Consider the following 57,671-nt stretch of genomic DNA (forward strand, 5'->3'; position numbering starts at 1 on the left):
GCCTGGACCGGGTTTGGCTGGGTCAGCGAGTTTTATCGCTCGGACATCGTTTACGAATTCCTGCTGGGGATCGGCATTGGCATGCTCTATCGTCGCGGCTGGATTGGACAGGGCTTGTGGATGCCGCTGACGGGGATCGGCGCGGCGTTACTGGCGATCTATTATCTTTCGCCATCGCCCCGGCTTCTGAACTGGGGGATGCCGAGCGCGGTGCTGGTCATGGCCTGTATGGCGCTGGAGCGGCATGTTGAACGCAACCGTGTGCTCAAGCTGCTGGGCGATTGTTCCTACTCGGTTTATCTGATGCATGTTCTGGTTTTGTCGGCTGGCGGATTTGTGGCCCATCGCTTCGGGATCAACCCCTATTTGATGTTCATCCTGTGTGCCGTGGCGATTGGCGTGGGCTCCTGGCTGAGTTATCACTGGGTGGAAAAGCGCAGTTATCAATGGCTTAGAGCGCGAACCGACGGCAAACCTGCGGATTAGGCGATTGCGAACTATTCCTACGTAAATACTAGGACTTTGTGCCGCGCGCCGATTGGCGTAAACTCCGCCCAAGCCTGCGAGGAGTTTCCATGACCGCTATTACCATTACCGACGCCGCCCATGATTACCTGGCCGATCTGCTGTCCAAGCAGAACACCCCGGGCATCGGCATCCGCGTCTTCATCACCCAGCCTGGCACCCAGTACGCCGAAACCTGCATTGCCTACTGCAAGCCGGGCGAAGAGAAACCTGAAGATACCGCGCTGGGGCTGAAAAGCTTCACTGCCTATATCGACTCGTTCAGTGAAGCGTTCCTTGACGATGCTGTCGTCGACTACGCCACCGACCGCATGGGCGGCCAGCTGACCATCAAGGCCCCAAACGCCAAGGTTCCGATGGTCAACGCCGACAGCCCGATCAACGAGCGCATCAACTACTACCTGCAAACCGAAATCAACCCGGGGCTGGCCAGCCACGGCGGTCAGGTCAGCCTGATCGATGTGGTTGAAGACGGCATTGCCGTGCTGCAGTTCGGCGGCGGTTGCCAGGGCTGCGGCCAGGCGGACGTGACCCTGAAGGAAGGTATCGAGCGCACCTTGCTCGAGCGCATTCCGGAACTCAAGGGCGTTCGCGACGTGACCGACCACACGCAGAAAGAAAACGCCTACTACTAAGGCGTTCGCTGCGGCATGAAAAACGGCGCCCCGTGAGCGCCGTTTTTTATGCGTGAGATTCAAGAACCTTCGCGAGCAAGCTCGCTCCCACACTGGATCTTTGTCGTTCACAAATCCCCTGTGGGAGCGAGCTTGCTCGCGAAGCGGCTTCAGGGCCGATACAAATGTGCATGCCCTGCGCGATACAGCGACGACTCACTGAAATGATCGCTACCCAGCACCCGCCCGACCAGAATCAGCGCCGTACGCCGAAAGCCTTTGACCGCCACCTTCTCGGCAATATCCTCCAGTGTCCCGACCACCCAGTCCTGATCCGGCCACGTCGCCCGGTGGATCACCGCAATCGGGCAGTCCGCGCCGTAGTGCGGCAGCAGCTCGGCGAGGATCTTCTCCAGATGATTGACCCCCAGATGAATCGCCATGGTCGCCCCGTGCTGCGCCAGGTTGCCCAGTTCTTCCCCGACAGGCATCGCCGTTTTGTCTGCATAACGGGTCAGGATCACGCTTTGCGAGATGTCCGGCAACGTGAGTTCGGCGCCCAGTAGCGCCGCGCAGGCGGCGGTGGCGGTGACACCGGGGATGATTTCGAACGGGATGCCCAGCTCGCGCAGATAACGAATCTGCTCGCCAATGGCGCCATACAGGCCCGGATCGCCCGAATGCACCCGGGCCACATCCTGGCCCTTGGCGTGGGCGGTGTTGATCAGGTCGATGATCTGTTCCAGATGCAATTCGGCGCTGTTGACCACGGTTTCTGCCGAATGACCTTCCAGTACCGCCGCCGGCACCAGCGAACCTGCATAGATGATCACCGGGCAACTGCGGATCAGCCGCTGGCCTTTGACAGTGATCAATTCCGGGTCGCCGGGGCCGGCGCCGATGAAGTAAACGGTCATCGTTGGATCCTGTGAAAGTAGGGCGGGTCGAGGCTTCAAGAACACTTCAGATGAAGAATGCTCATGATCGAAAGCGGGGATTATCGGGAATTTACGCCGCGCCGGCCAATGCCAGGGTTGCCTGGGCGTACTTTTGCCGGGAAATCAGCAGTTTTGCCGGGGCCTGGATCAGTTGTTCGGCGAGCGCCAGTGCAGCGCTTTCCGCCACGCCGTAGCAACCGGTGCGTTCGAAGGCGATCTGTGAATGGTGACTCAGTCGTTGCTGATAACTGGCCAGTTCTTCGCTGCTGAAGTACAGCAACGGCAGCGCCAGTTGTGCCGCCAGTTCCTGCAGGCCGGGCTCGTCACGTTTCAGGTCGATGCTGGCCAAAGCCTTGACCGCTTCGAGTTCGATACGGTGGGCCTGCAAGGCCTGGTCGAGCAAGGCGCGCAGCGTACTGGCCGGGCAGCCGCGCTGGCAGCCCAGGCCGACCACGAAGGTCGGCGCTGCGCTGTCATCGGTCATGCGTGGTATTGACCATCGCTTTTGCGGCGGAACAACCAGGCGCTGATCAGGCCCAGGGCCAGCCAGAACGCCACGTTGGTCAGCTGCGAAGCGATTTTGAACTGGGCTTCCAGTGCTTCCGGCGCGAGCATCGAGTGCACTTCCGGTTGCGGTGCGCCGATTACATGGGGCACAGCGAGGATCGCCACGCCGAGGATCTTCAGCAGCCAGTTGCCGCCGAACGCGATCAGCGCCAGGCCTACAGCGGTCGAAGCAGCAGTGCCGATCCACCACATCTGGCGCGATGCCAGATCTGCGGCGGCAGTGCCCGGCAACTCAGGTGGCAGGCCCATTGTCGGCGCGAGCACGAATGTCGCGTAACCCGCCAGACCCCAGAGCAGGCCTTGCGAGGTTTTGGTCGGCGCACGCAGGGTGTACAGGCCCGCCAACATCAGGGCGAAACCTACGGCTACCACCAGGTTGCCGCCCGTGGTGGAGACCACGCGCTGCCAGCCGTTTTCCGGCTCCCAGGCTTCGGCATCGTGGGTGTGGGCGGCGGTGCCGGCGGCGTGTTCGTGGACTTCGGCCACCGGCTCGGCCTTCTCGTAGGTTTCGGCCTGAAGAATCAGCGGCGAAACCCAGAAGCTTTGCAGCAAGGTCAGCAGCAGGGCGGCCAGAAGGCCGGTGAAACCTGCGGTCTGCGCAATACGCTTGATCATGTCGTCAGGTCTCAGTGGCACGGGAACGCGGCGCTGTGGCGGGTATCGTGCGCGGCGTTGTGCACCGCTTCGATGTGTGAGAAACCGGCGAAGTAGACCAGGCTTGCGCCCAGGATCGACGCGAAGATCGCAGCGGTCAGGCGTTGGCTCAGGGTGGTGGTGCTGGAGATTTTGTCCGTGTTGCTGCCGGTGCTGCTGATGATCGACATGGCGCTTCCCTCTGGAGTGTCAGCGGGTGAATGGAGCGCATGAAAACCCCTGCGAGTCGGGCACGCAGAGGTTCGAACAGCGCCCGCCCACCGCGGGTTTGTTATGTTCAGTGACGCAAGATGCGTACTGTGTGTTGCGGGCCGGTCTCCGGGCTCACGAGGGGTTGGCGTCAGGCCGACCTGCAAGCGTCACCTTCCCATGCCCGTGGGCACAGTGGATCTGACGCTCTCTCGCTTACCGTTGCGGGGGCAGCACCGGACTGACATGGCTTTAGAGTAAAGCACATGATTCACCGGTTTCCCGTTTCACCCTTTGCAGGGCACCCGTAACAAGTTGTGTAGGAGACCATGGGCGGGGGATTTGAGTCAATTGGGATTGGGGGCAGATCCGTTGCTGCGGTTATGGCTGCTTAGGGTTCCGCCCTTACGGCGGGTCACTTTTGGCAAACGCCCCAAAAGTAACCAAAAGGTCTCTACCCTGACGTACGGCCCCTCGCTGAGGCTCGGGGTTCCTTCGCTCCGGGATTGATCCGGGGGCATCGCCTACGGTTTGCTTCGCTGCACCTCCTCTCGATGTGTTTGGCTTCGCCAAACGGTCGCTTCGCTCCCACCCCGAATCAATCCCTCCACTCAGCCTGCCGACGGGCCTTGCGATCAAAAGCAGTACTCGAGCTAGCGCTCATCGTGGTGAGGGGCTCTGGCTCTGGCTCTGGCTTTGGCTTTTGATTTTTTTGCCCCTTCGGCAGGCCGAGCGGAGGTGTTCATCAGGGGGTAGGCGCGCAGCGCCGTGCGGCGAAGCCGCATACATCGAGAGGAGGTGCAGCGAAGCAAACCGTAGGCGATGCCCCCTGATGGACACCGTAGCGAGGGAACACTGAGCCTTAGCGAAGTGCCGTACGCCGGGGGAAGCCTTTTTGGTTACTTTTTCGGCGTTTGGAAAAAGTGACCCGCCGTAAGGGCGGAACCCTAAGCAGCCATAACCGCAGCAACGGATATGCCCACAAAACCAACCTCCCATTGACCCATCACGAACCCATGCGTAGCCTTGCGCTTTCGAGGTTCTTCGGCCCACGCCGAAGCTAAGAAGGGAACGCGGTCCAAGCCGCGGCTGCCCCCGCAACTGTGAACGGTGCTGTTCGCTGCCACGCCACTGCCAACTCAATCCAGAGCCAGCGGGAAGGCGCAGCGAATACCGGGCCAAGGCCCGAACACCGTCAGCCAGGAGACCTGCCTCGTCACAGATTCTCACTTTCAACCGGGCGGGGTGATCCGGTGGCGAACTCTCCAGGCACGCACCCGCGTTGCCGGTCTCGTCCCGTATGCCCGCCACCTTGCCAAAGGGCATCCGATGAAAACACTGGCCAAACTCCCCGTCACCATCGTCACCGGTTTCCTCGGCTCGGGTAAAACCACTTTGCTGCGGCACATGCTCGACAACGCTCAGGGCCGCCGCATCGCGGTGATCGTCAACGAGTTTGGCGAGCTGGGCATCGATGGTGAAATCCTCAAGCAATGCACTATCGGCTGCACCGAAGAAGAAGCCACCGGCCGCGTCTACGAACTGGCCAACGGCTGCCTGTGCTGCACGGTTCAGGAAGAGTTCTTCCCGGTGATGCGTGAACTGGTGGCCCGTCGCGGCGACCTCGACCACATCCTGATCGAAACCTCGGGCCTGGCCCTGCCAAAACCGCTGGTACAAGCCTTCCAGTGGCCGGAAATCCGCAGTGCCTGCACCGTTGACGCGGTGATCACCGTGGTCGACAGCCCGGCCGTGGCCGCTGGCACCTTCGCCGCGTTCCCGGATCAGGTTGATGCCCAGCGCAAACTCGATCCGAACCTGGACCACGAATCGCCGCTGCACGAACTGTTCGCTGACCAACTGGCCAGCGCCGACCTGGTGATCCTCAACAAGGCGGACCAGACCAGCCCTGAAGACCTCGCTCGCGTACGCCTCGAAGTCGCCGAAGAGCTGCCGCCAGCAGTAAAAATCATCGAGGCCAGCAACGGTCGCCTGCCGCTGGACGTGCTGATCGGCCTCGGTGCCGGTTCCGAAGAACACATCGACAGCCGCCACAGCCATCACGATCACCACCACGGTGAAGGCGATGACGATCACGACGACCACGATCACGACGCCTTCGACTCGATCTCCATCGAACTGCCGCAAGCCGACGAAAGCCTGCTGCTCGATGCGCTGACGCAACTGGTGGTTCAGCACGGCATCCTGCGGGTCAAAGGCTTCGCGGCGATCCCGAACAAGCCGATGCGTCTGCTGATCCAGGGCGTGGGCACGCGTTTCGACAAGCACTTCGATCGTCAGTGGGGCGCCGATGAAGCGCGTATCACCCGCCTGGTATTGATCGGTCAGGAACTGGACGCGGCCCAGCTCGAAGCGCAACTGCGCGCCGCGCTCAGCGTTTAAGCCATGCACCTGCTCAGGACCCAGCCCGGCGGTTTCGTGTCGGATGACAACATTGCCGACCTTGGACAAACCCCCGCCGAGCTGGTGATCCTGTGCAGCGGCGACTCCAGCCTCGCGCTGCTCGCCGAAGCCGCGCAGCAACTGCCCGAGGATTACCCGAGCGTGCGCCTGGCCAACCCGATGCAGGTGCAGAACCATGCGTCGGTCGACCTGTACGTCGACGAAGTGCTGCGTCACGCCAAGGTCATTCTGATTTCGCTGCACGGCGGCATCGCTTATTGGCGTTATGGCGTCGAGCGGCTGGTCGAATTGTCCGAGCGTGGCGTACAGGTGATTCTGGTGCCGGGCGATGATCGGCCCGACCCGGAGCTCAGCGACTTGAGCACCGTGGGCGCCGAGGATCGCGACCGGCTCTGGCAGTTCTTGCGCCAGGGCGGCATGGGCAATGCGCTGGATTTCTTCCGCTGTCTGGCCAACCGCTGGCTGGCGCGGGATTACGTGTGGGGCGAGCCGCAAACCCTGCCGCGCACGGCGATTTACCACCCGAACAAAAACACCGCCGCACTGAGTGACTGGCAAGCCGATTGGCTGCCCGGTCAACCGGTGGCGGCGGTGTTGTTTTATCGCTCGCATTTGCAAGCGGCGAATACGGCGTTTATCGACGTGTTCTGCCAACGGTTGCAGGCTGCCGGACTCAATCCGCTGCCGATTGCCGTGGCCAGTCTGAAAGAGCCCGGCTGCCTGTCGGTGGTCGAGGACTGGCTGGATGAGGTCGAGGCCTCGGTGATTCTGAACACCACCGGTTTCGCCCAGTCCAGCCCGGAAGCGCCGCATCTGCGGCCGTTCCGTCGCAACATTCCGGTGATCCAGGCGATCTGCGCCCAGGACAACGAACCCGGCTGGCGCGACAGCGAGCAGGGCCTCGGTCCGCGAGATCTGGCGATGCACATTGCCTTGCCGGAGCTGGACGGCCGGATCATCAGTCGGCCGATCAGTTTCAAGGATCTGGCCTGGCGCAGCGAGCGCAGTCAGTCCGATGTGGTGTGCTACCGGGCGCAGCCTGAACGCATGGATTTCGTCGCCGAACTGGCGCGACGCTGGGTCGATCTGGCGCGGGTGCCGAACGCTGAAAAACGTATCGCGCTGATTCTCGCCAACTACCCGACCCGCGACGGGCGCATCGGTAACGGCGTAGGCCTCGACACGCCGGCCGCTGCGCTGAACATCCTGCGGGCGTTGCAGGCTGAGGGTTATCCGCTGCCGGCCGAACTGCCGGACAGCGGCACCGAGCTGATCCAACAACTGCTCGGCGGCGTCAGCAACGACCTCGATACCCTCGATCAGCGTCCGTGCCAGCAAAGCCTGGCAATGAACGATTACCTGACGATGTTCAACGCACTGCCCGAAGCCAATCGCACGGCGGTGCTGGAGCGTTGGGGTTCGCCGCACAACGACCCGATGTGCCGTGACGGGCGAATGATGATCGCCGGTCTGCGGTTTGGCCTGACCTTCGTCGGCATTCAGCCGGCCCGGGGGTATCAGGTCGACCCGAGTGCGGTGTATCACGACCCGGATCTGGTGCCGCCGCACGCGTACCTCGCGTTCTATTTCTGGCTGCGCCAGACCTACGGCGCCCAAGGCGTGATTCATGTCGGCAAGCACGGTAACCTCGAATGGTTGCCGGGCAAAGGCGTGGGCCTGTCGGAGAGTTGCTGGCCGGATGCATTGCTCGGGCCGCTGCCGAACATCTATCCGTTTATCGTCAACGACCCGGGCGAGGGCGCCCAGGCCAAGCGTCGCACTCAGGCGGTGATCATCGACCACTTGATGCCACCGCTGACCCGGGCTGAAACCTACGGTCCGCTGCGCGATCTGGAATTGCTCGCCGACGAGTATTACGAAGCGCAATTGCTCGATCCGCGCCGCGCCCGTGAATTGCAGCGCGACATCCTGCAACTGGTGCGGGATACGCAGATCGATCGCGAACTGCAACTCGACGAAGGCCTCGACAGCGATGCCGATGCGGCGATCTGGTTGCCGCGTCTGGACACTTATCTGTGTGATCTGAAGGAATCGCAGATTCGCGATGGCCTGCACATCTTCGGTGAGTCTCCGACCGGACGGCTGCGCATCGACACCTTGCTGGCGCTGCTGCGGATTCCCCGTGGCGATGGCAAGGGTGCGCAATCGAGCCTGTTGCGGGCGCTGGCCAAGGCGTTTCAGCTGGGGTTCGATCCGCTGGATTGCGCGTTGGCCGAGCCCTGGACTGGCCCGCGCCCGATGGAGCTGCTGTCGGTCAGCGATGAGGTCTGGCGCACGGCGGGAGATACCCGTGAACGCCTTGAGCTGTTCGCAACGCAGTTGATCACGCACGCTGTGAGCGATTCCTGTGGGAGCGAGCTTGCTCGCGAAGGCGTCTTGTCTGCCAACACTTCTGGGACTGACACACCGCAATCGCGAGCAAGCTCGCTCCCACAGGATCCTCACTGGTCTGAAGTCGGCGTAATCATCGACCATCTTCGTGAAGTCGTTGCCCCGCGCCTCGACGCCTGCGGCCCGGCCGAAATGCACGGTTTGCTCGATGCTCTGAACGGCCGTTTCGTCCCGGCCGGTCCGAGCGGTGCACCGAGTCGCGGTCGCCTCGACGTGTTACCCACCGGGCGCAATTTCTATTCGGTGGACGTGCGCAACCTGCCAACCACCACTGCCTGGCGCATCGGTTTCCAGTCCGCCACGCTTATTCTGGAGCGACACCTGCAGGATCACGGCGATCATTTGCGTCAACTCGGTTTGTCGGTCTGGGGCACGGCGACCATGCGTACCGGCGGTGATGACATCGCCCAGGCCATGGCGCTGATGGGTGTGCGCCCGGTGTGGGCGACGGGCAGTCAGCGGGTCGACGATTTCGAGATTCTGCCGCTGAGCCTGCTCGACCGGCCTCGGGTCGATGTCACGTTGCGGGTCTCCGGCTTTTTCCGCGATGCGTTCGCCAACCTGATTCGTCTGTTCGACGCCGCCGTGCAAGCCGTGGCGGAACTGGACGAACCGGACGATCTCAACCCGTTGGCCGCCAAAGTGCGTGCCGAACGCGAGGCGCTGCAGCAGTCGGGGCTGGACGAGGAGGCTGCGCGACGTCAGGCCGGCTGGCGGATTTTCGGCGCCAAGCCCGGCGCTTATGGCGCGGGCGTGCAGGGCGCCATCGACGGTCGCCTGTGGCAAACCCGCGAGGATCTGGCCGAGGTCTACCTGAACTGGGGCGCCTACGCTTACGGTGGTTCCGACGAAGGCACCGCCGCCCGCGAGCAGTTCGTCCAGCGCCTGAGCCAGGTGCAGGCTGTGCTGCAAAACCAGGACAACCGTGAACATGACTTGCTCGATTCCAACGATTACTACCAGTTCCAGGGCGGCATGCTGGCTGCCGTGGAAAGCCTGCGCGGTGAAGCAGCGGCCAGTTACCACGGCGATCACAGCCAGCCGGATTTGCCGAAGATCCGCACCCTGAAAGAAGAGCTGAACCGGGTGATCCGCTCCCGCGCGGCGAATCCGAAATGGATCGACGGCGTCAAACGCCATGGCTATAAAGGCGCGTTCGAACTGGCGGCGACAGTCGATAACCTGTTTGCCTTCGACGCCACCACGCAGCTGATCGACGATCACCAGTACGCGTTGCTGGCCGACGCCTATCTGCTGGACCCGGCGACCCGGGAGTTCGTGCGCGAGCATAATCCCCACGCGCTGCGCGACATGACCGAGCGCATGCTCGAAGCGCAGCAGCGCGGGATGTGGCAGGAACCCGGTGCTTATAAAGAAGCACTGGAAAACCTGCTGCTGGATATAGAAGAAGAGAGCTGAACATGACTGACATTCCACATTTCCCGCTCTCCGCCGTCGTCGGCGCCGATGATCTGAAACTGGCGTTGTACCTCACGTCCATCGACCCGAAAATCGGCGGCGTGCTGATCGAAGGCCCGCGCGGCATGGCCAAATCGACCCTGGCCCGGGGGCTGGCGGATCTGCTGGCCAGCGGTCAGTTCGTCACCTTGCCATTGGGCGCCACCGAAGAGCGGCTGGTCGGTACGCTGGATCTGGATGCGGCGCTCAGCGACGGTCGCGCGCAATTTTCCCCCGGCGTACTGGCGAAGGCTGACGGCGGTGTGTTGTATGTCGATGAAGTGAATTTGCTGCCCGATCATCTGGTGGACCTGCTGCTCGACGTCGCAGCGAGCGGTACCAACCTGATCGAGCGCGACGGCATTTCCCATCGGCATTCGGCGAAGTTTGTGCTGATCGGCACGATGAACCCGGAAGAAGGCGAGTTGCGCCCGCAGTTGCTTGATCGCTTTGGTCTCAACGTCGCCTTGAGTGGTCATACGGCGCCGGTCGAGCGTGGGCAGATCATTCGTCGGCGACTGGATTTCGACAGCGATCCGCAGGCCTTCTGCGCGCAATGGGAAACCGAGCAACAAGCCCTGCGTGAGCGTTGTGAAAATGCCCGCAATGCCTTGGCGAACATTCCTCTCGACGATGAAGCACTGGCGCAGATCACCGAGCGTTGCTTTGCCGCTGGCGTAGATGGTTTGCGTGCCGATCTGGTCTGGTTGCGTGCTGCGCGGGCTCATGCGGCGTTGCGTGGTGCCGAAGCGATCGCCGAGCAGGACATCGATGCCGTGGCCGAATTTGCACTGCGTCATCGCCGTCGCGAGCAGTCCCCGTCCAATGCGCAGCCTCCCGCGCAATCGCCGTCAGGCTCCCAGGCCGATCCGAGCGCAGGGCAGGGCCAGTGGGGCGAAATGCCGGCACCGTCCCTCGTCACCGGCGCGCGCCGCGAAGTGCCGGTCTGGCCAAAAAAGCCTTAGGCATTCGCCCCCGATCCGACGTGGGGGCGAATGCCAGACCCCGCGCCGGACGCCTGGACAATGGCCGACAAGGTAAACGCCACGCCGCTCGCAACGGTTCGGTTAACTGGCCGGGCACCTTGCTCAATGGCCGCCCGAAAGTACGCGCGGACCTGCTGTTTCAACTGCGCACCCGCACACCTCATGAACTGTGGCTGGTGATCGTCGATGCCTCCGCTTCTACCCGTCGTCATCAAGCGTTGAGCGATGCCAAAGGCGTACTCGCGCAACTGTTCGACGACGCTTACCGGCAACGGGCGCGACTCGCCTTGCTGACTGCCAGTGGCGCAGCGCCGAAATGGCAGGTGCAGGGTTTGAAGGCTTCCAGCGGATTGCGTGTGTGGCTCGATGAGTTGGGCGCGGGTGGCGGCACGCCATTGCTGGCGGCGCTGAACGAGGCCGAACACTGGCTGACGGTGCGCCGCAAACGATTCCCCGCCGAACAACAGCGCCTGCTGGTGCTCACCGATGGTCGTTTGAAAGAATGCTCGGGATTGCCGGTGCTGGCCTGTCCGGGCCTGTTGATCGATATCGAGCGCGGGCCGATCCGGTTGGGCCGGGCCAGACAGTTGGCGACCGCACTGGACGCGGATTACCGGCATATCGACGACCTGTTGTCTGTCTGAGGACTATGCTGCATCCAGCCCACATCACAAGGAGTGAATCATGCGCGTACTGGTTGCCAATCCTCGGGACGATTTTCGCGTAAAGGCTTACGCCGGCACCAACGGTGTGCTGCTGGCGATGGACCTCGCCGAACCCCGCCGCAAAGGCCTGCTGGGGTTTGCCATCGAGAAGCAGCAGGGCGACAAGCCGTGGCAGTTCCTGTTCAACAGCCTGACCTTTCCCGGCAAGGAACACACCTTCCCGCAGTTTCACGCCACGCCCAGTGATATCGCGCCGCTGCAGAAATTTCGCTGGGCCGATTACGCCGTCTATCCCGGGACGACCATGCATTACCGCGTGCATCTGGCCTATGGCACGGCCGACACACCGGTGCTGGGAGAGTCACTGGAACTGAGCATTACCTCGGATGACGGTCACCCGGCCAATCAAAGCGTGATCTTCAACCGCGCCGTGGCCGCCAGTCAGGCGTTCCAGCGCAAGTTTCCGGATCTCGACGCGCAGATCAGCGCCAACAAGAACATGCCCATCGAAGCCTGGCCCGATGCGGCACGGCAATGGCTTGAGAACGGTCTGCTCGGACGTCTGCAGGGTTTCATCGAACGTGCCCCCGATGGCGAGTGGGCGCTGGACATCGCGATCTACGAGTATCAGTTGCAAGCCATCATCGACACGGTGAACGCGGCCTTCGATCGGGGTGTGCAGGTACGAGTGCTGTATCACGCCAAACCCGGTGACGAAGACACCACGATGAACGAGGCCAGCCTCGCCAAGCTGCCGGAAGCCAACAAGCGCGGGCGGGTGACCCACGATATTTTCCACGACAAGTTCATCGTCCTCAGTCGTATCGCTGGCGGTGAGCGGCAGCCCCAGGCCGTGCTGTGCGGCAGTACCAATTTCACGGCCAACGGTGTGTATCGCCAGGCTAACGTGGTGCACGTGCTGGATGACACGGCCATCGCGGCCAGTTACCTGCAGACGTTCGAGCAGGTCTGGGCGACGCCGGCGGACGTCGGCGCCACCCGGGACTGGATCACCCAGCACAACCCCATGAATCCGGCGCAACCGCTGTTTGCCGGTTTCTCGCCGCGCAGTGGTGGCGCCGACCTACGGGAGTTCGTCGACATCATCAACGCGGCGAAGAAGGATGTGCTGTTCGTCACCGCGTTCACCTTGCCCGATGCCATCCTCAACGCGCTGCTCGGTCAGCCCCACGACGACATCCTGCGTTACGGCCTGCAGAACACTGCCAGTCGCATCACCGGATTCCACGCCGACCGCACGGCCGAGTTCGCCGCCACCGCGCTACTCAACACCGGGCTGGAAGGCTGGCTGAAAGAGAACATGAAAGGCCAGAAGGGCAACCTGCTGGTGCACACCAAAGCCATCGTCACCGACTTCACCAGTGACAGCCCGACCATCATCAGCGGCAGCCACAACCTCAGCGCCGCGGCCAGCAACGGCAACGACGAGAACTTCCTGATCATCCGCGGCGACATCGAACTGGCGGACCGCTATGGCCTGGAACTGCTGCGCTTCTACGAGCATTACCGCTTCCGCTACTTTGCGAAGAAACTGGCGTTGAAACAGGTGCAGCCGCTGGCGGCGGATGACAGCTGGACCAACGACTACTACGTCGAAGGGGATTTGCGCCAGCTGTCTCGCCTGCGGTTTGCCGGGCGTTAGGGTTTAAGCATCCATCGCCTGACGGTATTGGCGGGTGCGGCGACTGAGGTACAAGCGGTCGCGGATCAGCGCCCAGAGTGCCGACACTTCGGGATGCGGCTTACGCCCCCGGCTCAGGCGCGCCATCTGGAAACGCACCACGGCCATGTTCGCCAGCGCGGCCAGCGGTTTGCGTTTCCAGCGGATCGGCGGCAGTTGCGGCTCGCTGTGGCGGCCTTCGCGCCAGTGTTTGACCAGGCTTGGTTCGATGGCCAGCGCGGTGGCGATGCCGGCCATGTCGATGCCGCTGTCGAGTACCTGTTCGACGATGGGCAGGCGCCGTATGCCACCAGTGACCATCACCGGCATGCGGGCCACGCTGGCCAGTTCGCTGGCCATTTCCAGAAAAAATGCCTCACGGGCCAGGGTGCGTCCGTCGCGGGCTTCGCCTTGCATCGCTGGCGCCTCGTAGCTGCCACCGGACAGTTCCAGCAAGTCGATCGGCTGCTCGTTGAGCCATTCGATCACCTGACGGGCATCGTCCGTGTCGAAACCGCCGCGCTGGAAGTCCGCGGAATTGAGCTTCACTGACACGCAGAACTGTGGTGAAACAGCCTGACGCACAGCCTCGATCACCGACAGCAGCAGGCGCGCACGGTTCTCCAGCGAACCACCCCAGCGGTCGGTACGGCGGTTGGTCAGTGGTGAGAGAAACTGACTGAGCAAATAACCGTGGGCAGCGTGGATCTGGACGCCGGTGAATCCGGCTTTCTCGGCAAGCGCGGCACTCCTCGCGAAACGTTGAATGACATCTTCGATGTCGTCCTCGGTCATCGGTTTGGGCTCGGCGAACAGTTTCGAGAACGAGCCCATTTCCAGTGCCACCGCTGATGGTGCCAACGCTTGCTGACCCATATTGGCGAAGGTCTGGCGGCCAGGGTGGTTGAGCTGCACCCAGACCTGCGCGCCGCCACTGCGGGCGATTTCGGCCCATTGCCGGAAACGGTCCAGATGCCGCTCGTCTTCCAGCACCACGCCGCCCGGGCCGGTCATGGCACGGCGATCGATCATGACGTTGCCGGTCAGCAGCAACCCGGCGCCGCCGTCGGCCCAGGCCTGATACAAGCGGAACAGTTCACGAGACGGTGCCTGGTCACGATCCGCGAGGTTTTCTTCCATGGCGGCTTTGGCAATACGGTTGCCGACGGTCTGACCGTTGGGCAGTTTCAAAATCTGGAAGGGCGACATAGCTTGACTCCTCATCGGTGATGGAGAGAGGCTAAGATTAAAGTTAACTTTAATGTCAAGCAGGCAATTCGAGGCTGAAATGAAAATTGGTGAATTGGCGCAACAGAGCGGTCTGAGCGCTTCGAGTATTCGCTTCTACGAGGCTCAGGGCCTGATTCCCAAAGTGGAACGCTTGGGTAATGGTTATCGGCGTTACCCGCCGCAAGTGCTGCAAACCCTGAACATCATCCGCAGTGCCCAGCAGGCCGGGTTTTCTCTGGAAGAACTCAAGCAGTTGCTGCCAGCCGCCGGGACCGGTGAATTCAAGCACGAGGAACTGGTGGAGGGCTTGACGCGCAAGGTCGAGCAGATCGAAGTCATGCAGCAGCATCTGGCTCAAAGCAAGGCGCGGTTGCTGGAGGTGATCGACAGCATTCAATCCAAGCCCGAAGGCATGAGCTGCGGTGCCAATGCCGAACGGGTCCTTGCCTCGATCTACCCGGAATCCTGACGCGACGGCGAAGGCGTACAGATTTTGAAATGATTTCCAGCTGTAGGAAAAGTCATCTGAGCCTGTACGCTTCAAGGCCTTTTTTCATTCAGGATTTGCATGAACACCCTCTCGGAGCCTCCCAGTTCTACTCAAAGAACCACGTTCCCTTCGCGCCACGGCGCGGTCTTGACGCACTCGCAGCATCCGGTTTTCCGACTCCCGACTATCGTTGATGGCGCAGCCTTCGAGCTTTCGCGCCGCACTTTGCCGTGCCCGGCAGCCTGAAATCACTGAAGAGAGATAGAGACAGAATATGGAATGGTTAGCGGATCCCACGGCATGGCTGGGCTTGTTGACACTGATCGTGCTGGAACTGGTACTGGGTATCGACAACCTGGTGTTTATCGCGATCCTGGCGGACAAACTGCCGCCGCATCAGCGCGACCGCGCACGAATCATCGGCTTGAGCCTGGCGCTGATCATGCGTCTTGGCCTGCTGGCGAGTATTTCCTGGCTGGTCACCCTCACGGCACCGCTGTTCGAGGTGTTCGGCAAGAGCTTCTCCGGCCGTGACCTGATCATGTTGTTCGGTGGTGTGTTCCTGCTGTTCAAGGCCACCATGGAATTGCACGAACGGCTTGAGGGCCACGTCGGCGAACGCTCGACCAACACCGCTTATGCATTGTTCTGGCCGATCGTGGCGCAGATCGTTGTGCTCGATGCCGTGTTCTCCCTCGATGCGGTGATTACTGCCGTGGGCATGGTCGATGAACTGGCGGTGATGATGATCGCGGTGGTCGTGTCCATTGGCGTCATGATCGTTGCCAGCAAGCCGCTGACTCGTTTCGTCAACGCGCACCCGACGGTGATCATGCTCTGTCTGGGCTTCCTGATGATGATCGGTTTTGCCCTGACTGCCGAAGGCCTGGGTTTCCACATCCCGAAAGGTTATCTGTATGCCGCGATTGGTTTCTCGATCCTGATCGAGGTGTTCAACCAGATCGCCCGGGCCCGTCGCAAGCGCTCGATGCAGGGCTTGCGCCCGATGCGTGAACGTACGGCCCACGCGGTGATGCGATTGTTGGGTGGCCGCAAACTGGCGGTGGAAGAGGTGGGCGAGGAGATTTCCGACTTGCTGGACGATGGCGAAGCACCCAGTGCGGAGCTGTTCGACCGTCGCGAACGGGTGATGATCAGCGGCGTGCTGCAATTGGCAGAACGCCCGATCCGTACCCTGATGACCGTGCGCGCCGATGTCGATTACATTGATCTGGCGGACGACGCAGCGGCGATTCGTACGCGACTGATGCATTCCTCCTACTCGCGCCTGCCACTGATTCGCAACGGTGCGGTGGATGAACCGTTGGGCTTCGTTCACAAAAAGGAGCTGCTCAAGGAGTATCTGGCCGGTAACGAGCCGAACCTTGAACACCTGGCGCGCAAGACGCTGAACCTGCTCGACAGCTATTCGATCCTCAATGCTCTCGAGCAGATGCGCGCTGCGTCTACCCACATCGCGTTTGTTGTAAACGAATTCGGTGATTTTGTCGGCGTGTTGACCATGACCGATATCCTCGAATCGATTGCCGGCGAGCTGCCGGACGCCAGTGAAATCGCTGGCCCGGATGTGATCGAAGAGCAGGGCGGGTTTGTGGTGAATGGTGCGATGAACCTGACGCGGATTCGCCAGCGCACCGGTTTCACGGCCGAACCGACTGAGGATTACCAGACCCTCGCAGGGTTGGTGATGAGTCTTCTGGATCGGCTGCCGATGAAGGGCGATCGCCTGGAACATGCCGGTTGGGGCATGACCGTGATGGCGGTCGAGGAGCGACGGGTAACGCGAGTGTTGCTCAAGCGTGAGGCCTGACGGCCTCACTGATGAAAGGTATACCGGTCTTTCCCGGTGTGCTTTGACTCATACAATGCTTCGTCAGCCTTGATCAGGGCCTGGTTGAGGGTATCGCCATCTTCGACCCGGGCCACACCGATGCTGATGGTCACCGGATGCCGGGTGGTTTGCTCACGCACCACCCGGCATAACTCACCGGCCAATGCCTCGACGTCCTCGCGGCGCACGCCCGCCAGATAAATCGCAAATTCCTCGCCACCCAGTCGCGCGTATTCGAACGGTGCCATTACCGCTTTGATGTCCGCCGCGATCCGCTTGAGCACTTCATCGCCGATGTCGTGGCCGTACACATCATTCACTTTCTTGAAGTTGTCGATGTCGATCATCGCCAGGTAATGGTCGTGCTCGCGAGGCGCTGCTTGCAGGCTCTTTTCGGCGCGGGTCATGAACGAGCGGCGGTTGGGGATTTCAGTCAGCGTGTCGTTGTAGGCCTGATCCAGCAACAGCTTGGACATGATGTAGTTGTAGAGCTTGGTCTCGCGCAGTTTCAAAAACGTATAGATCGTCAACGCACAGAGAAACACGCTGTAGGCGATGGTCATGACGCCTTTGAGTTCCAGCAGGCCGATACCGGTCCCCATGAAGGGGTTGAGTATCAGCCAGGTGACGACTTGCGCGCCGAAGAACGACCAGCGACTGAGTGGCAGCACGGAGGCGCTGTAAAGCGTGGTGGCGGCAGCGAGCACCAGCCAGATGCCGTGAAACGTCGGCGGCAATCCGTCGATCACCAGCCGTATGCCCAGGGTGATGAGGAACACGAAGGTCAGGTTAAGCCAGTCGAAGTGGCGAGCCTTGCGCGTGAACATCAACACCACGGCGAGCACGGCAAACGCAGCGATGAAGATCATCGAGCGCCAGGTGAAACCCTGATCGCCGAGGAAACTGACGATCAGGTCGAAGGCCAGCCAGATGCCCATGCTGGCCAGGTAGATCAGCAGGCAGAACGAATGCAGCCGCTCGAACTCATGCTGGATGAACTCGTCCCACAGCTCGGCGGGTGCGGTTCGCTTCAGGACTTCGTCTTCAATGGTTTTGTACATTGCTGCCCGGATGCTTGCGCTGGTTGTCGAGAATCACCTGTCCCCACGGCCGGTATCGCAGGGAAAACACTGCACTTTGATGACAGCCGGTGGAAGTGGCATCCGGGGTTGCCGGCTCGGCACGAAAAGCCTCGCCTTCACGGCTGACCTGGCGGAACGCTTCACGCACGATGCCGACGGAGCAGGGCAGTACGCTGGCATAGCCGTTGCGCACCAGCACTGGCAGGCGTCCGGTACCCGCGCCGTCCTGCCACCAGACCTGCGCGCCCGCCGCTGTCAGATCCCCCAGCCATTGGGCGTTGACTGTCGGGGCCAGCTTGCCGGCACTGAAGGCGCTGACATGCAGCGGTGCGTCCAGTTTTGCGGCGAAATCCTTCAGCTGGCGCTGGAGCGTTGCCCGCCGGTCGGCCGCCAAAAAGTGCAAGTCGTCCAGTTCCAGCGGCAGATACCAGCCGCTGACCGGCAGCTTCCACTCCTGACGCAGCTTCTGTTGCTGCGCCAGCGATTGTCCCAGTTGTGCCTGCCAGTAGGCGCCGAGGCCGGCGCTGTCCAGTTCGTCGATGCGTTTGTAGTACGCCGGGTCCATCGACAGCCCGAGCACCAGTTGCAGGCCTTGCTGTCGGGCGAGTTTCAGGCTGTTGGCGAGCCAGCCATTGGCACCGCCAAAGTCCGAGTCACCGTACGAAGTCCATTGCACGATCACAGTCCGTGCACCTTGCCGGGCCGTGTCCTGCCAGACTTTCTGCCATTGCGCCTGGGTCAGGCCGGCATCGACATTCAGCGGCTGATAGAACACCCGCTCATCGGCCCGTGCGAGAGTCGCGCCCAGCAGCAGGCAGAAAAACAACATCCATCGAGCCATCAGAAATTCCACTCCACGCCCAGCAGCACACCGTTGCCGCCTTCATACAGATTGCCGCCCAGCGACTGTTGATATTCGGTGCGTACCGTCAGTTTCGAGCGGTAGGCGTTGTAGCGATCCTCGTCGTACCACCATTGCCAGCGCAGACCGACACCGGTGCGCAGATCCTGGCGCCAGTCGTTGCTCGGGTCCTGGCTGGCAAATTCGAGGAAGCCATAAGGCATGATCGTCTGGGCGCCACTGTTCGGCAGCTTCCACGCATGCCCCTGCTGGAACCGCGACAGCCACTGGTGATCGCCGGCCTTGGTCCACCAGGCGGCGTCGAGGTAGAGGAAACGCTCGTCCCAGTCGTTTTCGTCGACGCGCCAGTCGTTGCGGTACTTGCCCTGATCGAGGAATGAGGCCGTAGCGCGCAGCAGGTAGTCGGTGGTGGTGTGGCCGTCCTGGCGATGATCATTGATCTGATCCAGCAGTTTTTCCGGCACCAGCATCTGGCCCAGGCTCAAGCTGTGATTGTCGTCATCGTTGAACTGGCTCTGTTTGTAGATTTCACCGTAGAAGTTGATGTTCTGCGTACCCCACGGCTTGTAGCGCAGGCCGACACCGGCGGCGAGGGACTCGGCGTAACTGGAGCGACCCTGTCCACCGAGCAGGACCCGGCCATACACTGACAGCGTGCTGCCGGCGCGGCTTGGCTCATCGCCGAGGGCGTGATCCCACATCGCCAGTTGTACGTTTTGCGAGTCGGCGCGGCGGTTCGAACCTTTGGTTTCGTCCGGCCGCACGAAGTCATTGGTCGACACTCCGGCCGGTGACCAGGTGCTGGCAATCGTGCGGCTGTCACGACGGGAGAGGGTTTCATGGGCACGGCGCTGACGGTAGCGGCGCGCTTCCATGCTGCCATCCTCGTCGTCGGCGGCCACCGGGTTTTGTTCCAGATCGATCACCCGGCGCAGTTCCTTGCGGGCCGAGGCGCTGTCTTCCACTTCGTCATAGCGCCAGGCCAGGGTTTCACCGAGTCGGTAATCTTCGGGGAAGTCACGAGTGGCCTGTTGCAGATAGGGGATTGCGGTGGCGCGCTCCTCGCGGGTTTCGGCGCCGGCCAGACGCATGCCGTAGTCGGCGCGGTAACGTGGGTTGTTCGGATCGCGGCGGACGGCCTCGGCCAGCCACGCGGTGCTTTGCGGCAAGTCACCAGCCTTTTGTGCGGTGACCGACGCTGCGTAGAAGTGCCCGGCGTCCGGTGCTTGTTGCAAGGCTTTGCGCTGACGTTCAAGTGCCTGGACATGATCGCCACGGGCATCGGCGATGGCTGCACCGAGAGCCCACTCATTGGCACCCCGCGTCGCGCTTTGCTGCCAGTAGCCTTCAGCGGCCTGGCTGTCACCGGCATTCAGCGCGCTTCGGCTGGCGGTGAGGCGGGCGTTATCGCTCAGTTCTGTTGCGGGAATGCTGCGCCAGATAGCCAATGCTCCTGCGGAATCGCCAGCGGCTTCGAGAGCGTAGGCCAAAGGCAGCCGGCTGCTGCGGTCACCAAGTTTTTCCGCTTGCTGGTAATACACGACAGCCTCGCCCGGCCTATCCGGCATTGCACACCGACCCAGGGCGCGATAATCGCCTGCGACTTGCGGGTGGTTGCCGATGGCTTGCTGAACGGCATCGCACTGACCGTTTTCAGCCAGTTGCGCGAGTAACTGACCACGGGTGGCGCCATCCACATGGGTGAGCAACGAAGACATGCGTCGTTGTTGTTCCGGTGTCGTGGTTTTCGAAGCTGCATAAAGTCCGGCCAGACGTTGGAGTGCTGTGGCCGGCAAGCGTCCTTGATGACGGTCGAACGCGGTTTCCAGCAACCGTTGCGCCTGTGCGTGATCGCCATTGTTTACCGCCAGATAGGTGGCCTGATTCAGCGAATTCAGGTTGCCGGTCTGCCGATAGTGAAGCTCCCACAAGGTCTGGGCTTCGGTCATGCGGCCCATGCGTTGTGACAGTTCTGCCCGACGTTTGACGATTTCAGGCGTTTGAGTCTGGCCAGCCAGCCACGCATCGACCTTGTCGCTGCGGCCCTGATCCTGCCAGACATTCAAGATTTGCTCCTGACGGCGACTGTCCCACGGCTGCGGCAGTCGGGTGGTTTGCAGCAGGTCGGTGGCTTGCAGGCGTTGGGCGAGTATCAGCCAGGTTTGTGGGTCGTCGTCAGGTGTGCAACCGCGAAATTGCTTGAGCGCTGCTTCCGGATCCTGGCGCGACAACCATTCGGCGGTCTCCAGGCAAGGCCGCTGCAGGTCGTTGCTCAAGCGCTGCACGGTCGGCACGTCTTCGGTCTTGCGCGCCAGTTCCCAAAGGCGCTGGCGTTGTGCCGGGTCGGCCAGATCGGAGTCTGGCAACGATTGAATCCAGCGTTGTGCCTGTTGTTCGTGACCCATGGCGATGGCGCGGTCGACCATTGCCAGGCGGACTTTGCGCGCGGCCTCCGGGCTCGGAGCCTGTTGCAACAGTTGTTGCAGCGGTTTTTCGTCGAGACGCTGGACGTAGGCATTGGCCAGACGTTGCCAGCCTTCGGCATCCAGCTGTTTACGTGCCGCGAGAGGCGCGAGTTGATCGATGGTGCCGCTCCAGTCGCGAAGTTGCTCAGACCAGTTGGCCCGCGCCAGACGCAGGATATTGTCATCGCCCTTGGGCGACAGTTGCGCCAGCCAGTCGTGAGCCTTGGCCGCGCCGCCGAACTTGGCCAGGCTCAGGCTATAAGCCTGCCACAGGCGCACGCGGTCATTCAGGCTGCTGGTGGCCATCCAGCTTTCAACCTGAGTGCTGGTGGGGGGATCCTGTTCGATCCAGGTCAGGCGCAGGTCGAGGAGGGCGTCGCTGTTGGCCGGCAACGCTTGCATCGCGTCTTTGTAGCGGCGTTGTTTGGCCAGGGCCTCAACCAGGAGTGCCCGGGCCTCATCGTTTTTCGGGACCTTTTCCAGCAAGTGGCGCATCAGACGCTCGACTTCTTTCCAGTTGCCCTTTTTCGCTTCGCGGTAGCTGCGGTCCATGTAGGGATAGCTGCGGAACTGCTCGAAGTCGCTCAGCGGCGCAGCCTGTAGCGGATATGCAGTGCTCAGGCCCAGCAGCAGGCTGCCCATCAGCAAGGTGTGACGATGCACAGGCTTCATGCGACCTCCCGGACAATGCGGTAGGCGGCTTGCTGTTCGCTGGCCTGATCGGCCAGGGCCTGTTCCAGAACTTCCTGGGTGATCATGCCCCGGGAAATCAGGTGTTCGCCGAGCGACATCTGTTCGGCATCAAAGTCGATCAGCGCCTGATTGAAAAGAGTCGGCGGCACCATGCCGCGTACCTGCAACAGATTGCCCAGCAGCACCTGATGGCGGCTGACCCGCTCCAGCAAGGCTTCATCGTCCTGATGGCGCTCAAGCACTTCGAGCATATGACGCACTTCCTCATTCTGGCGGGGACTGGCGTACCAGTAGCGAATCCCCAATGTGACGCGGCCCTGGGGGGCCAGACGGCTACGCACCGGGCGTTTCAATTGACGGCTGATGGCGCCGAGCGAGACCTGGCTGACCGGGCCTTCGGAGGCCAGAATCAGCGTGTCGCCTTCTTCGGCTACCGGCAGCACGCCGTAGTGCGACGCGACCCGGCGTGGCACGGCATCGATCAGGCGCTTGTCGAGCTTGAACGGATTAAGCGGCGCCCACTCCAGATCCAGCTGTTCGGCGAGGGTTTGCACAAGTTGTGTGCTGTCGATGTATTCGCGCAGCAACAATTCGCGCCCAAGGCGACGGCGCACCGGGCTGGTAATTGCTGCTTCCAGTTGTTCTTCGGTCAGCAGGCCTTTTTCCACCAGCCGATGGCCGAGCGGGGTGCGTTGCGCCTTGGTCAGTGCCGGGAATTCGTGGGTGGTCTTGTCCCAGGCTACGCGCCGCGAGTCGCCCATCTCCATGACCTGCCGCAGGGCGCGCAGGTTGGCGAAGAAATTGACGAAGTTGCTCCACATCATGCGCGGTGCCGACAACAGACCTTCCACCAATCCGTAGTAACGGGTGACGAACCAGCCACGCTGGAACAGACGGTTGAACAGCATCAGCCCGTTAAGCCATAGCAGCACCGAGAGCAACGAGCTGTCGGCGAGGATCGACGGATAGCGCCATGAGTCCGGGGAAATCACCGTGACCGCCCACATCGCCAGCAGCACCAGGAACAGCAGGTTGACCAGAAAGCTCAGCAAATAAGCGATCAATCCGCGACGGTCGCGCCACAGGAAGTAATTGAGCAGACCCTTGCGGCTCCAGCCGAGGTTCTTGGTGCCCTGAAACACGATGCCGACGATCCATCGCGACTTCTGCCGGATCGCATGTTGCAGGTCCCGTGGGAAATGTTCTCGTACGCAGATCACTTGGGAAAACTCGCGGTTCATCCCGAACACCCACGGTTGTTCCAGCGCCAGTTTCGGATCGCTGACCGAGTAGCGGGCGAAGATGCATTTCATGCCTTTCTGCTTGAGGCGGAAACCGATGTCGTAGTCTTCGGTGAGACTCTGCACATCGAAGGCAATGCCGTCGCCGTCTTCCAGCAGGGCGCTGATGGCTTTACGGCTGAAGCAGGTGCCAACGCCGGCACTGGGCACCTGGCCGGTGAGGGCTTCGCGGACGATGACGTCCTTGCCGTGGTTCTCGGCAAATTCATCGACGTAGTGCCCGGCGGTGAAGCCTTTCCATTCCGGTGCGTAGGGGTAGACCGGAATCTGGATAAGGTCCTTGTTCGGCAGCAGGTAATTGTAGAGGCGCAACTCCATGGGTGAAATCACGTCTTCGGCATCGTGCAGGATGAAGCCGGCGAACTGGATTTTCGCCTCGCTCTCGAAGCGCAGGATCGCGTCGATGATGTTGTTCAGGCAGTCGGCCTTGCTGGTTGGGCCAGGTCGGGCGCACACCACTTTGTGCACGTTGGGGTAGTGCTGGCAGACCGCATCGACATCGGCCTGGGTCTCGGCGTCGTTGGGGTAGGTGCCGACGAAAATCTGATAGTTCTCATAGTCGATGGTCGAGGCGGCCAGCCGCGCCATCTCGCCGACCACGCCGACTTCGTTCCACGCGGGCACCATGATCGCCAGCGGCTTCTCGGGAATCGAATACAGGCGCTCCTCGTCGGCGCGTTTGAATTTCTCGTAGATCCGCCAGCGCCGGATGAACTTGCGGCTCCAGTAGACGAGGTCGATGAACAGGTCATCGAGGCCGAGGATGAACATCAGCAGGGCGAGGATGATCGCCACATACTTCAGACCAAACAGCACATACGCAAAGAAGTCGACCCAACCCAGACTCATACGCCGTTACCCGCCGCCGAGCGTGCGCTCAGCCAGGCGTGGAGGCGTTTGGCGATGCGTTCACTGGCGTGACCGTCACCGTAGGGGCTGTGGACGCGGCTCATGCGTTGATAGGTTGCTTCGTCATCGAGCAACTGGCTGGCTTCCTTGACGATCTTCGCGGTGTCGGTGCCTACCAGCAACACGGTGCCGCCCTCGAGTACGGAAGGGCGTTCGGTAACATCACGCAACACCAGCAGCGGTTTGCCGATGGCCGGAGCCTCCTCCTGGACACCGCCGGAGTCGGTCAGGATGAAGTGCGCACGGCCCATCAGCCAGACGAAGTTCGGGTAATCCTGCGGGGCGACCAGATAAATGTTGGGTTTGTCGGCGAGCATGCCGTACACCGCGCTTTGCACCTGCGGGTTGAGGTGTACCGGATAGACAAATTGCACATCCGGGTAGCGCAGGGCGAGATCGGCCAGGGCCTGGCAGATGTTCTGGAAACCGTCGCCGAGGTTTTCCCGGCGATGGCCGGTGATCAGCACCATGCGACGGCTGTCGTCGAGCACCGACAAGGGAGAATCGGCCGCCGGACGCCACTGGCTTTGCTGCTGGTGCGTGCGCATCCACAGCAGCGCATCGATGACGGTGTTGCCGGTGATTTCGATGTTGTCTTGAGGTACACCTTCGCGCAGCAGATTGGCTTCGGCCTTGCCGGTCGGCGGGAAGTGCAGGTCGGCGATGACGCCGGTCAGGCGCCGATTGGCTTCTTCCGGCCAGGGCGCGCGCAGGTTGCCGGTGCGCAATCCAGCCTCGACGTGGCCGATCGGCAACTGGCGATTGAAGGCGGCGAGGGCGGCGATGAAGCTGGTGGTGGTGTCGCCGTGGACCAGCACGATGTCCGGCTTGACCCGTTCGTAGGCCTGATCGAGTTGTGCAAGCAGATGTTGCGAGAGGCCGTTGAGGGTCTGGCCCTGGGTCATGACTTGCAGGTCTTCATCGACCGTCAGTTCGAACGCGTCGAGGACCTGCTTGAGCATCTCCCGATGCTGGCCGGTCGAGCAGATGTTGAGTTTGATGTCGGGCCACTGACGCAGAACCCGGGCCAGCGGGGCCATTTTGATGGCCTCCGGGCGAGTACCGAAAACCATCATGACGTTAAAGGACATTAGACCCCTCCTGGGACGAAGTAAGGCCGTGGCCGGATAGCCAACAGCACCTATCTCTTTCTGAGAAATAAAGAAAAGCAGCCGGATGGGAGCTTGTCCAATCGGGCCTCGAGGCTAGTTGTTACAGATCAATTGGAACGAAAGTGCCATTACCTGATGGCTCTTAGGTGGCACTTTCAGGAAAAGTTCCATCGTTTTGCGCGGGGGATGGTGCAGAGGGTACGCAGGGTGTGGCGAAGCCAGCTCAGGTCATGGGCTGGTTTGCGTGGCGGGGCGGGATATCTGGTTTTGCCGAGGAATTGGGTGAAATCTTGCAGGAGGGATTCATCCGTGCCGATGCCTTTAAGTTTTTTGACCAGTACGCCTTCCTTGTAAAACAACACCGTCGGAGTGCCCGTGACATCGGGATGTCGACACGACTGTGCGGTATCGAGCATGAAGATATCCATCCAGGGCCGGAAGGGCTTGGCGATCTCGAGAAAAACGGGACCGGAAAACACACAGGCACCGCAATGCTCGTTGAAGAAGTACAGGACGACGAGGCGCCTGGCTTTCAAGACCTTCCGGTACGTCGGGGGCAACGCTGAATATCGAGTCGGCTTCGTCATTGGAGCCTCCTGATCAATGAGTCTGGAAGGCCTTTGACGTTAAAACAGGGCAAAACGGCGGTCTACTGTCAGAAATTACAGGTAGGTCCTACAAAGGATAATTTCGTCCTACTTTGCTGCCAGAGCATTCCCTCAGAAGACTCAGATCCGCGGACGCCAAGCAGTTGGTATTGTTTTTCAGGCGTTTATCAAAGGAGTTCCTGATGGGCAGCGATGCAGGTTTGAAAGCAGTTTCCGTAGCAAAAGGATTGAAGTCAGATGCGCCCTGGAGTGCTATTTTCAGCACTCTTAAAAGCACTCCGAGGCAACCCTTCATGACACATATTGTCCTTTCCCAAGTCGTAGCGAGCATTTCCGAACTGAAAAAAAATCCCATGGGTACTGTCGCAGCAGGCGGCGGTGATTCAGTTGCAATTCTCAACCGCAATGAGCCGGCCTTTTATTGCGTCCCGGCAAAAGCCTATGAGGCGCTGATGAATCGCCTTGAGGATCTGGAGCTGATAGCTCTGTGCAAGGAGCGAGAAAATGATCCGACCATAAAGGTCTCGATAGATGACCTATGAGCTTGAGTTCTCGGAGAAAGCCTGGAAAGAGTGGAAAAAGCTTGATGCGAATCTCAAGGAGCAGTTGAAGAGGAAACTTCAGGAGCGCCTTGAGAATCCGCATGTTCCAGCCGACCGGCTCAGGGGGCTTGGAAACGCCTACAAGATCAAGCTGCGTAGCGTCGGATATCGATTGGTCTATCGCGTCAAGGACGAATTACTGGTCGTCACAGTAATAGCCATAGGGAGGAGAGAGGGAGGACAAGTGTACAAACTTGCCTCCGAACGTTGACCTCTATCGCTCACATCTGAACTGGTATCTCCTCCGGTAACAGATGGCACCGCCCCAGAATCGATCACTCGTGCACCGATTGGGAATCTGCTACCCGCATTGCTGTAGCCAACGGTAGCGCACGCTTGCGCGCGCTCGCTGCTTTTCTCTTTTTACTTTTTTCGTATCTCTTTGATTCCATGAATTTTTCGTTCCATTGCAGATTCCCCTCGAATCCCGTGGCACACTTTCTGCTGTCTATTCCGTAGTAACAAACCGAGTTCCGGTATAGCGGAATAAACAATCCTCTGGAGTGCTTGCCATGCATCGCCGACCATCCTTGTTCAAAGCGTGTGTTTTTGTTCTCGCGGCTTCGTCCGCTGTCATGGGTATGGCCCAGGCGGCCGACAGCAAGCTCGACAGCGTCCTGGCCCGTGGAAAACTGATCGTGGGCACCGGCAGCACCAACGCGCCGTGGCATTTCCAGGGCGCGGACGGCAAGTTGCAGGGCTTTGATATCGACATCGCCAGGATGGTGGCCAAAGGTCTGTTCAATGACCCGAACAAGGTCGAGTTTGTGGTGCAGTCGTCCGATGCGCGGATTCCCAACCTGCTGACCGACAAGGTCGACATGAGCTGCCAGTTCATCACCGTCACCGCCAGCCGCGCGCAGCAAGTGGCGTTCACCCTGCCTTACTACCGCGAAGGCGTCGGCCTGCTGTTGCCGAACAACAGCAAGTACAAGGAAATCGAAGACCTGCAGGCCGCCGGCGACAGCGTGACCGTGGCGGTGCTGCAGAACGTGTACGCCGAAGAGCTGGTGCACCAGGCACTGCCCAAGGCCAAGGTCGATCAGTACGACAGCGTCGATCTGATGTATCAGGCGGTGAACTCCGGTCGTGCCGATGCCGCTGCTACCGACCAGTCTTCGGTCAAATACCTGATGGTGCAGAACCCCGGCCGCTACCGCAGCCCGACGTACGCCTGGAGCCCGCAGACCTACGCCTGCGCCGTCAAACGTGGCGATCAGGACTGGCTGAATTTCGTCAACACCACCTTGCATGAAGCCATGACCGGCGTTGAGTTCCCGACTTACGCCGCGTCCTTCAAGCAATGGTTCGGCGTTGATCTGCCATCGCCCGCCATCGGTTTCCCTGTCGAATTCAAATGATCCCGTGAGAGTGGGGCGCCCTGATGCGCCCCGCTCAAGGTACTGCCGACCATGAACTATCAGTTGAACTTTGCCGCCGTGTGGCGCGATTTCGACACCTTGCTGGCGGGGCTCGGTCTGGGCCTCGAACTGGCGCTGGTGTCGATCGCCATCGGCTGCGTGATCGGCCTGCTGATGGCGTTTGCCTTGCTGTCGAAGCATCGCGCCTTGCGGGTGCTGGCATCGGTGTATGTGACGGTGATCCGTAACACGCCGATCCTGGTGTTGATTCTGTTGATCTACTTTGCGTTGCCGAGCCTGGGGATCCGGCTGGACAAGATTCCGTCGTTCATCATCACCCTGTCGTTGTACGCCGGGGCGTATCTGACCGAAGTGTTCCGCGGTGGTTTGTTGAGCATCCCCAAGGGCCAGCGCGAAGCTGGGCTCGCCATCGGTCTGGGCGAGTGGCAGGTGAAGGCCTACGTTACCGTGCCGGTGATGTTGCGCAACGTGCTGCCGGCGCTGTCGAACAACTTCATTTCACTGTTCAAGGACACTTCGCTGGCCGCCGCGATCGCGGTGCCGGAACTGACCTATTACGCGCGCAAGATCAACGTCGAGAGCTACCGGGTGATCGAAACCTGGCTGGTGACCACGGCGTTGTATGTCGCGGCCTGTTACCTCATTGCCATGCTGCTGCGTTACCTGGAGCAGCGTCTGGCAATCCGCCGATAGGAGGCTGCGATGTACGAATCCCCCAGCTGGTTGCATGAGTTGTGGATTGCCCGCGAAGCCTTGTGGCAAGGCTTTCTGACCAGTGTGCAGGTGTCGGCGCTGGCCATTCTGTTCGGCACGGTTATCGGTGTATTTGCCGGTCTGGTGCTGACCTACGGCAAGTTCTGGATGCGCGCGCCGTTCCGCTTTTATGTCGACCTGATTCGCGGCACCCCGGTGTTCGTGCTGGTGCTGGCCTGCTTCTACATGGCGCCGGCGTTCGGTTGGCAGATCAGCGCGTTTCAGGCAGGTGCCCTGGGTCTGACGCTGTTTTGCGGCTCCCACGTGGCCGAAATCGTGCGCGGTGCGTTGCAGGCTTTGCCGCGTGGGCAGATGGAGGCCAGTAAGGCTATCGGCCTGACGTTCTATCAGTCCCTCGGCTACGTGCTGTTGCCTCAGGCGCTGCGGCAGATCCTGCCGACCTGGGTCAACTCGTCCACGGAAATCGTCAAGGCCTCGACCTTGCTGTCGGTGATCGGCGTGGCCGAGCTGTTGCTCAGCACCCAGCAGATCATCGCCCGGACGTTCATGACCCTGGAGTTTTATCTGTTCGCCGGTTTTCTGTTCTTCGTCATCAACTACGGCATCGAATTACTCGGCCGGCATATTGAAAAGCGGGTGGCCCTGCCATGACTCAAGCTCAAGTTTCCAACGTCCAGAATGGCCAGCCCCTGCTGGACATCCGTGGCCTGCACAAGCAATACGGCGCGGTCGAAGTGCTCAAGGGCGTCGACCTGAGCATGCAGCGCGGCAACGTGGTGACGCTGATTGGCTCCAGCGGTTCGGGCAAGACCACGCTGCTGCGCTGCGTGAATATGCTGGAGGAATTCCAGGGCGGGCAAATCCTGCTCGACGGCGAGTCCATCGGTTATGACGAACTCAACGGCAAACGCGTGCGTCACCCGGAAAAAGTCATTGCACGTCATCGGGCGATGACCGGCATGGCGTTCCAGCAATTCAACCTGTTTCCGCACCTCACCGCGTTGCAGAACGTCACCCTGGGTTTGCTCAAGGTGAAAAAGATGCACAAGGACGAAGCCGTGGTCCTGGCCGAGAAATGGCTGGAGCGGGTCGGCCTGCTGGAGCGGCGCAATCACTTTCCCGGCCAGTTGTCCGGCGGTCAGCAACAGCGCGTGGCGATTGCCCGGGCGATTGCGATGAACCCGAGCCTGATGCTGTTCGACGAAGTCACCTCGGCCCTCGACCCGGAACTGGTCGGTGAAGTGCTGAACGTGATCAAGGGCCTGGCCGAGGACGGCATGACCATGTTGCTGGTGACCCACGAAATGCGCTTTGCCTTCGAGGTCTCGGACAAGATCGTTTTCATGAATCAGGGACGCATCGAAGAGCAGGGGCCTCCCAAGGAACTGTTCGAGCGTCCGCAATCGCCGCGGCTGGCGGAATTTCTCAAAAGCACGCGGTTCTGACTTTTCACTTTTTCAATCAGGAGACACATCCATGAGCATTACGCGTTACGGCACCGGCAGCACCGCCGCTGGCGGCCAGCCACGTCCATTCGCCCGCGCAGTCGAGGCCGATGGCTGGCTGCATGTTTCCGGCCAGGTGCCGGCGGTGGATGGCGAGATTATTGTCGGTGGCATCGTCGAGCAGACGCACCAGACCATGAAGAACCTGATCGCAATTCTCGAAGAGGCTGGGTATGGCCTCGAAGATGTGGTCCGTGCCGGGGTGTGGCTGGACGATCCGCGGGATTTCAGCAGTTTCAACAAAGTCTTCGGCGAGTACTTCAAGCCCGAACACGCACCGGCCCGGGCCTGTGTGCAGGCGAGCATGATGGTGGACTGCAAGGTCGAGATCGATTGCATTGCGTACAAGAAAAAGGCTTGAGAGATGTGGCGTTGCTGAGGCCGTAGCCCCCTCACCCTAGCCCTCTCCCTCGGGGAGAGGGTGAGGGCCGCGATCCCACTGACACAACGCCAAGGGCCAGTTACCATCCCGGCATCTTTTATGGGAACAACAGAAATGACCGAAGACACCATCAAGCGCCGGGCACGCGGTCTGGACCGGGCGTTCGATATCCTCGATTTCCTCAAGGAGATCGGCCAGCCACTGCGCCCCAACGACATCGCCAACGGCATCGGCAGCCCGAAATCCACGGTCTACGAACTGGTGGCGTCGTTGCTCGAGCGGCGGATTCTGGAGCCGGTGGGCAAGGACGGTCACGTCTATCTCGGTCGTCAGTTGTACTTCCTCGGCCAGGCACACTTGCGGCATTTCGACCTCAGTCGCGAGGCCGATCATGCTTTGCAGGAGATCGTCAGCCAGACCCGGGAAACCGCGCAGATGTGCCTGCTCAACGGGCGCAAATACACGGTGGCGCTGATGAAGGAGGGCGAGCGACATTTCCGCATTTCTTCCGATATCGGCGAGAACGCGCCGATTCCGTGGACCGCGTCCGGACGTTTGCTGCTGGCGCACTTGAGTGACCAGCAGATCAGCGACCTGATAGACCCCGACGACTTCATCCTGCCCGGTGGCGAACGCCTGCCGATGGAGACCTTTCTCGCGGAAATCCGTCAGGCCGGCATCGACGGTTTCTTCTCGTTCGACAGTGTCGCCGACACCTTTACCCATTGCTTCGCCGCGCCGGTCAAAGACCCGAGCGGCGTGGCCATCTGCACCCTGTGCATCGTCGCACCGCGCGCAGATGCCAAAACCAACTACAACGACTATCGCCGGGTTCTGATCGAGAGCGCCAACAGCCTCGCCCGGCGTATCAACGAATAACTGCGCCCGCCAGCGGACGCGACTGTGAGGAGTTCGACCATGACGACTGCCAACAACACTGCTGCCGTGGAAAAGGGGGATGCCGCCATTGGCGCGCAACTGGTGCGTGACATCAGCCTGCCGGCGCTGGTACTGCACCGCGAAGCGCTGGAGCACAACATCCACTGGATGCAAAAGTTTGTCAGCGACAGTGGCGCCGAACTCGCGCCCCACGGCAAGACCAGCATGACCCCGGCGCTGTTTCGTCGTCAGCTCGACGCCGGCGCCTGGGGTATCACCCTGGCCAGTGCCACCCAGACACGTGCCGCTTACACCCATGGCGTGCGTCGGGTGTTGATGGCCAACCAACTGGTCGGCACGCCGAACATGGCGTTGATCGCCGATCTGTTGGCGGCCGATTCGGGTTTCGATTTCTATTGCATGGTCGATCACCCGGACAATGTCGCCGATCTGGGCGCTTACTTCGCATCACGCGGCGTACGCCTGAACGTGATGATCGAATACGGTGTGGTCGGCGGTCGTTGCGGTTGCCGGACTGAGCAGGAAGTCATCGAACTGGCCAAGGCCATTGGCGCGCAACCGGCGCTGGCCCTGACCGGTATCGAAGGTTACGAAGGCGTGATCCATGGCGATCACGCTGTCAGCGGCATCCGTGAATTCGCCGCCTCGCTGGTGCGTCTGGCGGTGCAATTGCAGGACAGCGGCGCGTTCGCCATCGCCAAACCGATCATCACCGCGTCGGGTTCGGCCTGGTACGACCTGATCGCCGAGTCGTTCGAAGCGCAGAACGCTGGCGGGCGTTTTCTCAGCGTGTTGCGTCCCGGCAGTTACGTGGCTCACGACCATGGCATCTACAAGGAAGCCCAGTGCTGCGTACTCGACCGTCGCAGCGATCTGCATGAAGGCCTGCGCCCGGCGCTGGAAGTCTGGGCTCATGTGCAATCGATGCCGGAGCCGGGCTTTGCCGTGATTGCCCTGGGCAAGCGTGACGTGGCGTTCGATGCGGGCATGCCGGTGCCGTTGCTGCGCTACAAGGCCGGCGTGCTGCCAGCGGTGGGCGAGGATGTCGGTGCCTGCAAGGTGACGGCGGTGATGGACCAGCACGCGTTCATGACCGTGGCGCCGGGCGTGGAATTGCGCGTCGGCGACATCATTTCCTTCGGTACTTCGCACCCATGCCTGACTTTCGACAAGTGGCGCGTGGGGCTGCTGGTGGACGAGCAGCTGTCGGTGATCGAAACCATGGAAACCTGTTTCTGATGAACACGCTCAGTCCATTGGGTCCGAACACCCCGCGCATTGCCCTGATCGGGGAATGCATGATCGAGCTTCAGCAGCGTGCCGACGGCAGCCTGCAACAGAGTTTTGGCGGCGATACGCTGAACACGGCGGTCTATCTGTCCCGCGCCATGGGTGACAAGGCGCAGGTCGATTACGTTACTGCGCTGGGCGATGACAGCTTCAGTGACGCCATGTGCCGCAGTTGGGCGGCTGAAAACATTGGCCTGGATCTGGTCCAGCGCTTGACCGGTCGTTTGCCGGGCCTGTATTGCATCCAGACCGACGCTGCCGGCGAACGTCGCTTTCTCTATTGGCGCAACGAAGCCGCCGTTCGCGACTGCTTCACCACGCCCGCCGCCGCGCCGATTCTGGCAGCGCTGCCGGATTACGACGTGCTGTATTTCAGCGGTATCACGCTGGCGGTACTCGGTGCGCTGGGTCGGGAGAAACTGATCGATACCTTGATCGAAGCCCGCCAGCGCGATGCGCGGATCGTCTTCGACAACAATTACCGGCCACGGCTGTGGGCCTCGGTAGAAGAGGCGCGGGCGGCGTATCGCAGCGTGTTGCCTCACGTGGATCTGGCGTTACTGACGGTGGACGACGAACAGGCGCTGTTCCATTTCGAAGATTGTGATGCGGTGTTTGAAGCGTACGCGCAGATTGGCACGCCGGAAGTGGTGCTCAAGCGCGGTGCCGAAGCCTGTCTGATCCGTTGCGACGGGGAGGCGTTCGAAGTGCCGGCACAGAAGGTCGAGAAGGTGGTGGACACCACGGCGGCGGGGGATTCGTTCAGTGCGGCGTATCTGGCCAGTCGCTTGTCGGGCGCAAGTCCTGCGCAAGCGGCGGAGGCGGGGCATCGGTTGGCCAGCCGGGTGATTCAAGTGCCTGGAGCACTGATCCCCAGGGAATGAGTCCGATCCCTGAAGGCGCTGCCGAAGCTGCGCGTTCAGGGCACTGGATCAGTCGCGGAAAAACACCTGCACCAGGTGATAGCCGAACTTGCTCTTGATCGGCCCGTGCACGGTGCGCAGCGGTTTTTTGAAGATCACTGCGTCGATGGCGCCGACCATCTGTCCCGGTCGCACTTCACCCAGATCGCCGCCGCGCTTGCCGGACGGGCAGGTCGAAAACTTCTTCGCCAGCACATCGAACGCTTCACCGTTGGCGATGCGTTGTTTGAGTTTTTCAGCCTCATCGGCAGTCTTGACCAGAATGTGGCGGGCTTGGGCTTTCATCGTGCAATACCTGTAGCGGGGTGACGGCGGGGCGCGGATTATGCCTCAAGTCACGGGTTTTGGCTGATCATCGTACGGATCTTGCCAGCCAGAAGATCAATGGAGAACGGCTTGGCCACCATGTCCATGCCGTCCTCCAGGAAACCCTGGCGTTCGGCGGCTTTCTGCGCATAGCCGGTCATGAACAACACTTTGAGCCCCGGACGGTGCTGGCGGGCGATTTCCGCCAGTTGCCGGCCGTTCATGCCGGGCAGCCCGACATCAGTCACCAGCAGGTCGACACGCAGGTCGGATTCGAGCAACGGCAGGGCACCTTTGGCGTCTTCAGCTTCATGGGCGCGATAACCCAGCTCTTTGAGCAGGTCCATGACCAGCATGCGCACCGCAGGATCATCCTCGACCACTACTACGGTTTCGCCGGTCGCGACGGCGGGTGTCTGTGTCACCGTTTCAGTCACCGCCGGCTCCGCCACCAGAGAATGCAGGCGAGGCAAGTACAGGCGCACACAGGTGCCCTGGCCCGGCAGGCTGTCGAGGCTGACGTGCCCGCCGGATTGCTGGGCAAAGCCATAAATCATCGACAACCCGAGCCCGGTGCCCTGGCCAATCGGCTTGGTGGTGAAGAACGGATCGAAGGCCTTGGAGCGCACCGACGGCGTCATGCCCGTACCGTTGTCGCTGACCGCCAGCATCAGGTAATCACCGGCCTTGACCGGCTCGAGGGTGGTGATGTCGTTGCCATCGAGATAAACGTTGGCCGTTTCGATCAGCAGCTCACCGCCATCCGGCATGGCGTCGCGGGCGTTGATCACCAGGTTGAGCAGGGCGTTTTCCAATTGGCTGACATCGGTACTGACGGGCCAGACGTTGTCGGCCAGGCGCAAGGTCAGTTCGATCGGGTCGCCTTTGGTGCGGCGGATCAGGTCTTCCAGCGAATGGATCAGTTCATTGACGTTCAAGGTCTTGCGATCCAGCGACTGGCGCCGGGAGAACGCCAGCAAGCGGTGGGTCAACGCCGCGGCGCGATTGGCCGATGACACGGCCGCGTCGGTGAACCGGCCGATCTCGTCGGCGCGGCCACTGGCGATGTAGCGCTGCATCAGGTCGAGGCTGCCGATGATCCCGGTCAGCATATTGTTGAAGTCATGGGCGATACCGCCGGTGAGCTGACCGACCGCTTCCATTTTCTGCGCGTGGCGCAGGGCATCTTCGGCGCGTTCGCGTTCGAACATTTCGTTTTGCAGGCGCTGGTTGGCCTGGGCCAGTTGCTCGGTACGCGCGCTGACGCGTTCCTCAAGGGTTTCATTGAGGTTGCGCAGGGCTTCTTCGGTCTTTTTGCGTTCGGTCTCGTCGATCACGAAGATGTAGAAACCGTTCACCGCGCCGTCCGGGCCGTGGCGTGGCAGGTAGTTCATCAAGGCGTGGCGTTGAGTGCCATCGCGATGAGGGGTGTAAAGACTGAACGAGCAAGGGCGGCCGGCCAGGGCTTCGGCGATGTACGGGGCACGCAGAAAGTAGGACTCTTCGCCGATCACTTCGCGGATCGTGCGACCGTACAGCTCCTGCGGGGTCAGCCCGTACCAGTCCAGGTACGCGGCGTTGTTCAGGCGAAAACGCTCTTCGCGGTCAACGTAGCTGATAAGGATCGGCATCGCGTTGATGATCAGTTGAAGCTCGGTCTGGCTCTGGCGCAGGGCCTGCTCGGTGTGCTTGCGCTCGGTCAGATCCAGCGCCGCGCCGAGAAAGCGCATTGGCCGCCCGTGATGATCCTTGTAGCAACGCCCGCGCGCAAATACCCAGCGTACGTCGCCATTGGCCTGCAACAGGCGATATTCCTCAGCGTATTCGGTGCCATGGGTGATGCAATGTTTGATGCTGCGGGCGATCAGCGCGCGGTCCTCGGGATGCACGCCGTGCAGGTATTCACTGATCGGCAGCTGACTGGCCAGTGCCGGGTCGACCCCGTGCAACTGGGCGAAGTGCGCATCGGCGATGAAACGGTCCTGACCGATGTCCCAGTCCCAGGTGCCGACCGCGTCGGTGGCTGCCAGCGCCAGTTGCAGGCGCTCCTCGGTCTGTTTTTGCGCCTTGAGGCTATCTTCGGAACGCTGCTTGAGTTCCAGGGCGATGCGTCGGCGTTCGTTGGTCTCGATGGCGGTGACCAGAATGCCGGCCACTTGCGCGCTTTCGTCGCGAATCGGGCTGTAAGTCAGGTCCAGCCAGAAGTCGGACTCCTTGCCGTCCCGTTGCAGGGTGAAGCGTCGTTCACTGTAGGTTCGCACCTGGCCTTGTAGGACGGCGCTGTAAATCGGGTCAGTAAAGTCTCGAAGTTCAGGCCATATCTGGTGCGCCGGCTGTCCGAAAGCGTGTGGATGCTTGTTGCCGGCCAGTACCGCGAAGCCGTTGTTGTAGATCTGGGTGAGCTGCGGACCCCACAACAGCAGCATCGGCATCGGCGAGTGAATCACGATGTCCACCGCGGTGCGCAGGCTCTGCGGCCAGGTACCGGCGCTGCCGAGCGGGCTGCGGCTCCAGTCGGTTCGGGCGATCAATGCCTGGGCGTCGTTGGTGTTCGGTACAGCGTTCATCACATCAGTCCTGAGCGTCGGTCGGTGAGGCGGCGTCTACTATCCTAGTGCGGTAGACGCTGAAAGGCCCGTCGCGTCACGACGCACGGTCTTGTGTTCATTGAAAGCTTCGCGGGTGTTACTGGCCATGGAAATCGACGCACTGCTCAAACAACTGGCGAGCCGTCACGGCTCGGATCTGTTCCTGTCCACGGGCGCACCGCCGAGCGCGCGGTTTGACGGGGTGCTGATGCCTCTGGGCGAACAACCGTTCAAACCCGGTGAGGTGGCAACTGTCGCCGCGTCCCTGATGGACGCCGAGCAGCGCCGGGAGTTCGACCGGGACCTGGAAATGAACCTGGCAATCTCCCGCACGGGCATCGGGCGATTTCGGGTCAACATCTTCAAGCAGCGTAACGACGTGTCGATCGTGATCCGCAACGTCAAGCTCGATATCCCCCGGTTCGAAGACCTCAAACTGCCGTCTGTACTGCTGGAAGCGGTGATGCTCAAGCAGGGGCTGATCCTGTTCGTCGGCGCCACCGACTCGGGCAAGTCCACCTCCCTGGCCGCCCTGATCGATCATCGCAACCGCCACAGCAGCGGACATATCATCACCATAGAAGATCCGGTGGAATACATTCACCGGCACAAGCGCTCGATCATCAACCAGCGGGAAGTCGGCGTCGATACCCGAAGTTTTCATGCGGCGTTGAAAAACACCCTGCGCCAGGCCCCGGACGTAGTGCTGATTGGCGAGATACGCGATCGCGAGACCATGGAGCATGCGCTGGCATTCGCAGAAACCGGGCATCTGGTGCTTTCGACGCTGCATGCCAACAACGCCAATCAGGCACTGGACCGGATCATCAATTTCTTTCCAGAAGAGCGCCGCCCGCAGTTGCTGCACGTATTAGGCAATCATTTGAAGGCCTTCGTGTCCCAGCGTCTGGTACGCACACTTGACGGGCAACGCAGGGCTGCCGTGGAAGTCATGTTGGGTACACCCACCATTGCCGATCTCATCCGGCGAAATGAATTCGGGGAGTTGAAGACCATCATGGAAAAGTCTGCAGAACTGGGGATGCAGACGTTTGATGACGCACTTTACAAGTTGGTGGTGGAAGGTGTGCTCGGTGCTCAGGAGGCACTTAAACATGCTGACTCAGCCAATAATCTGAAGTTGAAGTTAAAACTCGAGCGCCAGGGCGTTGCGTCTGATTCCAGTGCTGGAGACTGGGGGCTGGTGGACTGAGCGTGCAGATTGATACTGATTGTGTAGCCTGAAACCTGACCTCATACATAACGGCAACAAAGCTTGTCGGCCGAAATTAATATCGCCCCGATCCAACGGATTCGTTGATTTTTGGAGGGAGCGGTATGAGTTTTGAAAGGGAAGAAAAGTTTTACAGACACGCTGTCCGTACGAACATGCGGCAGTACCTGGAAGCGGACGCCGTGGAGCGCAGTCTGGTGCTGGCTGAATTGAAGTCGTGCCTTGCGAGTTACCCGGTGGAGCAGCAGATTCTGGGGTGGGACTACCAGATCGAGTTGAAGAACAACTCGTCCTTGTATCAGATCCATGCGCCGGGCCAGATGCTGCTGATCAACCTGACCCGCACGGTCGCCATGCGGAGCCTGTTGCTTGGTTTGACGACGGATGACCGGCCTCCCATCTGCGTTTCACAATCCAGAAAAATGGAGGTGTTCGCTCCTGATGGCTGGATCGACTTCAAGGAACACAGCCATTTAAAGGGATTGGGGTTTGATCACGATTTATTGTCCGTAATCGCAGAAGTTGCCGGCGCAGCGGGCGGGTATGTATGGACGGACGATGAAATCACAGTCGAACAGTGGCTCGGGTTTCATGGCTTCGATGTGCCAGGCACCGAGGCGCAGCTGACTAATCTCATTGAATATTTCGAGTTTGACTTTCCGGAAGTCGATAGCCTCGGCAACTATTGGGGGCAACTTGCTGCGGATGACCCCTCGCTTGTCACGCTGTCTGCCGAAACGTGCCTTCTTGTAAAAAAACTCACCCGTCAGGAAGTGCCCGGCAACACCCGGTTGCTGGAGTATCTGTTATCCACTTCCGGGATCGGGGCGGCGGTGCATGACAATGCGGCTGTGTTGTTAGCGCAAATCATCGAGCATCCGGCTTCGCAAGACTGGGCACGGTCGTGCCTGCAGAAACTCGAATGGTTCGGATCAGGGGCGGGCCAGGCATTCACGGCTCAACTACCGGGGCAGTTGCTGGCCACCGCGCTGTTGCTGGACATCAATCCTTTCATCGGCAAGCAGCAGAACCGGAAGTCGGTCGGCAGTTACGAAATGTACTCGCCACACGGTCTCGGCAGGCCTGCAGCTGTCGTTCTGGAGGGGTTGCGCCAGCACATGGTTGCCAATCAATGGGTCAGCCATGACGCAGCCCCCTTGGCGATTCACTTGTGCCTGGCGCGGATCGCACCTGAATTTATCGTCAGACAGATTCCGACTTCCATGGCGATCGGGTCGCTCGAGTGGGTTGCTTTCTGTCGCGGTGTGGCTTTGGTCGAAGCCGTGGTTCAAGGTGCTGCGCGAGTGATGACTTATTCGCAGATCATGGCTTACGCCCGACTGGAACCCGTCAGCCAGGCGCTGGCCGATGTGCATGCGTTGGCCTTGATCGATCCGGTCGTGGACTGGGCGCTGGTCAACGGGGTCGTCACTGGAGCCGATTTGAAACAGGACGAGCAGGCGGCGACGCAAAAGGCTGTCCTGGCCTATCAGCAATACGTCGCGAATTTCTCACAGGTCGGCATCGCCTATGCAGCACCGCTGCCCGACCGCAGATCCATCGCCAGGGCGGCACTCGAGCGTGCGGCCCCAGGCTGCGACTTTCTGGATCGGCCACTGCTCAACCAGCGCCCGGGCCTTTGGGCTTCGCCGACCCTCATGTCGATGATCGATTTGCACATGTCCGGCGATCTCACCAAGCAGGAGTGGGACTTGCGCGCTGTCTTTCCCGACAGCACGTCGACCGATTTACTGAGCGAGATTTCCGGTCACAAGAGGCCTGCGCTTTACGATCCCGGGGTGGTGAGCATTTATCGCCGCTATCCGAAACTGCTGCAGCTGGCGGACAACAACGTCGAGTTCGATTATCAATTGAACGGTTATCTGGCTGCCTTGAACACAGCGTTGACCACCACCCTCAAACTGTCGCTGGCGCGCTTGTCTTTTTTCGACCTGCAAGAGTTGCTGCGCGGCGAGCTGACATTTTTTACGGTGCGCGATTCGGCGGTGAATACCCGGACCATTCCATTGGGTGAGGGACAGGCTCACAGGGCATCCTGGGAGAGCCAGGCGAACAAGGATGCTGCCACCGGGCGCTTCGGCATTGTGATGTGCGTCTCCCATGGCGGCACGTTGCGCTGCTATGAGCTGTTTACCTTGCGCGGCGAAATCCATCGCAACGATCAATTGGGCAATCTCATTGTTCAAAGCGGCAAACTCGAGTCACCGGCGAGGGCGGATTTCCAGGGTGACCTGCATTCTGCGGATTCACCCGCGCCGAGGCAGCGTCTGCCCATCAATCGCAAGTGTTACATCGAGGGCGTTGCGAACGATTTTCGGGTCACCAGCAGCGAAGCGATCATCGACCGGCTGATCACACTGCCTGCGCCGGCCATGCCCACGACTCCGAATCACAGTGAGTACAAAAATTTCTCTGATCCGAGAATTGAACAGATCGCGGCGCTCATCGTGTCCCGCCATCCATTGATGACGTTCGAACAGTTGAAGACAAGTGTCATGACACCCACCGCGCTTGAACAGGAACGCGCCAAAGGGGAGGTTGTCGCGACATACATCGTGGACCTCGCCGTACCGTTCAAGAAGTGCATCCAGGACCTGAGCTCCGGCGATTACAACAAGGTTATCGATGGTGTCTACGGTTGTGCGATGGATGCCATTGCCCTGGTGGGCACCGTTGCTGGCGTGGTCGGTAAAACAACTTCGATCGTGTCCAGGGCTTCTACGCTGTCGCTCAAACTGGGGCATCTCTCCAGGTTGGCCATTGCCACCGGGATTTCCATTTTCAATCCGCTGGATGATCTGCCTTCGGTTGTCCGAGGCACGGGCAAGCTGGTCTACAGGGGCGGAATGCGCCTGAGTCGGCAGGCCCAGGAGATCATCGCGCTGGCCAAGTCACAAATGAGGCATGTCAAAGGTACTCACAAATCCGCGCAGTGGTTCGATGCGAGCCACCGGCTCATGGTTGGGAAAGGAACCTGGCGGCCAAAAACCGCGAGTGCAGAAACACTGACCGTACTGGCTGCGCGCAAAGACTTCTACTGGTATGCACTTGATCGCACCGGCAAGGCCTGGGGGCCGAAACTGAGGGATTTCACAATCGATGCCCCTTTCAGACTGAATCGATTCCATAAGACCTTGCCGCTTGATTACACCCGCGTCGTGATCGAGAAAAGTTTGCCGAAGGCCAGAGCCAAGATCGAAAAGGCGATCAAGGCTTTCAGCGATCACGACTTCGCCGAGAATGGCGATTTCATCATCAAAGCGTTTTTGGGTAGCAACGTTACGGATATCAAAGCGCGGGTGTTGAAGTACCTGAAGCTGATACGTACCGATTTCGCCGGTTTTTCGCTGAGTAATCTGGTGCTCGACCAATACAGGGACAGCGGCAATATCGCTGCCTTCAACAACCAGCTGTACAGACAATGGATCGCTGCCGACAGCAACGAGCGCTCAAGTCTGGTGTTCATGGAGATCTACACCCACAACCTGAACGCTCACTTCATCGGACACGGCTACAACCATGACGTCGTGGCGGATGACCTGATTCACGAAATGCTGCATGGCGCCGCTCAGACGACAGATGTCTGTTACGCCAGCGATGTTGCAGAAAAAGAGGCGAAGGAACAGTCGCTGGACGTGACGTCATTGCTTGAGCTCGCCGGCGGCAGGCTGCCAACGGACGTGGAAGGCGCCACGACGCAATTCCTTCCGCCAGCGAAAGCGCTCGAGAACGCTGACTCGCTGGTGTTGGTGATCACGTTGCTTGACCAGTACTACACCGATAACCCCGGATTCGAACGCAACCTCTACACCCTCGAACAGAGCCTGGCATCACGGGGTAAAGGTGCGATTGCAGGGCCGGTGTTGCTGACCCTGAACCGTTCTGAGTAGTCCTGCTGCAGCACAACCCGTGCACTTTGCACAGGTGCGCGGGTTCAGTGGTCCAGCTCTGGCCGATCGCGAAATTGTTCGAGCGCTTCAGGGTTGGCCAAGGCATCGGTGTTCTTCACCTTTTCGCCATGCACCACATTGCGCACGGCCAGCTCGACCACTTTGCCGCTGATGGTGCGCGGAATGTCCGTGACCGCGACGATCTTCGCCGGTACATGGCGCGGTGTGGTGTTGGCGCGGATCACCTGGCGGATCTGCTGTTGCAGAGCGTCATCCAGCGTTACGCCTTCCTTGAGGCGCACGAACAGTACGACGCGCACGTCGTCCTGCCATTGCTGGCCGATGGCGACGCTGTCCAGCACTTGCGGGACTTTCTCCACCTGCCGATAGATTTCCGCTGTACCGATGCGCACGCCTCCGGGGTTGAGCACGGCGTCGGAGCGCCCGTGAATCAACATCCCGCCGTGGGGCAACTCTTCGGCGTAATCGCCCTGGGCCCAGACGCCAGGAAACAGGCTGAAATAGGATTTGCGCAGCTTCTGGCCATCGGGGTCGTTCCAGAGTCCGATGGGCATGGCCGGAAACGGCCGGGTACACACCAGTTCGCCTTTCTCACCAATCACCGGTTGCCCGGCGTCGTTCCATACTTCAACCGCCATGGCCAGGCTCTTGCCCATGATTTCGCCCCGGCGAACTGCCGACATCGGGTTGCCGTTGACGAAGCAGGACACGATGTCCGTACCGCCAGACATTGAGGACAGGCAGACGTCCGGTTTGAAGTCGCGATAGACGAAGTCGTAACTCTGCGGCGATAGCGCAGAGCCGGTGCAGAGCAAGGTTTTCAGGTGGCTCAGGTCATGGCTTTCACGGGGCTTGATGCCGCTGCTTTCCAGGGTCGCGAGGAACTTCGGGCTGGTGCCGAACACGCTGACCTGCTCGTCGTCGAGCAGCTCCAGCAATCGCTGCTTGTCCGGATAGAACGGTGAACCGTCGTACAGCACCACCGCGCTGCCGACCGCCAGCGCCGACACAAGCCAGTTCCACATCATCCAGCCGCAGGTGGTGTAGTAAAACAATCGGTCGCCGGGGCCCAGATCCACATGCAAACCGTGCTCCTTGACGTGTTGCAGCAACACGCCACCGGTGCTGTGAACGATGCACTTCGGCACGCCGGTGGTGCCGCTGGAATACAGCACGTACAGCGGATGGTCGAACGGCACCGGGACAAACTGCGGCTCATCGCCGGGTTCATAGAAGTCGTCCCACAACGTGACGTTGGCGGGTGTCCGGTAATCCGTGGCATGGGCGTGAGGGCGTGCGTACGGCACGATGATCAGCTGTTGCAAGGTCGGCAGCTGTTCGAGGATTTCGTTGACCTTGACGGTCTGGTCGATCTCCTTGCCGGCGTAACGGTAGCCGGCGCAAGTGATCAGCACTTTCGGTTCGATCTGGCCAAAACGGTCGATCACGCCGTGGGTGCCGAAGTCCGGCGAGGAACAGGACCAGATCGCCCCGAGACTGGTGGTCGCGAGCATCGCCACCAGGGTTTGCCAGGTGTTGGGCATGCAGGCTGCGACCCGGTCGCCGAGCACCACGCCGGCCGCTTGCAGGCTGGCCTGGAATCCGGCGACTTGCCGGGCCAGTTCGGCCCAGGTCAAGAGTTCACGCTGACCGTTTTCCGCGATGGCGATCACAGCGACGGCATCGTCCCGTCGACTCAACAGGTGTTCGGCGAAGTTCAACGTAGCGCCGGGAAACCATTCGGCACCGGGCATTTTCAAGCCTTCGCGCAGGACCGCATCGGGCTGGGTGTGAAAGCTGATACCGAAGAAATCCACGATCGCCTGCCAGAAGGCCTCACGATGGTCGATGGACCATTGGTGCAGGGCAGGGTAGTCATCGAGGTGCACGTGATGGCGCTGAATGATGAAGCGCCGAAAGCCGTCCATGCGGGACCGGGCAATGCGTTTGGCATCGGGCTGCCAGAGGATGTCGGACATGGTTTGCCTCTTATTGTTTGTCAGAAGGCTCCCACGACAGTGTGGGAGCGATCAGTTGCACGCTTACTGCGCGAGCCACCCGCCATCGATATTCCACGCGGCGCCTCGTACCTGACTGCCGGCCTCGCTGCACAGAAACAGCACCAGTTCACCCAGGTGTGCCGGCGTGACGAATTCCAGTGATGGCTGTTTTTCGGCCAGCAGGTCGTGTTGCGCCTGTTGCGGATCAACACCCTTGGCCGCGCGATCATCGATCTGCTTCTGCACCAGCGGCGTCAGCACCCAGCCCGGGCAGATGGCGTTGCAGGTGACGTTGCTGGCGGCGGTTTCCAGGCCGACCACTTTGGTCAGGCCGATCACACCATGCTTGGCCGCCACATACGCCGCTTTGCCGGTTGAACCGACCAGACCATGCACCGAGGCAATGTTGACGATCCGCCCCCAGCCTTTGGCGCGCATGCCCGGCAGGCTCAGCCGGGTGCTGTGAAACACTGACGACAGGTTGATGGCGATGATCGAATCCCAGCGCTCCACCGGAAACTCTTCAACCGCCGCGACATGCTGGATACCGGCGTTATTGACCAGAATGTCCACGCCGCCGAACTCGCGCTCGGCGTAGGCGATCATGTCGGCGATCTGCTCGGGGCTGCTGACGTCTGCCGGGTGATGGCCGACCTTGCCGCCGTACTGCTCGACTTCGGCAATCACTTTCGATGCATCGCCAAAACCGTTGAGGATCAGGTTGGCGCCGGCCTTGGCCAGCGTCAGCGCAATGCCCAGTCCGATGCCGCTGGTGGAGCCGGTGACCAGTGCGGTCTTGCCAGTAAGAGTCGTCATGAATACCTCACACAATGCCAGTGGCGTAGAAAGTGCCGATTACCACGAAAACCGCCAGGGTCTTGATCAGCGTAATACAGAAAATGTCCTTGTAGGCCTCACGGTGAGTCAGGCCGGTGACGGCCAGCAACGTGATCACTGCGCCGTTATGCGGCAGGGTGTCCATGCCGCCGCTGGCCATCGCCGCCACCCGGTGCAGCACTTCCAGCGGAATGTTGGCGGCGTGGGCGGCGCTGATGAACTGTTCGGACATCGCAGCGAGCGCGATGCTCATGCCGCCCGAGGCGGAGCCGGTGATGCCGGCCAGCAGGGTCACGGTGATCGCTTCGTTGACCAGCGGATTGGGAATGCTCTTGAGCCAGTCGGCCAGCACCAGAAAACCCGGCAGCGAGGCGATGACCGCACCGAATCCGTATTCTGACGCGGTGTTCATCGCTGCCAGCAGTGCGCCGCTGACCGCGCTTTTGCTGCCCTCGGCGAGCTTGCTTTTGATCGCTTTAAAACCGAATGCCAGTACCATCAGGATGCCCACCAGCAAAGCAGCCTGCACTGCCCAGATCGCCGTCAACTTTGCGATTTCGGTAGTGACCGGCGCAGCCATGCCCGGCAGCGCGAGGCTGTGAGTCTTGCCGTACCACTGCGGAATCCACTGGGTGAACAGCAGGTTCATGATGCCCACCGCCAGCAGCGGCGACAGGGCGATCCACGGGTTGGGCAATTTCAGGTCTTCGGCGGTTTCCGGTTCGTTGCGCAGTTCGGTGCCGTAGCCTTCACCGGCACGTTGAGCCTTGTTGCGCTGGCGCTGCAGGAACAGCATGCCGGCGCAGAACACGAAGATTGTGCCGATCACACCCAGCCACGGCGCCGCCCACGCGGTGGTATTGAAAAAGGTGCTGGGGATGATGTTCTGGATCTGTGGCGTGCCGGGCAAGGCGTCCATGGTGAACGAGAACGCGCCGAGGGCGATGGTCGCCGGGATCAGGCGCTTGGGGATGTTGCTCTGGCGGAACATTTCCGCCGCGAACGGATAGACCGCAAACACCACCACGAACAGCGAAACGCCGCCGTAGGTGAGCAGGGCGCAGACCAGCACGATCACCAGCATTGCCTGGCGGGTGCCGAGCAGTCGAATCGCGGCTGCAACAATCGAACGCGAGAAACCCGACAGCTCGATCAGCTTGCCGAACACGGCGCCGAGCAGGAACACAGGGAAATACAATTTAATGAAACCGACCATCTTCTCCATGAACACCCCGGTGAAGGCAGGGGCGACGGCAGACGGGTCGGTGAGCAGGACGGCGCCGAGGGCGGCGATCGGGGCAAAAAGGATGACGCTGTAGCCACGGTAGGCCGCGAGCATCAGCAGCGCGAGAGCTGCCAAGGCGATGATCACACTCATGGTGTGCTCCTTCGATTGTTATTTTTGTGGGTGGAACGGGTGCTGCAAGGGGCTTTAGCGAGAACTGTGCCAGATGGCTAAGCTATTGAAATATATGGAATTAGTTTGATTTTGGATGATGTTTTTCGAGATTCTGTCTCCATTTAGAGACTTCGATGGCCGGGAGGGCGCTTTCACGGGCAAGCCCGCTCCCACAGTTGAGCGCATTCCGCTGTGGGAGCGGGCTTGCTCGCGACGTTTCTGATGTAGTCTTGATTTTGAGAATGATGTCTCTCTATTGAGACTCTGCAATTCCGAGCGCAATCATTTTCTTGTACAACGTCGACCGCCCAAGCCCCAATCGCTCAGCCGCCTCAATCACCTTGCCCCCGCATTGCGCGAGGGTCGATTGAATCAACTGCCGGTCAAAACGCTCCCGCGCCTGACTGAAGGTCTCATGGGTTACAGGCTGTGACAGGGGCGGCAGTGCGCGCTCAACGGGTGTAAACGTACCGATCGCAGAACGAATGTCGTTCGCCGTCAGTATCAAGTCATCACTGAGCAGCGCCGCACGCTCCAGCACATTGCGCAACTCGCGAATGTTTCCCGGCCAGGCATGCTGCCCCAGCAATTCCAGCGCTTCGCGATTGAGTTCATGCTGACTGCGCAACTCTTCAAGAATCGCTTCACTGAGGGCCGGCAGATCGTCCAGCCGTTCACGCAGCGGCGGTACCTGAATCGGCAGCACGTTAAGCCGGTAGTACAAATCCGCGCGGAACTCACCACGCTTGATCGCTGCCTCCAGATCCGTCGAAGTCGCGGCAATGACCCGCACATCACTCTGGATCACGTCATTGGAGCCGACCGGTTCGAACTCTTTCTCCTGAAGCACCCGCAGCAATTTGCTTTGCAGCGGCAACGGCATGTCGCCGATCTCATCGAGAAACAGTGTCCCGCCCTGAGCGATCTGTAACTTGCCGGTGCGTCCCTTGCGATCAGCGCCGGTAAAGGCGCCGGGCGCGGTGCCGAAAAACTCGGCTTCGAGCAGCGCTTCGGGAATCGCCGCGCTGTTGATGCTGACAAACGCTTTGTGCGCCCGGGGCGAAGCGCCGTGGATGGCCTGGGCCAGCAACTCCTTGCCGCTGCCGGTCTCGCCGAGCAGCAGAACCGGTGACTCGGCGCTGGCGCTGCGCCGGGCACGGCGCTTGACTTCCAGGCTCGCAGCGCTGGTACCGATGAAGTGGGCGAAGTTGTATTTGGTCTGGCGTGCGCGCAACAGCGAACGGGTCGAGGCCAGTTCCTCCTGCATGCTCAGGTAGCGCTTGAGCATCGGCGACAGTGTGCGCAATTCGTCGAACAGGGCAAAACCGATGGCGCCGATTACCGATCCGGCGTCGTCGTGGATCGGCAGGCGCATCACCACCAGCGGTTCTTTCGGGGTGTCCTGCATGTCCAGCAGAATCGGTCGCCCGGTGCGCACCACTTCACGCAACAGGCTGCCCGGAATCACGCTTTCGCAGGGCTTGCCGATGGCCCCGGCGGCGGAGTCTAGCCCGAAGCGCCGGGCGTAACGCTCGTTCATCCAGACGATGTTCGCATCGCGGTCGACAATCACCGTGCCTTCACTGGATTGCTCGATGATCTCGAACAACGAACGGATCGCCAGGGTGCGAACCCGCTGGTAATCCTTGAGGCTTTCGGTGGTGTTCATGGCGGCATCCATTGGCGGAAGTCAGGTGGCGCGATTATGCCTATCCCGGATGAGCCGCGGCCAACAGCTCTTTGGTATAGGGGTGCTGCGGTGAGTCGAACACGTCATGGCTGGCACCGCGTTCGACCACTTTGCCGTCCTTGATCACGATCATGTCGTGGGCCAGTGCCCTTACCACCGCCAGATCGTGACTGATGAACAGATACGTCAGGCCGTGTTTTTCCTGAAGCTGGCGGAGCAGGGCGACCACTTGTTTCTGCACGGTGCGGTCCAGCGCCGAAGTCGGCTCGTCGAGCAGGATCAGCGCCGGTTTCAGTACCAGTGCCCGGGCAATGGCGATGCGCTGACGCTGACCGCCGGAAAATTCGTGGGGGTAGCGGTGACGGCTTTCGGGGTCGAGGCCGACTTCCTTGAGTACCCGGATTACCTGGTCGTCACACTCGTCAGCCGTGGACTGGCAATGCACCTCCAGCCCCTCACTGATGATCTGCGCCACCGACATGCGCGGGCTGAGGCTGCCGAACGGGTCCTGAAACACCACTTGCATCTGCCGACGCCACGGTCGCAGCTGTTTCTGGTTAAGGCCATCGAGGGACTCGCCCTGAAAGCGAATGCTGCCTTCGGAATCGAGCAGACGCAGGATCGCCTGACCCAGCGTTGACTTGCCCGAGCCAGACTCGCCGACGATGCCCAGGGTCTTGCCGCGCTGGATGTTCAGGCTGATGCCGTCCACGGCACGCAAGTATTGCTTGCGCTGGAACAGTCCGCCGCCAACGACGAAATCCACCCGCAGGTCTTCGACTTCCAGCACGTTTTCACGCTCGTCCCGGGGCAATGCTTCGCCTTCGGGTTCGGCATTGAGCAACACGCAGCTGTAAGGGTGTTTTGGCTCTGTGAACAGGGTTTCGCAAGGTGCCTGCTCGACAATTTCCCCGGCCTTCATCACGCACACCCGCTGGGCAACGCTGCGAACCAGATTGAGATCATGGCTGATCAGCAGCAGCGACATGCCGAGACGTTGTTGCAGGGATTTGAGCAGCACCAGGATCTTGCGTTGCACGGTGACGTCGAGGGCCGTGGTGGGTTCATCGGCGATCAACAGTTCCGGTTCGCAGGCCAGGGCCATGGCGATCATGACCCGCTGGCGCTGGCCGCCGGACAACTGATGGGGGTAAGCCTTCAGTCGTTCTTTCGGTTTCTGGATGCCCACCAGTTCAAGCAGTTCAAGAATGCGTTTCTGTGCTTCTTTGCCGCCCATGCCTCGATGCAGGAGCAGGGTCTCGCCGATCTGCTTTTCGATTGTGTGCAGCGGATTGAGCGAGGTCATCGGCTCCTGGAAGATCATGGCGATGCGGTTGCCCCGCAGGTCGCGCAAGGTCTTGGGATCGGCACCGACCAGCTCCTGGCCGCGATAGCGAATGCTGCCGGTGGTCTGGGCTTCGTTGTCGGGGAGCAGTTGCAGGATCGAGTGGGCCGTCACCGATTTGCCCGAGCCCGACTCGCCCACCAGCGCCAGGCACTCGCCGGGGCGGATGTCCAGGCACAGATTGCGCACCACGGTCTGGCCATGGAAGGCGACGCTGAGGTCACGGATTTCGATCAGGTTGTCAGTCATTTCAAGGATCCGTTCATGAGCGCGGGTCAAAGGCGTCGCGCAATGCTTCGCCAATGAATACCAGCAGGGACAGAATCAGCGCGAGGGTGAAAAACGCCGTCAATCCCAGCCACGGTGCTTGCAGGTTCTGCTTGCCCTGGCCGATCAACTCGCCCAGGGAAGCGCTGCCCGCCGGCATGCCGAAACCCAGGAAATCCAGCGCCGTCAGGGTGGAAATCGCCCCGGTCAGAATGAACGGCAGGTAACTCAGTGTGGCATTCATGGCGTTGGGCAGGATGTGCCGGAAGATCACCTTGCGGTCGCTCAGGCCCAGGGCCCGCGCAGCCTTGACGTATTCCAGGTTGCGCCCGCGCAGGAACTCGGCCCGTACCACGTCCACCAGCGCCAGCCATGAAAACAGCGCCATGATCCCCAGCAGCCACCAGAAGTTCGGCTCGACGAACCCCGAAAGAATGATCAGCAGATACAGCACCGGTAGCCCCGACCAGACTTCGAGCAGACGCTGACCCATCAAGTCGACCCAGCCACCGTAGTAGCCTTGCAGGGCGCCGGCCGCGATGCCGATCAGGGCACTGACGAAGGTCAGCATCAGGGCGAACAGGATCGACACCCGCGCACCGAAGATCACCCGTGCCAGCACGTCCCGCGCCTGGTCGTCGGTGCCCAGCCAGTTGACCGAAGTCGGTGGACTTGGCGCCGGTTTGTTGAGGTCGTAGTTCGGTGTGTCGTCACTGAACGGGATCGGTGGAAACAGCAGCCAGCCACCGTCCTTGCGGATCAGGTTCTGCACATAGTCGCTGCGGTAATCGGCCTGGAACGGCAACTGCCCGCCGAATTCCTGTTCGGTGTGACGCTTGAACACCGGGAAGTACCATTGACCCTGATAGCTGACCATCAGCGGCTTGTCGTTGGCGATCAGCTCGCCACCGAGGCTGATCACGAACAGGCCAATGAACAACCACAACGACCACCAGCCCCGACGGTTTTTCTTGAATCGTTCGAAACGGCGACGGCCCAGAGGCGAGAGCTTGAACATCAGGCGTTCCTCGCGGCGAAGTCGATACGCGGATCGACCAGCGTGTAGCACAGGTCGCCGATCAGTTTTATCAGGAGGCCGAACAGGGTGAAGATGAACAGCGAGCCGAACACCACCGGGTAGTCTCGGGACACGGCTGCTTCGTAGCTCATGCGCCCCAGACCGTCGAGGGAGAAGATCACCTCGATCAGCAGCGAGCCGGCGAAGAACACGCTGATGAAGGCCTGTGGGATGCCCGACACCACCAGCAACATCGCGTTGCGGAACACGTGGCCATACAGCACCCGGCGTTCGCTCAGGCCCTTGGCGCGAGCGGTGACCACGTACTGACGGGTGATTTCATTGAGGAACGAGTTCTTGGTGAGGATGGTCAGGGTCGCGAAGCCGCCGATCACCAGCGCAGTCACCGGCAGAACAAGGTGCCAGAAATAGTCGGCAATCTTGCCAAGAGTCGACAATGATTCGAAGTTGTCCGAGACCAGGCCGCGCACCGGAAACCAGTTCAGCGATGTGCCGCCGGCGAACACAACGATCAGAAACATCGCGAACAGGAACGCCGGCATCGCGTAACCGATGATGATTGCCGTACTGCTCCAGATATCGAAATGACTGCCGTGATGCACGGCTTTGCGGATGCCCAGCGGGATCGACACCAGATAGGTGATCAGCGTCGCCCACAGCCCGAGGGAAATGGTCACCGGCATCTTTTGCAGGATCAGGTCGGTGACCGTGGCGCCGCGGAAGAAGCTCTTGCCGAAATCCAGTTGCGCGTAGTTCTTGAGCATCAGCCACAGGCGTTCATGGGCCGGCTTGTCGAAACCGTACTGTTTTTCGATGTCCTTGATCAGTTGCGGGTCGAGGCCACGGCTGGCGCGGGAGGTGCTGCTCATGGTCTCGCTTGCGCCGCCACCGACACTGGCGCCGCCGATCCCTTGCAGATGGGCGATGGCCTGTTCCACCGGGCCGCCCGGAGCGGCCTGAATAATCACGAAGTTGACCAGCAGAATGATCACCAGCGTCGGGATGATCAGCAGCAGACGCCGCAATATGTAAGCCCACATCAGTGCGGCCCTCCGGGTCTGCCACGGCTGATTTTCTCGGCCGTCATTTGCTGGTTGGTCAGCGGCGTGCTGCTGATTTCCCACCAGCTTTCGATCGCTTCGTCATTGCTCGCCTGCACGGTGGGGATGCCGAAGCGGTTCCACCACACGGTCGATGTGCCCGGTGGGTAATAGTTGGGAATCCAGTAGTAGTTCCATTGCAGCACCCGGTCCAGCGCATGGGCGTAATGCAGCATGTCGGCCTGGGTCGAGGCGCGGATAAGGCCGTTGATCAAGGTGTCTACCGCCGGGTTCTTCAGCACCATGTAATTGTTGGCGCCGGGATCGTTGGCCGACGCGGAGCCGAAGTAATTGAGCAGCTCACCGCCGGGCGACGTGGTGACCGGGTAACCGGTGACAATCATGTCGTAGTCGCGGCTCATCAGGCGATTGACGTACTGCGAAGAGTCGATGCGGCGGATGTCGAGGTTGATGCCGATCTGTTTCAGCGTGCGCTTGTAGGGCAGCAGCAGCCGGTCCATGCCGTTCTGGCTGACCAGGAAGGTGAAGCTCAACGGTTCGCCCTGTGCGTTGACCAATTGGTCGCCATCGGGTTTCCAGCCGGCCTGTTCCAGCAGTTCCAGTGCTTGCAACTGTTTGTCACGTATCAGTCCGCTGCCATCGGTTTTCGGCGCCTCGAAGACCTGGGTGAAAACCTCGTCGGGTATCTGCCCGCGCAACGGTTCAAGAATCTTCAGTTCGGCAGCGTCCGGCAGTTCACGGGCGGCGAGGGCGCTGTTGGAAAAGTAACTTTGCTGGCGGATGTACATGTTGCGCATCATCTGCCGATTGCTCCATTCGAAATCCCAGAGCATGGCCAGTGCCTGGCGTACGCGGCGATCCTGAAACATCGGTTTTTGCAGGTTGAACACGAAGCCTTGTGCCGATTGCGGTGCTTCGGTTGCCAGGTGAGCTTTCTGCAGGCGCCCGTCGCTCAGGGCCGGGCTGTCGTAGCCGATCGAGTAGCCGGTAGCGGAAAATTCGCGGTTGTAGTCATAGGCGCCGCCGCGCAATACCTGACGGGCGACATCGGTGTCGCCGAAGTACTCGATGCTGAAATGGTCGAAGTTGTAGAGCCCGCGACTGACCGGCAAGTCTTTGCCCCACCAGTCGGGATTGCGTTCGAAGGTAATGCTGCGTCCGGAATCGACCTTGCCGACCCGGTACGGGCCGCTGCCAAGCGGAGGTTCATAGCCGCCCCCGCCAGCGAAATCCCGGGTCTTCCACCAATGCTCGGGAAACACCGGCAGGGTCGCGATGTCCAGTGGCAGTGTGCGGTTTTCATTGCTTTTGAAATCGAAACGCACGGTCAGCGGCGCTTCGACTTCGACGCCTTTGACGTCGGCGAACTGGGTTCGATAACGTAGGCTGCCTTGGGTCATCAACAGATCGTAGGTGTAGCGCACGTCTTCGGCGGTGATTGGCTTGCCGTCGGCGAAGCGTGCCTTGGGGTTGATGAAGAAACGCAGGGACAGACCGTCTTCGGAGCGCTCCATCTTCTGTGCCACCAGCCCGTAGACGGTGTAAGGCTCGTCCATCGAGCGCTGGGCCAGAGGAGAATACAGCAGGCCGTCGATCTGGGTGACACCGATGCCTTTGTCAATGTAGGGCAGGACATGGTCGAAGTGACCGATCTCGATCGCCGAACGGCGCATCGTTCCGCCCTTGGGCGCTTGAGGATTGGTGTAGTCGAAGTGACTGAAATCGGCCGGGTACTTCGCCGGTTCGCCGTAAACGGTCAATGCATGTTGCGGTGCAGCGCTCACACCGGCGGCGCCCATCAGCAGAGCCACGGCAGTGAACATCAAAGTGGAAAAAGCCAGTCGCATTGTCAGCCTTAGAGCCGGATGATCGATAAGCGCAAGTTGTACGCGAGCCCGACACTGTTCGCCAGCCGCGTGGTGTAACCAAAACACAACGGCCCGCCATCTGGCGGGCCGTTACACAGCGCAAGGGACGAAGGATCAGTCCTGACGGCTGGTGACTTCCAGCAGGTGATAGCCGAACTGAGTCTTGACCGGGCCTTGCACGACGTTGATCGGTGCGCTGAACACTACGGTATCGAATTCCTTGACCATCTGGCCCGGGCCGAACGAGCCCAGATCGCCGCCCTGACGGCTGGACGGGCAGGTGGAGTTGGCTTTGGCGACTTCAGCAAAATCGGCGCCGGCTTCGATCTGGGCCTTGAGTTCGTTGCACTTGTCTTCGCTGGAAACCAGGATGTGGCGGGCAGTGGCTTTGGCCATGAGGAAAATCTCCAATCAAATCAGTAAAGGGTGGAGCCTACCGGATTCAGTGGCCGATTTCTCGGCAAAGTTCCGTTCGGTTGTCTGACGCAGGCTCTCAGAGGTTGGCGGCCTGCAGGCGCAAGGCATGCTCGACATACAGCTGTATCGAATCGGTTGTGCCGGCAAGCCCGCTCGCAGGCCTGCCAAGGCTGCGAAAATGATCAAGCGGGTAATCGGAGCGGATCACGGTTCCCAGATGTGAGCTGTAGCGACCGACAAAGCCGTCGTTCTGTAAAGGCTCGGTCATGAAGTATGGCGACAGGCCCCGGCAGATATCCTGAATTGGATCGAGTGTTGGCAAGCTGATGGGTGGCACTACGCCGCTCCACGAGAAGTAGCGCACATCATTGACCCGTTCCGCGCCTTGTCCACCCCAGCTCTGCGGCAGGCCCTGCGGGTACTTGTCATTGAAATCGCCGACGCCTTCGGTGGTCAGGGCATTCAATGCGGCCAATGCATTTCTCGGCAGTGTCTTGGTCCCGCCGAGCAGGCACAGAAAGTCGGAAAACAGCGTGGCCACGTTCTGTGCCACGGTTTCCGGCAGTTTTCCGGGTATCAGTGCCTTACGCAGGACGTCCGCCAGTTCCGAACCGTGATTCGGCCCGCTGACCGATGTCACGGATGCAACCTTTTGTGGAGCAAGCGCTGCTGCATAGCGAGCAGCCAGTGCGCCCTGGCTATGGCCGATCAGGTTGACTTTGACCGCACCTGTGCCCTTAAGCACGGAGTCGATCTGGCAAAGCAGTTGTCGGCCGCGTACTTCATTGTCGTGAATGGCAGACAAGTGCGGTACGAAAACCTGCACACCAATGGCCTTCAGCGCCTGTCTGACGTCGTGGAACAGCTCAAATGGGCCGATACGCTCGAATCCGAACAAACCGTGCACCAGGAGGATGGGGTAAAGGGTGGTGGTGTCTTGTTGCATTTTTCATCCTTGATTGCAGAAGCTCATCGATATTTGCCGGGTGCCACTCTAAATCAGTCTTGGAGCACTCGATGTATGAAGCGTCTTCCACGGAAGTCGGAAACTGGGTCGGTGTGTGCAGGAAATCTCCTTGAAGTTTGAAATCCGGATCGGAATATCTGGACATCTTTCGCCTCGCCCAATGTATTTGCTCCGTCATTGCCTACCTGTTGCGATGCGATTGCCGCCGAAGCTCGGTGTGAAAGGACGACATCATTTTTCTTGTCTGACTGATTGAATAGAGGCTCTTCGACGCAGCAGGCAAGCTGCAGGGCGTTTCCATGGAGTGGAGCTACGAATGAATCTGCAGAGCGTGCAAGAAGCGATACAGGGCAATGTTTTAGCCGTAACAACGATCGGCTCATCGGGGCACGCATGTCTGCGTGAACCATCGGGTTCATTGCATGCGGTTACCCTCGAATCGGTGGAAGGCGGTGTCCTTGATCCCTCGTTGAGCAGGGTTGTCATCCGGATCGCGCCATATCCCGACATGGCATGCGGTGACAGAGTGGTACTGAGTTGGCATGGTCTCGACATCGAGGGTTTGCCGTATCGACACGAGTTGGCGCGATCAGTCAGCGAGGCTCAGTTGGGGAGGGATATCGTTTTTGTCATCGGCAGTTCTCATATCGCTGCGCTGGATGGCGGTACGCTGGAGGTGTTCTGGACATTGAACAGCATGAAATGGTTGTTACCCGTCAGCTCCCTCAGGACCCAGCTGAATGTAGGGGACGTTTCATACAGTCTGCTGCCGCCCACGGTTGACGATGCCGTTGGCGGGCATCTTGATCCGGCACGTGTCAATGAAGGCACCACTGTCACTCTCCAGCCTTATGTCGGGATGTCGGTGGGTGATCGAGTGGAATTGTTCTGGCAGGGGGCTGCAGAGCGCGCCTCATTCCGCGACAGCTTGATTGTCGAGTCCTTCGCTGTTGGAGCGCCGCTGCTTTTCGGTGTCGATCCTCGATTCATCATTCCGCATCCTGGCAGTGAAGTGCCTGTTCGATATGTCATCGAACAGGCAGCTGGAGCGCCGCGAGAATCGGGCTCCACGAACATCATCATTGCTCCATTGGTGCGCGGCGAACTGGCCGCACCGCAAGTGCTTGAGGCACGGGAAGGGGCGCTGGATGTACGCAAAACCATTGATGGTGTCAGTGTAGTCATCAGCAATGCGCAGGTAGAAGTTGGTGAACTGGTTTATCTCAAGTGCGATGGCGAGCACTTCTTTCATCGTGATGATCGGGAAATAACCAGCGGAATGGAGATTGAGCCCCTGGTGTTTATCGTTCCCTATCGCTTCTGGCGCGAGCATGTCGGTACGGCTGTTCGAGTGTCCTATTCGATTGAGCGACTGGATGATGTCAGTCAGGTATCCGATGTGGCACTGCTGCGCGTGCTGGCTTGATCAAGCGGCCTTCCGGGCAGGCATGCTCCGGAAGGACGGTTTCATATTCAGGCCAGGGACGGTTTCCGAAGACGCTCCGCAGCATCGAGCAGCAGACGTTCCGTGGCAGTGAAGCCCAGGCAGCCATCCGTTACCGAGACGCCATAGCGCAACGACGCACTCAACGGCTGGCATCCTTCGAACAGATGTGACTCGATCATCATGCCGACCAGCGAACGGTCTCCCTGGAGGCGCTGTTCCAGCACATCGTTGAAAACCTCCGGCTGACGAAGAGGGTCCTTGCCGCTGTTGGCGTGGCTGCAATCGACCATGATCCGGCTCGGGATCTTCAGTCGGCTCAGCTCGGTATGGATTCGGGACACGCTGGCGCGATCGTAGTTAGGCCCTTGATGGCCACCGCGCAGGACCAGGTGTGTATCCGGGTTGCCTGAAGTCGGAATGATTGCCGGATGGCCCTGGCTGTCTACGCCGAAATGGCGATGAGGATGAGCAGCCGAGCGCATTGCGTCGACGGCGATAGCCACGCCCCCGTCGGTGCCGTTCTTGAAGCCGACCGGCATGCTCAGCCCGCTGGCCATCTCGCGATGTATCTGTGATTCGGTTGTCCGCGCACCGATGGCGACCCAACTGAGCAGATCGTCGAAGTAGCCGGCCGCCATGGGCTGCAAAAGTTCGGTGGCAACGGGCAGACCGAGGCGGATCATTTCCAGCATCAGTTCACGTGACAATGTCAGGCCGGCGGCCATGTCGTCACTGCCATCGAGATGGGGATCGTAGGCCAGGCCTTTCCAGCCGACGGTGGTGCGGGGCTTTTCGACGTAAGCACGCATCACAAGGAGCATTTCGCCGCTGACTTCATCGGCCAGTCGAGCAAGTTTGCTTGCGTATTCAAGCGCGGATTCAGGGTCGTGAATGGAGCAAGGGCCGACGACGACCAGCAAACGGTGGTCTTCGCCATTGAGTATGGCGCGGATTGCCTGACGGTGATCGGCAACCTGCTGGTTCAAGGCATTGCTCAGGGGCAATTGCTGCTTGAGTTGCAGCGAGCTGGGCAGACGCAGGGTCAACGCTTCGTTGGCTGGATTCAGGGTGGACAGTGGCAGAGCAGAAACGGACGAGTTCATTTTCGGGCTTCCTGGGCTGGTCGCGGGTCTTTCCCGCCGACTCGGCCCTATTGGGGTGTTCGACAGTTGGTCGTATTGGCTACGTGTGTTGGCTTGCCACCTGTGGGTGACCGATCGGAGGCGGCAGGCTGTCCCGAGCGGAGGCTGCTAAATCGCCAGGCGGTAAAACTGTCGTAGCGGTAATAAGTGGCGTAGTTCATGTCGTTATTCCTCAAGTGTCTGGTGTGTCGCTGAAAGTTCAGGGCCTGAAAAAACAAAACCCCCGGTCGGGAGGCCGACCGGGGGTTGAGAATTCTCTGGTAGGCGACCCGTCTATATGGGCGCCGTGTGGGTATCAGGCGCGCCAGTGGCTAAACCAATACCCAAAATAAAAGCTGGCTGGAGCGCAGATGCTGTTCACGCAGGCAGCCGCAACCGAGCGCTGGGCGCTGGTGGCATGAAGCTGTGCAAGGGCGTTGAACATGGTTTGTCTCCGATGAATGCGCCGAGCTTACTAGAGCCCGATACGCATCAGCAATCAGAAATTGCTATTGCTGGTACAGGAAGGCTTCTATCGGTTGAGCCCTGGGCAGGCTGTGACACACTGTGGCTTTTCAGCGGCTCAGGGTTGAGTCGCGTCGAAGTCGCATCAGGGGAGGGCAAGTCATGCAGGTGGTGGATGTGCAAACAAGCTTTCAATTACGACCGGCATCGCCCGATGACCTGTCGTTTACGCGAGAAATCACCTGTCGGAATATGCTTCCCTACTACATCAAC

Annotated in this window: 47 protein-coding genes and 2 riboswitches (2 of these 49 cut by a window edge); of the genes, 23 read left to right on the top strand and 24 right to left on the bottom strand. The window is 60.5% G+C overall.

Annotated features, from left to right (window positions below; all coding sequences use genetic code 11):
- On the top strand, window positions 1-486 hold the end of the coding sequence (locus CAG02_RS00435) for an acyltransferase (RefSeq protein WP_085710089.1). 516 nt of this gene lie to the left of the window's left edge; the window shows 486 of its 1,002 coding nt (coding positions 517-1,002); its start codon lies beyond the left edge, outside the window; the stop codon is at window positions 484-486.
- An 89-nt stretch (window positions 487-575) separates the two neighbouring features.
- A complete protein-coding gene (gene nfuA / locus CAG02_RS00440) occupies window positions 576-1,160 on the top strand; it encodes a Fe-S biogenesis protein NfuA (RefSeq protein WP_007959519.1) in 585 nt (194 codons plus the stop codon).
- 149 nt (window positions 1,161-1,309) lie between these two features.
- Here the strand turns inward: nfuA and cobM are convergent, their stop codons facing one another.
- The 4 genes from cobM to CAG02_RS00460 form a co-directional block, all read right to left on the bottom strand.
- Window positions 1,310-2,056 carry a precorrin-4 C(11)-methyltransferase gene (cobM, locus tag CAG02_RS00445; RefSeq protein ID WP_085710088.1) on the bottom strand — a complete coding sequence of 249 codons (747 nt, stop codon included), beginning with the start codon at window positions 2,054-2,056 and terminating at the stop codon, window positions 1,310-1,312.
- 91 nt (window positions 2,057-2,147) lie between these two features.
- Entirely contained in the window at window positions 2,148-2,561 is a 414-nt protein-coding gene (locus CAG02_RS00450; RefSeq protein WP_085710087.1) for a cobalamin biosynthesis protein, read from the bottom strand.
- Window positions 2,558-3,259 carry a CbtA family protein gene (locus tag CAG02_RS00455; RefSeq protein WP_085710086.1) on the bottom strand — a complete coding sequence of 234 codons (702 nt, stop codon included), beginning with the start codon at window positions 3,257-3,259 and terminating at the stop codon, window positions 2,558-2,560. The genes CAG02_RS00450 and CAG02_RS00455 overlap by 4 nt, the downstream gene beginning before the upstream one ends.
- 11 nt (window positions 3,260-3,270) lie before the next feature.
- Window positions 3,271-3,468, bottom strand: coding sequence for a CbtB domain-containing protein (locus tag CAG02_RS00460; protein WP_016983301.1), 198 nt, complete (start codon window positions 3,466-3,468; stop codon window positions 3,271-3,273).
- 121 nt (window positions 3,469-3,589) lie between these two features.
- Window positions 3,590-3,811: riboswitch (cobalamin riboswitch) on the bottom strand.
- A 696-nt stretch (window positions 3,812-4,507) separates the two neighbouring features.
- A riboswitch (cobalamin riboswitch) is annotated at window positions 4,508-4,718 on the top strand.
- A 98-nt stretch (window positions 4,719-4,816) separates the two neighbouring features.
- On the opposite strand from CAG02_RS00460, the gene cobW reads away from it, so the two are divergent.
- From cobW to CAG02_RS00485, 5 genes are read left to right on the top strand one after another with little or no spacing between them, the layout of a single operon-like run.
- Window positions 4,817-5,890: a cobalamin biosynthesis protein CobW gene (gene cobW / locus CAG02_RS00465; protein WP_085710085.1), complete on the top strand. Its 1,074-nt coding sequence runs from the start codon at window positions 4,817-4,819 to the stop codon at window positions 5,888-5,890.
- A gap of 3 nt (window positions 5,891-5,893) precedes the next feature.
- Complete coding sequence (gene cobN / locus CAG02_RS00470; protein WP_085710084.1) at window positions 5,894-9,742, top strand: cobaltochelatase subunit CobN; 3,849 nt, start codon at window positions 5,894-5,896, stop codon at window positions 9,740-9,742.
- A 2-nt stretch (window positions 9,743-9,744) separates the two neighbouring features.
- Window positions 9,745-10,746, top strand: coding sequence for an ATP-binding protein (locus tag CAG02_RS00475; RefSeq protein WP_085710083.1), 1,002 nt, complete (start codon window positions 9,745-9,747; stop codon window positions 10,744-10,746).
- 20 nt (window positions 10,747-10,766) lie between these two features.
- Window positions 10,767-11,411 (top strand): VWA domain-containing protein, encoded by a 645-nt coding sequence (locus CAG02_RS00480; protein WP_085710082.1) that lies wholly within the window; start codon window positions 10,767-10,769, stop codon window positions 11,409-11,411.
- Window positions 11,412-11,451: 40 nt separating this feature from the next.
- Entirely contained in the window at window positions 11,452-13,095 is a 1,644-nt protein-coding gene (locus tag CAG02_RS00485; protein WP_085710081.1) for a phospholipase D-like domain-containing protein, read from the top strand.
- Window positions 13,096-13,098: 3 nt separating this feature from the next.
- Here CAG02_RS00485 and CAG02_RS00490 read toward each other — a convergent pair whose 3' ends face one another.
- The gene (locus CAG02_RS00490) at window positions 13,099-14,322 is read right to left on the bottom strand and encodes an NADH:flavin oxidoreductase/NADH oxidase family protein (RefSeq protein WP_085710080.1); all 1,224 of its coding nucleotides are present in this window, start codon (window positions 14,320-14,322) and stop codon (window positions 13,099-13,101) included.
- Between the two features lie 79 nt (window positions 14,323-14,401).
- Here CAG02_RS00490 and CAG02_RS00495 point away from each other — a divergent pair, with 79 nt between their 5' ends.
- Window positions 14,402-14,812, top strand: a complete 411-nt coding sequence (locus CAG02_RS00495; RefSeq protein WP_085710079.1) for a MerR family transcriptional regulator — start codon at window positions 14,402-14,404, stop codon at window positions 14,810-14,812.
- Window positions 14,813-15,107: 295 nt separating this feature from the next.
- On the top strand, window positions 15,108-16,664 hold the full coding sequence (locus CAG02_RS00500) for a TerC family protein (protein WP_085710078.1): 1,557 nt from the start codon (window positions 15,108-15,110) through the stop codon (window positions 16,662-16,664).
- A gap of 5 nt (window positions 16,665-16,669) precedes the next feature.
- Here CAG02_RS00500 and CAG02_RS00505 read toward each other — a convergent pair whose 3' ends face one another.
- The 6 genes from CAG02_RS00505 to CAG02_RS00530 form a co-directional block, all read right to left on the bottom strand.
- Complete coding sequence (locus tag CAG02_RS00505; RefSeq protein ID WP_085710077.1) at window positions 16,670-17,746, bottom strand: diguanylate cyclase; 1,077 nt, start codon at window positions 17,744-17,746, stop codon at window positions 16,670-16,672.
- Window positions 17,730-18,608 (bottom strand): DUF4434 family protein, encoded by an 879-nt coding sequence (locus tag CAG02_RS00510; protein ID WP_085710076.1) that lies wholly within the window; start codon window positions 18,606-18,608, stop codon window positions 17,730-17,732. The genes CAG02_RS00505 and CAG02_RS00510 overlap by 17 nt, the downstream gene beginning before the upstream one ends.
- Window positions 18,608-21,766 carry a phage receptor gene (locus CAG02_RS00515; protein ID WP_085710075.1) on the bottom strand — a complete coding sequence of 1,053 codons (3,159 nt, stop codon included), beginning with the start codon at window positions 21,764-21,766 and terminating at the stop codon, window positions 18,608-18,610. Before CAG02_RS00515 ends, CAG02_RS00510 begins: the two co-directional genes overlap by 1 nt.
- Entirely contained in the window at window positions 21,763-23,937 is a 2,175-nt protein-coding gene (nrfB, locus tag CAG02_RS00520; protein ID WP_085710074.1) for a cyclic di-3',5'-guanylate-activated glycosyltransferase NrfB, read from the bottom strand. Before nrfB ends, CAG02_RS00515 begins: the two co-directional genes overlap by 4 nt.
- Window positions 23,934-25,088, bottom strand: coding sequence for a non-hydrolyzing UDP-N-acetylglucosamine 2-epimerase (gene wecB / locus CAG02_RS00525; protein WP_085710073.1), 1,155 nt, complete (start codon window positions 25,086-25,088; stop codon window positions 23,934-23,936). Before wecB ends, nrfB begins: the two co-directional genes overlap by 4 nt.
- A gap of 176 nt (window positions 25,089-25,264) precedes the next feature.
- Entirely contained in the window at window positions 25,265-25,696 is a 432-nt protein-coding gene (locus CAG02_RS00530; protein ID WP_085710072.1) for a co-chaperone YbbN, read from the bottom strand.
- Window positions 25,697-26,010: 314 nt separating this feature from the next.
- On the opposite strand from CAG02_RS00530, the gene CAG02_RS00535 reads away from it, so the two are divergent.
- The 10 genes from CAG02_RS00535 (at window position 26,011) to CAG02_RS00580 (ending at window position 33,376) form a co-directional block, all read left to right on the top strand.
- Window positions 26,011-26,259 carry a type II toxin-antitoxin system Phd/YefM family antitoxin gene (locus tag CAG02_RS00535; protein WP_007960251.1) on the top strand — a complete coding sequence of 83 codons (249 nt, stop codon included), beginning with the start codon at window positions 26,011-26,013 and terminating at the stop codon, window positions 26,257-26,259.
- Window positions 26,249-26,530 (top strand): type II toxin-antitoxin system RelE/ParE family toxin, encoded by a 282-nt coding sequence (locus CAG02_RS00540; protein ID WP_085710071.1) that lies wholly within the window; start codon window positions 26,249-26,251, stop codon window positions 26,528-26,530. The genes CAG02_RS00535 and CAG02_RS00540 overlap by 11 nt, the downstream gene beginning before the upstream one ends.
- 301 nt (window positions 26,531-26,831) lie before the next feature.
- Window positions 26,832-27,680 (top strand): transporter substrate-binding domain-containing protein, encoded by an 849-nt coding sequence (locus CAG02_RS00545; protein ID WP_085710070.1) that lies wholly within the window; start codon window positions 26,832-26,834, stop codon window positions 27,678-27,680.
- Between the two features lie 51 nt (window positions 27,681-27,731).
- Window positions 27,732-28,394 (top strand): amino acid ABC transporter permease, encoded by a 663-nt coding sequence (locus tag CAG02_RS00550; protein ID WP_059405928.1) that lies wholly within the window; start codon window positions 27,732-27,734, stop codon window positions 28,392-28,394.
- A gap of 9 nt (window positions 28,395-28,403) precedes the next feature.
- Window positions 28,404-29,066: an amino acid ABC transporter permease gene (locus tag CAG02_RS00555; RefSeq protein WP_085710069.1), complete on the top strand. Its 663-nt coding sequence runs from the start codon at window positions 28,404-28,406 to the stop codon at window positions 29,064-29,066.
- The gene (locus CAG02_RS00560; protein ID WP_007960239.1) at window positions 29,063-29,860 is read left to right on the top strand and encodes an amino acid ABC transporter ATP-binding protein; all 798 of its coding nucleotides are present in this window, start codon (window positions 29,063-29,065) and stop codon (window positions 29,858-29,860) included. Before CAG02_RS00555 ends, CAG02_RS00560 begins: the two co-directional genes overlap by 4 nt.
- A gap of 31 nt (window positions 29,861-29,891) precedes the next feature.
- On the top strand, window positions 29,892-30,281 hold the full coding sequence (locus CAG02_RS00565) for a RidA family protein (protein ID WP_007912330.1): 390 nt from the start codon (window positions 29,892-29,894) through the stop codon (window positions 30,279-30,281).
- A 135-nt stretch (window positions 30,282-30,416) separates the two neighbouring features.
- A complete protein-coding gene (locus CAG02_RS00570) occupies window positions 30,417-31,181 on the top strand; it encodes an IclR family transcriptional regulator (protein ID WP_007952038.1) in 765 nt (254 codons plus the stop codon).
- A 39-nt stretch (window positions 31,182-31,220) separates the two neighbouring features.
- A complete protein-coding gene (locus CAG02_RS00575) occupies window positions 31,221-32,441 on the top strand; it encodes an amino acid deaminase (RefSeq protein WP_085710068.1) in 1,221 nt (406 codons plus the stop codon).
- The gene (locus tag CAG02_RS00580) at window positions 32,441-33,376 is read left to right on the top strand and encodes a sugar kinase (RefSeq protein WP_085710067.1); all 936 of its coding nucleotides are present in this window, start codon (window positions 32,441-32,443) and stop codon (window positions 33,374-33,376) included. The genes CAG02_RS00575 and CAG02_RS00580 overlap by 1 nt, the downstream gene beginning before the upstream one ends.
- Window positions 33,377-33,424: 48 nt before the next feature.
- On the opposite strand, the gene CAG02_RS00585 is transcribed toward CAG02_RS00580, so the two are convergent.
- Together CAG02_RS00585 and CAG02_RS00590 are read right to left on the bottom strand one after the other, a co-directional pair.
- Complete coding sequence (locus CAG02_RS00585) at window positions 33,425-33,700, bottom strand: peptidylprolyl isomerase (RefSeq protein ID WP_065260528.1); 276 nt, start codon at window positions 33,698-33,700, stop codon at window positions 33,425-33,427.
- A 50-nt stretch (window positions 33,701-33,750) separates the two neighbouring features.
- Window positions 33,751-36,288 carry a PAS domain-containing protein gene (locus CAG02_RS00590; RefSeq protein WP_085710066.1) on the bottom strand — a complete coding sequence of 846 codons (2,538 nt, stop codon included), beginning with the start codon at window positions 36,286-36,288 and terminating at the stop codon, window positions 33,751-33,753.
- Between the two features lie 127 nt (window positions 36,289-36,415).
- On the opposite strand from CAG02_RS00590, the gene CAG02_RS00595 reads away from it, so the two are divergent.
- Together CAG02_RS00595 and CAG02_RS00600 are read left to right on the top strand one after the other, a co-directional pair.
- A complete protein-coding gene (locus tag CAG02_RS00595) occupies window positions 36,416-37,522 on the top strand; it encodes a PilT/PilU family type 4a pilus ATPase (protein ID WP_085710065.1) in 1,107 nt (368 codons plus the stop codon).
- Window positions 37,523-37,647: 125 nt separating this feature from the next.
- Window positions 37,648-41,454: a hypothetical protein gene (locus CAG02_RS00600; RefSeq protein ID WP_139831855.1), complete on the top strand. Its 3,807-nt coding sequence runs from the start codon at window positions 37,648-37,650 to the stop codon at window positions 41,452-41,454.
- A 44-nt stretch (window positions 41,455-41,498) separates the two neighbouring features.
- On the opposite strand, the gene CAG02_RS00605 is transcribed toward CAG02_RS00600, so the two are convergent.
- From CAG02_RS00605 to CAG02_RS00650, 10 genes are all read right to left on the bottom strand, one after another.
- Complete coding sequence (locus CAG02_RS00605; RefSeq protein WP_085710063.1) at window positions 41,499-43,454, bottom strand: acetoacetate--CoA ligase; 1,956 nt, start codon at window positions 43,452-43,454, stop codon at window positions 41,499-41,501.
- 63 nt (window positions 43,455-43,517) lie between these two features.
- Window positions 43,518-44,291, bottom strand: a complete 774-nt coding sequence (gene hbdH / locus CAG02_RS00610; protein ID WP_085710062.1) for a 3-hydroxybutyrate dehydrogenase — start codon at window positions 44,289-44,291, stop codon at window positions 43,518-43,520.
- Between the two features lie 7 nt (window positions 44,292-44,298).
- Window positions 44,299-45,690, bottom strand: a complete 1,392-nt coding sequence (locus tag CAG02_RS00615; RefSeq protein WP_007952055.1) for a GntP family permease — start codon at window positions 45,688-45,690, stop codon at window positions 44,299-44,301.
- A 274-nt stretch (window positions 45,691-45,964) separates the two neighbouring features.
- Window positions 45,965-47,380, bottom strand: coding sequence for a sigma-54-dependent Fis family transcriptional regulator (locus CAG02_RS00620; protein WP_085710061.1), 1,416 nt, complete (start codon window positions 47,378-47,380; stop codon window positions 45,965-45,967).
- Window positions 47,381-47,420: 40 nt separating this feature from the next.
- A complete protein-coding gene (locus CAG02_RS00625) occupies window positions 47,421-48,995 on the bottom strand; it encodes an ABC transporter ATP-binding protein (RefSeq protein WP_085710060.1) in 1,575 nt (524 codons plus the stop codon).
- 13 nt (window positions 48,996-49,008) lie between these two features.
- On the bottom strand, window positions 49,009-50,031 hold the full coding sequence (locus CAG02_RS00630; RefSeq protein WP_085710059.1) for an ABC transporter permease: 1,023 nt from the start codon (window positions 50,029-50,031) through the stop codon (window positions 49,009-49,011).
- Complete coding sequence (locus CAG02_RS00635) at window positions 50,031-51,092, bottom strand: microcin C ABC transporter permease YejB (protein ID WP_085710058.1); 1,062 nt, start codon at window positions 51,090-51,092, stop codon at window positions 50,031-50,033. The genes CAG02_RS00630 and CAG02_RS00635 overlap by 1 nt, the downstream gene beginning before the upstream one ends.
- Window positions 51,092-52,960, bottom strand: coding sequence for an extracellular solute-binding protein (locus CAG02_RS00640; RefSeq protein WP_085710057.1), 1,869 nt, complete (start codon window positions 52,958-52,960; stop codon window positions 51,092-51,094). The genes CAG02_RS00635 and CAG02_RS00640 overlap by 1 nt, the downstream gene beginning before the upstream one ends.
- A gap of 135 nt (window positions 52,961-53,095) precedes the next feature.
- Window positions 53,096-53,377, bottom strand: a complete 282-nt coding sequence (locus CAG02_RS00645; RefSeq protein ID WP_041478733.1) for a peptidylprolyl isomerase — start codon at window positions 53,375-53,377, stop codon at window positions 53,096-53,098.
- A gap of 97 nt (window positions 53,378-53,474) precedes the next feature.
- Window positions 53,475-54,344: a triacylglycerol lipase gene (locus CAG02_RS00650; protein ID WP_085710056.1), complete on the bottom strand. Its 870-nt coding sequence runs from the start codon at window positions 54,342-54,344 to the stop codon at window positions 53,475-53,477.
- Window positions 54,345-54,681: 337 nt separating this feature from the next.
- Here CAG02_RS00650 and CAG02_RS00655 point away from each other — a divergent pair, with 337 nt between their 5' ends.
- Window positions 54,682-55,791 carry a hypothetical protein gene (locus CAG02_RS00655; RefSeq protein WP_139831854.1) on the top strand — a complete coding sequence of 370 codons (1,110 nt, stop codon included), beginning with the start codon at window positions 54,682-54,684 and terminating at the stop codon, window positions 55,789-55,791.
- Window positions 55,792-55,838: 47 nt separating this feature from the next.
- Here CAG02_RS00655 and CAG02_RS00660 read toward each other — a convergent pair whose 3' ends face one another.
- Entirely contained in the window at window positions 55,839-56,915 is a 1,077-nt protein-coding gene (locus CAG02_RS00660) for a 3-deoxy-7-phosphoheptulonate synthase (RefSeq protein WP_085710055.1), read from the bottom strand.
- A gap of 645 nt (window positions 56,916-57,560) precedes the next feature.
- Between CAG02_RS00660 and CAG02_RS00670 the strand changes: the two genes are divergently transcribed.
- Window positions 57,561-57,671 carry the 5' portion of an N-acetyltransferase gene (locus tag CAG02_RS00670; protein ID WP_085710053.1) on the top strand. Its footprint extends 354 nt past the window's final position, so the window shows 111 of its 465 coding nt (coding positions 1-111); the start codon lies at window positions 57,561-57,563; its stop codon lies beyond the right edge, outside the window.

It is taken from the genome of Pseudomonas sp. R43(2017) (assembly GCF_002112345.1).
GTDB classification, from domain to species: domain Bacteria; phylum Pseudomonadota; class Gammaproteobacteria; order Pseudomonadales; family Pseudomonadaceae; genus Aquipseudomonas; species Aquipseudomonas kribbensis.

Excerpts from the sequence above, each read along its gene's own strand:
- nfuA (WP_007959519.1), top strand. The coding sequence starts at position 576 with ATGACCGCTATTACCATTACCGACGCCGCCCATGATTACCTGGCCGAT.
- cobM (WP_085710088.1), bottom strand. The coding sequence starts at position 2,056 with ATGACCGTTTACTTCATCGGCGCCGGCCCCGGCGACCCGGAATTGATC.
- CAG02_RS00450 (WP_085710087.1), bottom strand. The coding sequence starts at position 2,561 with ATGACCGATGACAGCGCAGCGCCGACCTTCGTGGTCGGCCTGGGCTGC.
- CAG02_RS00455 (WP_085710086.1), bottom strand. The coding sequence starts at position 3,259 with ATGATCAAGCGTATTGCGCAGACCGCAGGTTTCACCGGCCTTCTGGCC.
- CAG02_RS00460 (WP_016983301.1), bottom strand. The coding sequence starts at position 3,468 with ATGTCGATCATCAGCAGCACCGGCAGCAACACGGACAAAATCTCCAGC.
- cobW (WP_085710085.1), top strand. The coding sequence starts at position 4,817 with ATGAAAACACTGGCCAAACTCCCCGTCACCATCGTCACCGGTTTCCTC.
- cobN (WP_085710084.1), top strand. The coding sequence starts at position 5,894 with ATGCACCTGCTCAGGACCCAGCCCGGCGGTTTCGTGTCGGATGACAAC.
- CAG02_RS00475 (WP_085710083.1), top strand. The coding sequence starts at position 9,745 with ATGACTGACATTCCACATTTCCCGCTCTCCGCCGTCGTCGGCGCCGAT.
- CAG02_RS00485 (WP_085710081.1), top strand. The coding sequence starts at position 11,452 with ATGCGCGTACTGGTTGCCAATCCTCGGGACGATTTTCGCGTAAAGGCT.
- CAG02_RS00490 (WP_085710080.1), bottom strand. The coding sequence starts at position 14,322 with ATGTCGCCCTTCCAGATTTTGAAACTGCCCAACGGTCAGACCGTCGGC.
- CAG02_RS00495 (WP_085710079.1), top strand. The coding sequence starts at position 14,402 with ATGAAAATTGGTGAATTGGCGCAACAGAGCGGTCTGAGCGCTTCGAGT.
- CAG02_RS00500 (WP_085710078.1), top strand. The coding sequence starts at position 15,108 with ATGGAATGGTTAGCGGATCCCACGGCATGGCTGGGCTTGTTGACACTG.
- CAG02_RS00505 (WP_085710077.1), bottom strand. The coding sequence starts at position 17,746 with ATGTACAAAACCATTGAAGACGAAGTCCTGAAGCGAACCGCACCCGCC.
- CAG02_RS00510 (WP_085710076.1), bottom strand. The coding sequence starts at position 18,608 with ATGGCTCGATGGATGTTGTTTTTCTGCCTGCTGCTGGGCGCGACTCTC.
- CAG02_RS00515 (WP_085710075.1), bottom strand. The coding sequence starts at position 21,766 with ATGAAGCCTGTGCATCGTCACACCTTGCTGATGGGCAGCCTGCTGCTG.
- nrfB (WP_085710074.1), bottom strand. The coding sequence starts at position 23,937 with ATGAGTCTGGGTTGGGTCGACTTCTTTGCGTATGTGCTGTTTGGTCTG.
- wecB (WP_085710073.1), bottom strand. The coding sequence starts at position 25,088 with ATGTCCTTTAACGTCATGATGGTTTTCGGTACTCGCCCGGAGGCCATC.
- CAG02_RS00530 (WP_085710072.1), bottom strand. The coding sequence starts at position 25,696 with ATGACGAAGCCGACTCGATATTCAGCGTTGCCCCCGACGTACCGGAAG.
- CAG02_RS00535 (WP_007960251.1), top strand. The coding sequence starts at position 26,011 with ATGACACATATTGTCCTTTCCCAAGTCGTAGCGAGCATTTCCGAACTG.
- CAG02_RS00540 (WP_085710071.1), top strand. The coding sequence starts at position 26,249 with ATGACCTATGAGCTTGAGTTCTCGGAGAAAGCCTGGAAAGAGTGGAAA.
- CAG02_RS00545 (WP_085710070.1), top strand. The coding sequence starts at position 26,832 with ATGCATCGCCGACCATCCTTGTTCAAAGCGTGTGTTTTTGTTCTCGCG.
- CAG02_RS00550 (WP_059405928.1), top strand. The coding sequence starts at position 27,732 with ATGAACTATCAGTTGAACTTTGCCGCCGTGTGGCGCGATTTCGACACC.
- CAG02_RS00555 (WP_085710069.1), top strand. The coding sequence starts at position 28,404 with ATGTACGAATCCCCCAGCTGGTTGCATGAGTTGTGGATTGCCCGCGAA.
- CAG02_RS00560 (WP_007960239.1), top strand. The coding sequence starts at position 29,063 with ATGACTCAAGCTCAAGTTTCCAACGTCCAGAATGGCCAGCCCCTGCTG.
- CAG02_RS00565 (WP_007912330.1), top strand. The coding sequence starts at position 29,892 with ATGAGCATTACGCGTTACGGCACCGGCAGCACCGCCGCTGGCGGCCAG.
- CAG02_RS00570 (WP_007952038.1), top strand. The coding sequence starts at position 30,417 with ATGACCGAAGACACCATCAAGCGCCGGGCACGCGGTCTGGACCGGGCG.
- CAG02_RS00575 (WP_085710068.1), top strand. The coding sequence starts at position 31,221 with ATGACGACTGCCAACAACACTGCTGCCGTGGAAAAGGGGGATGCCGCC.
- CAG02_RS00580 (WP_085710067.1), top strand. The coding sequence starts at position 32,441 with ATGAACACGCTCAGTCCATTGGGTCCGAACACCCCGCGCATTGCCCTG.
- CAG02_RS00585 (WP_065260528.1), bottom strand. The coding sequence starts at position 33,700 with ATGAAAGCCCAAGCCCGCCACATTCTGGTCAAGACTGCCGATGAGGCT.
- CAG02_RS00590 (WP_085710066.1), bottom strand. The coding sequence starts at position 36,288 with ATGAACGCTGTACCGAACACCAACGACGCCCAGGCATTGATCGCCCGA.
- CAG02_RS00595 (WP_085710065.1), top strand. The coding sequence starts at position 36,416 with ATGGAAATCGACGCACTGCTCAAACAACTGGCGAGCCGTCACGGCTCG.
- CAG02_RS00600 (WP_139831855.1), top strand. The coding sequence starts at position 37,648 with ATGAGTTTTGAAAGGGAAGAAAAGTTTTACAGACACGCTGTCCGTACG.
- CAG02_RS00605 (WP_085710063.1), bottom strand. The coding sequence starts at position 43,454 with ATGTCCGACATCCTCTGGCAGCCCGATGCCAAACGCATTGCCCGGTCC.
- hbdH (WP_085710062.1), bottom strand. The coding sequence starts at position 44,291 with ATGACGACTCTTACTGGCAAGACCGCACTGGTCACCGGCTCCACCAGC.
- CAG02_RS00615 (WP_007952055.1), bottom strand. The coding sequence starts at position 45,690 with ATGAGTGTGATCATCGCCTTGGCAGCTCTCGCGCTGCTGATGCTCGCG.
- CAG02_RS00620 (WP_085710061.1), bottom strand. The coding sequence starts at position 47,380 with ATGAACACCACCGAAAGCCTCAAGGATTACCAGCGGGTTCGCACCCTG.
- CAG02_RS00625 (WP_085710060.1), bottom strand. The coding sequence starts at position 48,995 with ATGACTGACAACCTGATCGAAATCCGTGACCTCAGCGTCGCCTTCCAT.
- CAG02_RS00630 (WP_085710059.1), bottom strand. The coding sequence starts at position 50,031 with ATGTTCAAGCTCTCGCCTCTGGGCCGTCGCCGTTTCGAACGATTCAAG.
- CAG02_RS00635 (WP_085710058.1), bottom strand. The coding sequence starts at position 51,092 with ATGTGGGCTTACATATTGCGGCGTCTGCTGCTGATCATCCCGACGCTG.
- CAG02_RS00640 (WP_085710057.1), bottom strand. The coding sequence starts at position 52,960 with ATGCGACTGGCTTTTTCCACTTTGATGTTCACTGCCGTGGCTCTGCTG.
- CAG02_RS00645 (WP_041478733.1), bottom strand. The coding sequence starts at position 53,377 with ATGGCCAAAGCCACTGCCCGCCACATCCTGGTTTCCAGCGAAGACAAG.
- CAG02_RS00650 (WP_085710056.1), bottom strand. The coding sequence starts at position 54,344 with ATGCAACAAGACACCACCACCCTTTACCCCATCCTCCTGGTGCACGGT.
- CAG02_RS00655 (WP_139831854.1), top strand. The coding sequence starts at position 54,682 with ATGAATCTGCAGAGCGTGCAAGAAGCGATACAGGGCAATGTTTTAGCC.
- CAG02_RS00660 (WP_085710055.1), bottom strand. The coding sequence starts at position 56,915 with ATGAACTCGTCCGTTTCTGCTCTGCCACTGTCCACCCTGAATCCAGCC.